Raw genomic sequence first — 57,671 nt, forward strand, 5'->3', positions numbered from 1 at the left:
CTGGGACCCAACGCAAACCTGGCGCCCCGCCCACACCCACCCAGCCAACACCCCCAGCCCAGAACCACCCTGGCGCACCTAACCTCGACTGTTCCCAATATGGCGGAGCGTTGTCGGTGGCTTAGCGTCTATCGCTGAACGAGTCTGGCCTCGTTCTGAATTTGCCGCAGCGACAGCCGAGTGGGTCACACCCCCGCGCGAATGCACTGCGGATGCGATACTGGGCGCAACAAGCGAGCAATCATGGAATGGGTAGCGATGTCTATTGGCACCGTCACCGCTATAGCCGTGGTCGTCGTCGCCATCTGGCAGCTCATCATTCCGGCGTTTCCACTTATGGGTGCGTTCATCTGGATCTCCCGGGGACAGGACTCCGTCGCCCGCCGCGCCCCCAGCCCGCGGGACTGAACCTGTCAGTGCTTTCGACGGGCGAGGAAGGCGTCCATTCGAGTGAACTTGGCCTCGGATTCGAACAGAATCGACTGGGCGACGTTGTCGACGAGTGGATGTGCCGCCCGCGGAGCGTGGAAAACTTCCTTGGCCAGACGGGTCGCCAGCGGGTCCTGCGCGGCGATGCGGTCGGCCAGCGCGTGGGCAGCAGTGAGCAGGTCGTCGGGGTCGTGCAGCTCGGTGACCAGATGCACGGCAAGGCATTCTAGGGCGCTCAGGATGCGTCCGGCCAGGATGATCTCCTTGGCCACCGGCTCACCGACGAGCTCGGCCAGTCGCCAGAGCGCACCGGCGGCAGGCAGAATGCCGAGGGCTGTCTCTGGATTTCCGATCCGGGCGCTCGTGGAGGCAATGCGAAAGTCGGCCGCATAGGCCAGTTCGGCGCCGCCGCCGAGCGCCCAGCCGTCGATCGCGGCGATCACCGGCATCGGCAGCTTCGCGATGCGTGAGAACAGCCCGGAATTGATGCCGAGCAGCGCGTCGTCGCGGCGGCGTTCACGCAGCTGGGCGATATCGGCGCCCGAGGCGAAGACACCGTTCGCGCCGCTGATGATCAGGATGCGCGGCTGCTGCTCCAGTTCGGCGCAAATTGCATGCAGCTCACCGATCATGCTCTGGTCGATGGCGTTGCGCACGTCGGGCCGGTCCAGTTGCACGTGTACTCGGTCGTCGCGGCGCTCAATCGTGAGGGTGTTCGGGGTACTGGTCATTGTGGGACGTCTCCGTTGAGGTCGGGGCTGGAATCGGGGTCAGTCGTGCCGGCCGGGAACACCCGCTTGTAGCTGCGGCCGTCGGGCAGGGTCACCGTGCGGCTGACCAGGGTGCCACGCCGCACCTGCAGGTAGATGGCCTGGGCACTCACACCACGTTCGGCCGCTGCATCGGCGACGGACAGCCCGGGGAGGTCGGTCGGCACGCTGCTCGGCCGCACGGATCGTTTGCGGCCGGCTTCGAGGCGGGCGCTGATCTCGTCGTCGGTGCCGCCCCAACGCCATTTTGCCGCCGGAGGTTTGAGTCCGGTCGCATCAGCGATCTGATCCCATGGCACGTCGTCCGCGAGGGCGCCGCGAACGGCGGCGAGGGTGGCTGGGTCATTATCGAGAGCGGTCTGCAGCAAGCGGATGGCCCGCAGCCGATCCAGGGACGAGCCCGCGGCATCCGTTTGCAGCGTCAGCAACCGCTCGAGCGCGGCCGCCGTTGTCGGCGCCAGAAATGATCCCATGCGTGGTCCCTCGTCAAATCGGCTGCGACTGGAGGCAGCAGCCCTATCTTGCCAGACCCAAGGCGTCGTTTGAACAGATCAAGCCAGTACGACGACCGAGTGCGGGGCCAGCTGCAGGGCGTTGGGCAGTCGGCCCTGTAAGGCATCGCCAGCGGTGGCGAAGGCGAGCACGATCTCTCCCCCGCCGGCCGGGATGCGCACCGAACGCTCGCCGAGGTTGATCAGAATCTTGGTGCGGCCACGATGCAGCCGCAGCCACCCCTCGGCCGCATCACATTCGACGGCGATCTGGTCGAACCGGGGATCGGTGACGTCGGGATGTGTGCGGCGCAGCACCGCCAGCGCACGGTAGAACTCGAGCAGTCGAGCGTGCTCGGGCTCGACCTGTTCGCTCCAGTTGAGCTTGGAGCGCTCAAGCGTCACCGGGTCCTGCGGGTCCGGGACGATCGGCGGATCCCAGCCCATGCGGGCAAACTCGCTGATGCGTCCGGTGGCCGTTGCCGTGCCGAGTTCGGGTTCGGGATGCGAGGTGAAGAACTGCCAGGGCGTCGTCGCTCCCCATTCCTCCCCCATGAACAGCATTGGCGTATACGGCCCGAGCAGGGTCAGCGCCGCGGCAATCGCGAGCTGGCCGACATCCAGCTGGGCGCTGAGCCGGTCACCAACTGCCCGGTTGCCGATCTGGTCATGATTCTGGGAAGCGACGACCAGCCGCCAGGTGGGTGTCCGTTCCCGGTCGATACGGCGACCATGGGTGCGCTCGCGAAAACTCGAATAGGTGCCGTCGTGAAAAAACCCGTGGGTGAGTACCTTGGCCAGTGCGTCGAGCGGCTCGAAGTCGGCGTAGTATCCCGAGGTTTCCCCGGTGAGGGCGACGTGCACGGCATGATGAAAGTCGTCGCTCCACTGGGCGTCGATGCCGTAACCGTTCGCCTCTCGAGAGGTAATGAGGCGCGGGTCGTTCAAGTCGGATTCGGCGATCAGGGTGAGTGGCCGCCCGGTCTTAGCGCTGAGCGCGGCGACCTCGACGGCGAGTTGTTCGAGCAGGTGGGTGGCACTGCTGTCGCGCAGCGCGTGCACGGCGTCGAGTCGCAGGCCGTCGACGTGGTAGTCGCCGAGCCACATAAGTGCGTTGTCGAGAATGTAGCGGCGCACCGGGTCGGAGTGCGGCCCGTCGAGGTTGAGTGAGGATCCCCAGGTATTACCGGCGGCCTCACTCAGGTACGGACCGAACTGTGGCAGATAATTGCCACTCGGACCGAGGTGGTTGTAGACGACATCCTGAATGACACCGATACCACGCTGGTGACAGGAATCGACGAACGTCTGGTACGCGGCCGGACCGCCATAACCTTCGTGCACGGCGTACCAGAGCACACCGTCGTAGCCCCAGTTGTGGGTGCCGTTGAAGGCGTTCACCGGTAACAGCTCGACGAAGTCGACGCCGATCGATTGCAGGTGATCTAGCCGCGTGGCGGCCGCTTCGAGGGTGCCCTCTGGTGTGAACGTTCCGAGGTGCAGCTCATAGATGACGGCGCCGGCCAGCTGTCGACCGGTCCAGCTGGCGTCTTGCCAGATATGGGCCGACACATCGAAACTGCGCGACAGGGCGTGCACCCCGGCAGGCTGCCGCAGCGATCGCGGATCAGCGTACGGCCCGCGCCCGTCCACGATGAAGCCGTAGTCGAACTCGGAGTGCACCGCCGGTCGAGCGGATGCCGGGAGTTCCCACCAGCCGTCGTCGCGCGCGGCAAGTTCCAGCCGTCTAGTACCCAACATCAGGTGCATGGTCTGCGCGTCGGGTGCCCAGACCTCGAATTTCTGCTCATTCATGCGTATCGTCCGATGCGGTTGGGCGGGCGGACTCGGTCATCGGCAGCCACTAATAACGCCACCGGATAGCGGGCCAGCACATCGGCGACTCGCAGGCTCGGGCCGTCAAAGCGCTGGCGAGTGAGCACATCGACAACGGTGCGACCGGCCACGGCGATGGCCGTGTCGCCCCAGCCGCCGGCCTCATGCAGCCCAATCGGCAGCCGCGTGGTCAGGGTGATCGCCCCGCCGCGGTCGAACGCCACAACGTTGTTCGAGGCCGGGCCGAAGGCGGGTACGGGCAGGTAGCGGGTGAACAGGTCCGGCCGGTCGCGGCGCAGATGCAGGGCGCTGGAGGTGACCAGCAGTTTGGCCGCGCCGGTCTCGTCGACCGGCGGGAGCCATCCGTTCTCAAGGCGGGTCAGCAGGTCTCGGCGCCGCGCATAGTCGACCGGGCGACGATTGTCGGGGTCGACGAGCGATGTCTCCCACAGCTCGCTGCCTTGGTAGACGTCGGGGACGCCCGGCATGGTCAGCTGCAGCAGCTTCTGGGTGAGTGAATTGCTCCACCCGGGCTGCTGCAGCCGGTCAACCAGTGCGATGAGAAGTTCGCGGGTCGGCCCCGACGCGACGGCGGCCGTGACGAGGTCGCCGAGAGCCGCTTCGAAACCGGCGTTCGACTGCGTCCAGGTAGTCGCCGTGCCAGCTTCGCGCGCGGCCTTGAGCGCATAGGCGGCGAGCCGCTCCCTGCTGGCAGGCCAGGCACCCACGATGGCTTGCCAGAGCAGATTCTCGAAAGGCGCATCATTGAGCGGATGCGCCGCCCGCAGCTGCCCGAGCGCGGCCTCCCACTCGGCGGGGATCTCGGCGAACACCGCAATGCGTGCGCGCACGTCTTCGCCGCGTTTGGTGTCGTGGGTCGACAGCGTCGTCATCGAGTGCGGAAAACCCGCCTGCCGCGTGCGCTGCCGCTCGTGAAATTCAGGCGCCGTCACAGCGAACTCGTCGGGGTCGGCACCGACCTCGTTGAGCGAGGTCAGCCGACTGAATCGGTAGTAAGCCCGATCTTCCACACCCTTGGCCATGACCATGCCCGAGGTCTGTTGAAACCGCACTGCGGCCAGATGTCCCGGGTCGCCTAGCAGGGGCAGCAGCCGGTCGATCTCGGACTGCAGTTCCGGGCGCTGGAAGGCCGAGCGGCGAGCCGCCTCGCGCAGGTTCTCCAGGCCAACGGGCAGGTAGGAGCGATAGACCGGAAACCAGGCCAGCAGGTCGGCCAGAGCCTCAATTGTGGGTTCCAGGTTTTCCGCATCGCTCGGCACGAGTCGGGCGATACGCAGCACCTCGGAACGCAGAATGCCGTCGGTCACGTCACGCTTGTTGCGATAAACCAAGTCGGACCAGCCGGTGGCAACGCCCTGCAGCCTGGTCTCGAGCGCGTCGAGAGGCTCTTGGCCGGCCGGATCGACGAGCACCCGGTCGACGTCGGCGAGGGCGTCATAACCGGTGGTGCCGGCGGTCGCCCAGCTGGCCGGCACCGCCTCGCGCCCTTCCAGGATCTTCTCGATCAGAACGTAGCAGCCATTGGTGGCCCGCCGCAGGGATTCCAGGTAGCCGGCCGGATCGGCGAGCCCGTCGGGGTGGTCGACCCGCAGGCCCTGCACGAGGCCGTCGCGTACCCAGCGCACGATCTCACGGTGCGATTCCTCGAACACCCAGGGCACCTCGACCCGGATGCCGGCGAGACTGTTCACCGCAAAGAATCGGCGGTAATTCAACTCGGTGTCGGCGCGACGCCAGTTCACGAGCTCATAATTCTGTCGATCGTGCACGACGATGGGGCTTGCTCCATCGTCGGCGGTTCCGGAGGCCAGCGGATAACGCATGGAGAAGTAGCGCAGCTCGCCGTCCACGATCTCGAGCCGGTCGAGTTCCGTGCGGCCGTCCAAACCATCATCGCCGAGAACCGGAATACGAATCTTGCCATGACCGAACGCCCAGTCGACGTCAAAGGCCTCGGCGTAACGCGACTGCTGACCGTTCTGCAGCAGGTCCCACCACCAGGCGTTCTGCACCGGGCTGGCGACACCCACATGATTGGGCACAATGTCTACGAGCACGCCCCGACCGGCCTGATGCGCCGCCGCCGCAAGCCGGACGAGCCCCGCCGCACCGCCACGGGCCGGGTCGACCAGCGAGTGGTCAACCACGTCATAGCCGTGATCCGATCCGGGTTCGGCTTTCAACAGCGGCGACAGGTAGACCCAGTCGGCACCGAGAGAGCCCACGTAGTCCACGATTTTGGCCGCTGCATCAAGGTCGAATCCGGCCGTGATCTGCAGCCGGTAGGTACTCAGCGGCACCGACATCAGGTCAAGACCGAGAGGGTTATCAACCCGGTGTTGCCCGCGAGTGACGCGGCCACCGAATGATCCGGGTTAGCTTCGGGTTCGTGATAGGCGCGCATTACCACGAGGGACCGACCAGCTACCGTTTGACTGGCTCCGGCCGGACGGGCAATGGAATCGGCCCCCTCACCGGCGGTGTCGACGACGATCTCCCAGGCCGGGGCATATTCAACGGGCGGCAGCTTGAATTCGATGTCCTCGGCATCCGCGTTGAACAGCAGCAGAAAATTGACGTCGACGACGTCTTGCCCGCGCGCGTCACGTTCGCGGATTCCGTTGCCGTTGAGAAACTTGGCCAACGTGCGAGCCAAATTCTCGTCCCAATCTTCTGACGCCATCGGCTCACCGTCGGTGTTGAGCCAGACGATGTCGGGCAGGGACTCCCCCGCCACCCTTTTGCCCGGGCGCCCGTCGAAGAACCAGCTGCGCCGAAACGTCGGGTGCTCTCGGCGCAGGCGAGAGACCGCCGCTGTGAATTCGATCAGGGGCAGGTCGGCTTCGTCCCAGTGCACCCAGGTCAGTTCGGAATCCTGCGCATAACTGTTGTTATTGCCGAGTTGGGTGCGGCCCAGTTCGTCGCCGTGCAACAGCATAGGAACCCCCTGCGACAGCAACAGGGTGGCAGTAAAATTGCGCGCCTGACGGGCACGCAGCCCACGAATCTCGGGGTCGTCTGTAGGACCCTCGACGCCAAGGTTCCAAGACCGGTTGTGCGATTCGCCGTCGTTGTTGTCTTCACCGTTGGCGTCGTTGTGTTTCTCGTTGTACGACACGAGGTCAGCGATGGTGAATCCGTCGTGCGCCGTGACGAAGTTGATCGAGGCCATCGGGCGACGCCCCGAATGCTCGTACAGGTCGGCCGACCCGGCCACGCGCGAGGCGAACTCGCCGAGTGTAGATGGCTCTCCGCGCCAGAAATCCCGCACGGTGTCGCGGTACTTGCCGTTCCATTCCGACCACTGCGAGGGAAAATTGCCGACCTGGTAGCCGCCGGGCCCGACGTCCCACGGCTCGGCAATGAGCTTGACCTGCGACACGATCGGGTCCTGCTGCACGAGCTCGAAGAAAGTGGAGAGTTTGTCGACTTCGTACAGGTCTCGGGCGAGAGCGGAGGCCAGATCGAACCGAAAGCCGTCAACGTGCATCTCGAGCACCCAGTAGCGCAACGAATCCATGATGAGCTGCAGCACGTGCGGGTGCCGAACATTGAGGGTGTTACCGGTGCCGGTGTAGTCCATGTAATAGCGCTTGCCGTCGTCCATAAGACGGTAGTAGGCCTCATTGTCGATGCCTTTGAACGACAGGGTCGGCCCCATATGGTTGCCCTCGGCGGTGTGGTTGTAGACCACGTCGAGGATGACTTCGATTCCGGCGGCGTGCAGGCTGCGCACCATGCCTTTGAATTCCTGCACCTGCTGACCAAGATCGCCGGTGGAGGAATATGTGTTGTGCGGCGCGAAGAATCCGATCGAGTTGTAGCCCCAGTAGTTGTTCAGACCCTGCTCCATGAGGGTGCCATCGTTCACGAACTGGTGCACCGGCATGAGTTCGATGGCCGTCACCCCTAATTTCTGCAGATGGTCGATGACCGAGGGATGCGCCAATCCCGCGTAGGTACCCCGCTGGGTCTTCGGTACCGACTGATGCAGTTTGGTTAGTCCCTTGACGTGCGCCTCGTAGATCAAGGACTCACTGTATGGAGTGCGCAACGACCGGTCGCCGGTCCAGTCAAAGAAGGGGTTGACGACCACGCCGAGCATCACGTGCGAGGCGGAATCTTCGTCGTTCGGGGAGTCCGGGTCGTCGAAGTCATAGGAGAACAGCGACGGATCCCAGTCGATGGCCCCGTTCGTAGCTTTGGCATAGGGGTCGAGCAGCAGCTTGCTCGGGTTGAGCCGGTCGCCCGCTGCAGGGTTGTAATCGCCGTGCACCCGATAGCCGTAGCGCTGGCCCGGCTGCACGAGCGGCAGATAGCAGTGCCAGATATAAGCGGATGACTCGCTCACCTCGACGCGCGTCTCACCGCCGTCTTCATCAAAGAGGCACAGCTCGACGCGTTGGGCAGCTTCACTGAACAGGGCGAAGTTGGTGCCGCTCCCGTCAAAGGTGGCGCCGAGGGGATAAGCGGTTCCGGGCCAGGTTTCCATGAGACTCCTCAGAGTGAAAGGGACACGGTGTGAAGATGGAACACGGTTTAGATCGAACGGGAGCCGGACAGAATACGAGCACCTAGTTCAGACCGAGGCTCGCTTAAGGAATACGCTACAGGCATCCGCCGACATCTCTGCACACTCGCCGGTAAACCTACCGCGATGAAGTTCTGATCGCCCTGGTCGCTGGGGGAATGAGTTAGGAGATCGAGGTCGCAACGCGGCGATCACGGCGTGCGCGCCACCAAGCCCAGGCCCGAGTGACGATCCGTTTGAGGAACGCGCCCACCCGTCGAGCCGAGGCGAACTCCGTTCCAAGCACGGCGAAGCCCAGAAAAACGATGAGCCAGCCCGGCCCCGGCAGGGGGACCAGAATGATTCCTACCAGAACGACGAGGGTGCCCAGCAGGGCAACCGCAAGGCGATAGGCGAAGAGCAGATACGGATGCCCCTCAACCCACGCGCGTGCCCGACCCAGCGCGCGACGCACCGGGTGCCGGGGGTCGGTACCGGTTGCGATATCGCGGGAGAAGGCGTTAGACATATCATTCAATCTATGACGTATGGCTGGGAAGACGCTGCCGGGGGAGGTCAGTCCGCCGATTCGCCGTCGAGGTAACACCAACGCCCCGCCACCTTCTGAAAGCGGCTAACTTCATGCTGCTGCCCAGGAATACCATCTCGCCGATAGCGGGCAATGAATTCGACGACGCCGTCGCTATCGAGCATGCCCCCGGTCTCGGTCCGCAGAATGTCGAGCCGACGCCAAGTGACCGACGAGTCTAATTCGAGCGAGCTGGGCTTAGTGAGCGGATGCCAGCTGTCCAGCAGGTATTGCGCGTGACCGAGCGCAAAGGCACTGTAACGCGACCGCATCAACCACTGGGCAGTGGAAGGAACGGCCGTACCAACGTGAAACCGACCGCAGCAGGCGGAATAGGTGTCCCCGCTCAGGCAGGGACACCGCAAATCCTCGTGCAGTACGGAACCTGTCTTAATTGGCCTGTGCGCTCGAATAGGCCGCACGCACGGTCGCGGCAATGCGCCCGCGGTCGGAAACCTGAATGCCATTGGCTGCAGCCCATGCCCGGATTGCCTGGAGCTCACCACGATCCGATTTTGCTCCGCTGGCGGCTCGCGCTTTCGCGGGCACATAGCCAACTCTGCGGGCAACGTCGGCGTAGGGCTTCAAGGCTGCTCGAAATTCAGCGAGATTCTTTTCTGACAGATCGACCTCATAGGAGTTGCCCTCAAACGCGAAAGCAACGGATGCCCCCGAGCCATTCTCGATAACGGAACCGTCGAGGTCATCTAACAATTGAACGGTGGTCTTTTTCATGCTGTATATCTCCAATTTATGAGGGATGCATTCGGGACGCATATATTGAATTCGTGCCTGTGGGGTTAACCACTAAGAGATTATCGCTGACCAAAACTTTTTCCGATACCCGCCACGCGGTATTTCTTCGGCAGTTTTGAACCTGGCAAGGATGCCGCTATTGCGCAGGCAGGTCGTGGACTCAACTAACTCTGGCAATTGCCCGCAGAAACTCCCGAAAAAACTTGTCACGAAGATAGCAGCATTCTTCAGCCCGCTTCAGAAAACCGGGGAAAAAGTACAAAAAAGCCCCGACAATATCGGGGCTTTTTCTGTTTTGGTGGATCCGAGGGGATTCGAACCCCTGACCCCCTGCATGCCATGCAGGTGCGCTACCAGCTGCGCCACGGACCCAGATTGTTGTTTCAAACCTCTCCGAAACAACTTTGTTAGCTTACAACACAGAATGTGATCTGCGAAACCGAAGCTACTCCGCGACCTCTTCCACGTCGCCCTCTGCGCCAGCTTCGGCTGCCACTTTGGCCGGGATCCCGGTCGGAATCACCGGGCAGTCCTTCCAGAGGCGTTCCAAGGAGTAGTACTGGCGCTCTTCCTCGTGGAAGACGTGCACGACTAGGTCACCGAAGTCGACGAGTACCCAGCGTCCGGCAGCGCGCCCTTCACGACGCAGCGGCTTGTAACCGGCCTCGATCAGTTTGTCTTCAATCTCACCGGCAATGGCAACGACGTTGCGCTCTGAGCGCCCGGTGACGATGAAGAAGATATCGGCCAGGGGAAGCGGATTGGACACATCAAGTGCGACCAGATCTTCGCCTCCCTTCGAATCCGCGGCGGCAACGGCAATTTTGAGCAGCTCGAGAGCGTGAGGCGATGTGGTCATAACTGAATCCTTGAGATTATGCCGCGGGGCGTGAATGCGCACGCGGCGATGAAGGGGGGAACTGAGGAAAACGCGTCATATCGACGCGTCGGCAGAAATGAGGGGAACGATCCGCGCAGCGGCACTAGAAAATGCCTGACAGGTAGCCAGTGATAAAGAGCGTGAGAACACTGACCGCAAGAATCGCGGTCGTGATGACCAAAACCATGGGAAGCGACGCCCGCTGCTTCTTCGGCGGGGTCAGCATGCCGCGAGTAGACGCATGCGTACTCACGGCGCGACTGGCGCTGACCGGTGCCGAGTCGCCGCCAAGCTGGTCCGCATCGAGCTGGTCCGTCATGTGGTCCATCTCGGATGAATCAAACAGGTTGGGATGCGCCCCGGTCGAGCCAAGGCTGCGTGGCAGATCGAAAGATCCCGTGATCATGATCTCACCGGTGTTGGAGATCGGACTCACGTTGGGGCCCTGATGCGGAAGCGACGGTAAGATGAGCGCATTCGTCGTCGTCGGGATACCGCCGGCGCCGATTCCGCGATTGATCAGTTCATCTAGCGACTGTTCGGGTGCGTGCACCGGCGTTTGCTCGCCCGAATCAACGGACCAGTGACCGACGGGCGGAGTCCAACCGGTGGACTCATTCCGCTTCGGCTCGATCAGCTCGGGCTCGATCAGCTCGGCCTCGATCAGCTCGTGCTCGGAAACCTCGGTCGCGGGTACGACTGGCGCTGACACTGTCGGAACGGCATCCGCTAGCTCTGATTGGTTTTGACGCGCCTGCAGGGCTCGCAGTTCGCGGCGACTCAGGGTGTGCTCCGCGGCGGGAACGACAGACGGAGGTATCGACGTTTCCACGGGTGCAGTGGATGCCTCAGGTTCTGCGGGCACGGCTGGTTCGCTGGCCTGGTCGGGCGTGTGATGGCGGCTGGACCGCCGCGCGGCTGGGGCATTCCCCTGGGCTGCCAGCGCAGCGGGACGCAGGGCTGCGGGGGTCAGCGCGGGCACGTCAAGGACGGGGACGGGCTCCTGATGACGCGCAAGTTCACGCGCCTGACGTCGGCTGAGCGGCTGAGGCTCTCCCAACGTCATGCCACACTCCGATACAGATGATGCTTTGAGATGTACTGGACGACCCCGTCGGGGACCAGATACCAGACCGGGAAACCCCGATTGACCCGTGCCCGGCAGTCAGTGGACGAAATGGCCAGTGCCGGAACTTCCAATAAGCTTACGTCCTGGTTAGGTAAACCCGAAACGCTCAACTCATGCCCCGGACGACTCACAGCGACGAAATGGGCCAGCTGCCAGAGCTCGTGTACGTCTTTCCACCCGAGGATCTGCGTGATGGCATCCGCTCCGGTGATAAAGAACAGTTCGGCGTCTGGTCGTTCCTCGTGCAGGTCCCGGAGCGTGTCGATCGTATAGGTCGGCCCAACCCGGTCGATATCGACGCGACTTGTGGTGAATCGCGGATTTGACGCGGTGGCGATGACCGTCATCAGATAACGATGTTCCCCGTGGGTCACACCGCTTTTCTGCCAGGGCTGCCCGGTGGGTACGAAGACGACTTCATCGAGGTCGAAGCTCTGAGCCACTTCGCTCGCGGCGACGAGGTGTCCGTGGTGGATGGGGTCGAAGGTACCGCCCATCACGCCGATGCGCGGACGACGAACTGTCACGTTACGATCAGGTTTCTAGTGGCCACCGGTGCTGGAGCCGTGTCCGCCGCGTGCTGCCGCGTAGGCGTCGGCCTTGCCACTGTGACGGTTGGAGACATCGCGAAAGCTCCACAGCACGACGCCCAGGGCGAGAAACAGCACGGCCGCCACCATCGGGTAGGCAATCAGGGGCAGGGGCAAGGCGATGTGCTCGACCTCGGTCAGCACGGCAGTCACAAAGGACATCGGTTCTCCATTCAGGCACAACGGCAAAGCACGTTACTCGAGCTCTTCATATCCAAATTACGGGTGCGACGTTTCACGCCGCCGCACCCATTCTAGCGGCAGCCAGCAGTTACCTGGCCAAAGCTACGAGCGCACCTGCCCGGTGCCGCGCACGATCCACTTGGTGCTGGTCAGCTCGGGCAAGCCCATCGGGCCGCGGGCATGCAATTTCTGGGTGGAAATACCCACCTCGGCTCCGAAACCGAACTCGCCACCGTCGGTGAACCGAGTCGAGGTGTTGACCATGACCGAGGCCGAATCCACCTCGTTCAGGAACCGCTCCGCGTTCTGCAGGTCATTGGTGATGATCGACTCTGTGTGCCCGGTCGAATAGCGACGGATGTGCGCAATCGCCTCATCGAGAGAATCCACGATTGCAACCGAGAGGTCGAGACTCATATATTCGGTGGCCCAGTCATCATCGGTGGCCGGGACTGCGGTCGGGTGGAGGGCGCGGGTGCGGGCATCCGCGTGAATCGTGACCCCGGAGGCTTCCAGCTTGCCCAGCACGTCGGGCAGAAGTCGTTCGGCGGCGCTGCGGTGCACGAGCAGGGTTTCGAGGGCGTTGCAGACGCTGGGCCGGTGGGTCTTGGAATTGTGCACGATATCGATCGCCCACTGCTTGGTGGCCGTTTCGTCGAGGAAAATGTGCACGACGCCGGCGCCGGTTTCAATGACCGGAACCTGAGACTCGGTCACGACGGTGCGAATGAGGTTGGCGCTGCCGCGAGGAATGAGCACATCGACGTAGCCCCGTGCTTTCATGAGTTCGGTCGCGCCTGCGCGGCCGAAGGGATCGATGGTCTGCACCGAGTCTGGGTCGAGCCCGGCGGCCGCGATGGCGGCCTGTACGAGGTCGATGAGAACTCGGTTGCTGTTCTCGGCGGCGGACCCACCGCGCAGCACGACAGCGTTGCCGCTCTTGATGGCGAGGGCGGCGAGGTCGACGGTGACATTGGGGCGGGCCTCGTAGATAACGCCGATGACGCCGAACGGCACCCGCACCTGGCTAATCTTGATACCGTTGGGCAGGCTGCTACCGCGCACGACCTGGCCGACCGGGTCGGTCAACAGGGCGATCTGGTCGACGGAATCAGCGAGAGCCATGATGCGTGGCTCGTCGAGCTTGAGCCGGTCGAGCAGCCCCGCGATCAGACCGTTGGTCGTCCCGGCATCGAGGTCGACCTGGTTCGCTGTGACGATGGCCGTGACGTTTTCCCGCAAAGACTGGGCGATCAACTTGAGCGCCTTGTTCTTCACCTCCGTCGGTGCCGAAGCGAGTGACAGGGAAGCGGTGCGAGCGGCCTCAAGGGTGGGCGTGAGTTGGGCGACATCGTTCAGTGACTGCAACATGCCCTTTAGTTTACCGGAGGGCATGTCGAGAGGCTATTTCGATTTCCTCAGCGGATGCGCTGGGCCGACGGTGCCGACGAGGGTTCGAACCAGGTTCCGACCGGTTCGCCGCGCAACGCTTCAGCCACGAGACCGGTCGCGGTGACGAGCACGGCGGTTCCCGCCTGCGCGGCAATCCGGGCGGCCGTGATTTTGGTACTCGCTCCCCCGGTGCCTACCCCGTTGACCTTGGTTGCGCCGAATTCCATGCCGATCAGCGGATCGCCGGAGGCCACGTGGCTGATGCGCTCTGCTCCGGGCAAATGGGGCGGGCAGGTGTAGAGCGCGTCGACATCACTGAGCAGCACCAGCAGGTCGGCGTCGATCAGGATGGCCACAAGGGCGGCGAGTCGGTCGTTGTCGCCAAATCGAATTTCGTGGGTCGCCACCGTGTCGTTTTCGTTCACGATCGGCAGGATCCGCAGCGCCATCAGGCGTTCCATCGCCCGCTGGGCATTGCCCCGGTGGGTGGCGTTATCGAGATCGCTCGCGGTGAGCAGTACCTGCCCGGCGACGATGTCATAGCGGTCGAGACTGTCCTGGTAACGAAAGATCAACAGATTCTGACCAACGGATGCCGCCGCCTGCTGGGTCGCCAGGTCGGTGGGGCGTTCCTGCAGCTGCAGGTACGGCATGCCGATGGCGATCGCACCCGAAGACACTAAGATAACCTCGGTGCCGCGGCCATGGGCTTCGGCGAGGGCATCAACAAGGGGTGCGATCTGCCCGGAATTCTCGCCACTGATCGACGAGGACCCCACTTTGACGACGATACGCGCCGCCGACCGAACCAGTTCCTGCGAGCGGGCCCTCACTCGGAAACCATGAACACTGCACGTACCAACGGATTGCAACCGCACATGTAACTGGTCCTCCGGCGAGAATTAGGGACGCAACGGAAGCGACCAGAGGCAGTTTAGCGCAGCCGGGTCGGGCCCCCAATCAGGCTCAGAGCAGCGCGCGACGCTCGTGGCTGGGCGTCGGCTCGAACCAGGTGCCGACGTGCTCGCCGCGCAGGGCAGCCGCGGCCAGCTCGGTCGATGTGACCAGAACGGCGGTTCCGGCCTTGGTCGCGAGCCGGGCGGCGACGACCTTCGTGCTCGCTCCTCCGGTGCCGACGCCGGTCGCTCCGCTCGAGCTGAACACGAACCCATCGAGCGGGTCATCCGCTGCGATGAAATCGAGCTTCTCGGCACCGGGCAGATGCGGCGGCTTGGTATAGAGCGCGTCGACGTCGCTGAGCATGATGAGCAGCTCCGCATGGATAAGCGTGGCTACCAGTGCGGCGAGCCGGTCGTTGCTTCCAAAGCGCAGGCCATACACGGCGACGGTGTCGTTCTCGTTGACGACGGGCAGGATGCGCAGGTCGAGCAGACGCTCCAGCGCACGCCGGGTATTGCTGCGGTGCGGCTCTTTGAGAGCGTCGCCCTCGGTCAGCAGCACCGTGCCGGCGGCGATGCCATACCGGTCCAGGCTTTCCTGGTACCGAAAAATGAGCACATTCTGCCCCACTGCAGCGGCCGCCTGCTGGGTGGCGACGTCACCGGGCCGTTCTTTTAGGTTCAGAAACGGCATGCCGGTGGCAACCGCGCCGGAGGAAATGAGCACGACTTCGGTTCCGCGACCATAGGCCTCAGCCAGCGCGTCGACCAGTGGGGTGATCTGGTCAGAATTATCACCGCTGATCGACGAGGAGCCGACCTTGACGACGACGCGTTTCGCGCCCGCGACGTTTTCTCTGGCTAAGCCAGTCACTTCTGAACTTCTTCCGTCGCTTCGCTGTCGACGTTCGCTTCCGCTTCGGCTTCGGCTTCGACCGTGGTGTCCGTGTCGACCTCGGTATCAGTGTCGGCCGTAGCGTTAGTGTCGGCCGGGGCAACACTGCCGTCCGCTGCCACCTTGACGTCGGCGAGGCGCACGTCTTCGTTGTACTCTTCTTCGCCAGTCTGCCACATGCCGGCTTCGCGCTCTCGAATGAGTTCGGCCCGTGCGGAGGACTTCGCATCCATGCGGCCGAAGTACTCCTCGCGGCGTTCGTTGCTGGTCCGGCGCTTGGGCTCGTCGACGCGGGGGTCCGTTCCGCGGGGAGCAGTGATGAGCTCGGCGGTCGAGGTAAGCGTAGGCTCCCAGTCGAAGACGACACCGTGGCCGGGGCCGATGATGACGGTCGAGCCGGCGATGGCACCGGACTTGTACAGTTCGTTCTCGATTCCGAGCTTAGCGAGCCGGTCGGCGAGGAAGCCGACGGCCTCGTCGTTGGTGAAGTCGGTCTGCTGAATCCAGCGTTCCGGCTTGGTGCCGAGGATGCGGTAGATGTTGCCGAAGGTGCCACCCTCGACCTTGATGACGAAACCACCCTCGTCGACGGCTTTGGGCCGGATGATGATGCGCGGCTTCTTCGCTTCGGCAGCAGCTGCCTCGACGCGGCCCTGTTCGACGACCCCGGCGAGGGCGTAGTTGAGCTGCTTGAGGCCCTCATGGGTGACGGTGGAGATCTCGAAGACGCGGTAGCCGCGGCCCTCGAGTTCGGCCTTGACGAAGGCGGCGAGTTCGCGGCCCTCTGGTACGTCGATCTTGTTCAGGGCGACCAGCTGTGAACGCTGCAACAGCGGCTTCTGACCCTCGGGCACCGGGTAGGCGTCCAATTCGCCGAGAATGACGTCGAGGTCGCTGATCGGGTCGCGGCCGGGCTCGAGGGTAGCGCAGTCGAGCACGTGCAGCAGGGCGGTGCAGCGCTCGACGTGGCGCAGAAACTCCAGGCCGAGACCCTTGCCCTCGCTCGCGCCCTCGATCAGTCCGGGTACGTCGGCGATGGTGTAGCGAGACTCGCCGGATTCGACGACGCCAAGGTTGGGGTGCAGCGTGGTGAACGGGTAGTCGGCGATCTTGGGCCGAGCCGCGCTCATGGCGGCGATGAGGCTGGACTTGCCGGCAGAGGGATACCCGACGAGCGCGACATCCGCTACAGTCTTGAGCTCGAGGTAGACATCGCCTTCCCAACCGAGCGTGCCGAGCAGGGCGAAGCCGGGGGCCTTGCGTTTGGTCGAGGCGAGGGCAGCGTTACCGAGCCCGCCTTGGCCGCCGGGCGCGACGACGAGGCGCAGCCCGGGTTCATTCATATCGAGCAGCTCGTTGCCCTCGACGTCCTTGACGACGGTACCGATGGGTACCATGAGCTCCCGCAGATCGCCATTGTGCCCGTTGCGGTGGTCACCCATGCCGGGGCCGCCATTGTCGGAGCTGCGGTGCGGTGAGCGGTGGTAGCCGAGCAGGGTGGTCGTGCTCGGATCGGCCACGAGCACAAGGTCGCCGCCGCCGCCGCCGTTGCCGCCGTCCGGGCCGGCGAGAGGTTTGAATTTCTCGCGCTTGACCGAAACGCAGCCGTTTCCTCCATTGCCCGCTCGTAAATGCAGCGTCACGTGGTCAACGAATGTGGCCATGGAGTGCCCCTTTCAGGTGGCGCAAGAAATGCTTCAAAACGAAGGTGCTATGAAACGTTGTGCGGTAAATCAGTACTGCGGTGAATCAGTACTGCGGTAATTCAATGCTGTGTTTGATCAACACCGCTGTGAAACACGTAAGGGCGGACCGAAGCCCGCCCTGACGATGTGCTGAAAAGCACCGTACTGTGAAAACCTACTCGGCTGCCACCACGATGTTGATGACCTTGCGGCCACCCTTGGCACCGAACTGCACGGAGCCGGCTTCCAGGGCGAAGAGTGTGTCGTCTCCGCCACGACCGACGTTGACGCCGGGGTGGAAGTGCGTGCCGCGCTGACGAACGATAATCTCGCCCGCTCCGACAACCTGACCGCCGAAGCGCTTTACGCCGAGGCGCTGAGCGTTCGAGTCACGACCGTTGCGAGTGGAACTCGCACCTTTTTTGTGTGCCATTTGTCTATCTCCTCAGGCCTAGGCGATGCCGGTAACCTGAACGCGAGTGAGCTCCTGACGGTGCCCCTGACGCTTCTTGTACCCGGTCTTGTTCTTGAACTTCTGGATGACGATCTTCGGACCGCGAAGGTTGTTCAAAACCTCGGCGGTGACCTTGATTTTGGCCAGCGACGCCCCGTCAGAGGTGATCTTGTCGCCGTCGACGAGAAGCACTGCGGCCAGCTCGACGATGCCGTCCTTGTCAGCCTTGATTCGGTCCATCGTAACGATGGTCCCGACCTCTACCTTCTCCTGCCGCCCTCCGGCGCGCACAACTGCGTAAACCACTTTACGTACCAATCTCTGGGGAGCCCAAGGCTCTGAATCTGAAAATTCACTAGCGTGAACTGACTGCTGTAATTGACTGCAGCGCACGAACCGGTTGGCCCAGCACACTCAGAAAACCTCGGCATTTGCGTTGATTTTGCCTAACGCACACCAGGGGTTGACTTTACCTGATTCGCTACCCGTGGTCAAACCAACAGCGCGGCGTGTCCGAACCACATCTGAAACACTGTGCGGCTCGTAGACTTCGATCATGGCAATACTTATCGACCAGCCTAGCTGGCCGGCGCACGGAACGGTATGGGCGCACCTCGTGAGCGACTTGAATCTTGACGAATTGCATGCCTTCGCCACCGCCGTCGACCTTCCGCGGCGCGGATTCGATCTGGACCACTACGACGTGCCGGAAGCCAGCTACGACGAGTTGGTCGCCGCGGGCGCCCTCCCGGTCACTTTTCGCGAGATGATCGTGCGGTTGCGCGCCAGTGGGCTGCGGGTGACCGCTCGGGAGCGACGCGGAATGTAACAGCCGCGGCGTCAGCCACCCGGCAACTACTGCCAGGTGGCGTCGAAACCGAGTACGCTGCGGCGCAACGCACCGGTCGCCACGTTCACAAACAGGGTCGTCGCATCCGTCGCCTGGGCATTCACCGGGTATTCGTCAGAGAGTTCGCTGTCGCGGTTGGGCACGACCTGCACCGCCAGGTACTGGTTGTTGGGTGAGATCTCGAATCCGACGATGGTTTCCAAAGCGGATACCGGCGCGTAGACAGTGCGCGCCTGGCCCCCCGCAACGAGTGACAGGTACTGCCGCACGGCACCGGTCGCGGGATCGAACTCGGCCACCCGCTGCACGTACCGGTCGGTCTCTGTATCTCTGTCTGTCCCAACCAGAAACCGTAGCTCGGCGGTGTACTGCGTGGTGCCTTCCACGCTCTGCGGCACAATCGTCGACTCTGTCCCCTGCGAGAGGTCGAGCACGTATTGCCCGTCACGGTCGGAGACCGCGATGCGTACCCCGTCGGGGGCGAACGTGGTGAGGTTGGCGAACTGACCGAGTGGAACCGGTGCGTCGAACTCTGGTTCATTCTCGAGCGGGTTGCCCCCGGACTGGTCAAGCGGATTGATCAGCAGCAACGTCGAATCGTACTGCTGCGCGACGATATCGGCCCGACCGGCCATGAAATCCCAGGTCGTGACACTGAGCGGATCGCCGAACAGACCGGGCACCGGAGTAGACGCGTTGGTGCGCAGGTCGAGGACGAACAGCACGTTTTCGTAGCGGGGGCCCGCAGTATCCGCTGCGCTGGTGAATCGAAAGCCTAGCAGCGACTGGCCGGGGGCTGCCTGCAGGTCCTGAACGAGCCCCGTTCCTGGCAGGTTGAGCGCCTCGGCGGTGCCGTCGGCATCGACGCGGTAGAGCGCGTTGGTGAGGCCGCTACTGCCCTGCTCGGAGTTGACCGTAACGACGGCCAACTCTGCGCCGATCGGCACGAATTCCTGAATGTTCGCGGACTCAAAGGCAACGACGGTCTCGGCGGAACCGACCGTCGTGCGCAGAATGCGGTCGACTCCCCGAGCTTCGGCCCCGCTCGCCGGGGCGGCTCGGCTCAGATAATGGAGCGACGGTTCGGAGGTACTGAATTCTGCGCTGAGTGACGATTGGCGGTCAACTGACGACCCGGTGACGCCTCGCACGGAAACCGTGTAGTCCGTGTTGTAGGCGAGGGGCTGCGGGAAGGAAATAACGACCGAGTTGCCGCTCGTCGTGAGCTGGAAGTCCGTGGTCGGCGCGATGCTCACCTGGTCGCGCGTGACGTCCACCAGCTGGCGGTTGGTCGCGAGCACCAGCCGCTGGTTGGCCGAGGAAACGACGGCCAGGGTGTCGACATCAACGGAAGTGAGCCGGGGTCCGCTGCTCAGGTTCACTGCGACGAGGGCGAGGCAGGCGACCACCAGTCCGCCCACGAGCAGCCAGAGAGCACGGCGAAACGGGCGCAGCTGCCCGGCCGACGCTAAATCAGTCGCTGTTAAATCAGTAGACATAGGGATCATTCGGCTGGTCAACGGGTAGAATTTCGACCGGCGTGATTGCGAGGGCGTCGCTTGCCGCGGCGCTCGCGTTCAGGTCGAAACGACCGGTGACCTGCACCCAGTCATCGACCTCGTACTCGTCCTGCCAGCCGGGCAGATAGACCGGGACGCCGATCGGCTGGGCATCGACTGCGCAGCAAGTCACGACGAACCGGGCGACGTAGAACACGTTCTCCGGATCATTGGAATCGGGGGTCACAAACCCGGTGACCTGTGCGGTTTTATCGGAGTAAAACGCTGGGTCGGATGATTGCGCGAGCAACGACACCCATTCCCGCACGCTCAGCTGCTCGAAATCGCCCGTACCGATGAGTGCAGCGGCCTGCTCGGCATCATCATCGGTGCCGAGTCCGCCGGAGTTCACCTCGCGCTGGGTAGCGGTTGCGCTCGTCAGTGTGGTTGGCGGCACCACGACCATGGCGACACCCATGACGAGCAGCAGCACGACACCCACACCGGTCAGGGTCGTTTCCACCCGGCCGGTGCGTTCCACCGCGAAGTGGCGACGGCGCGCGAAACCGGCGCTCACCAGCACGAGCCCGACGAGCGCCATCGCGATCGTGAAGACGAAGTAGCGCGGGTGGATATACAGCCCGAGCTGACCGCTCAGGCCGAGCCACAAGGTCGCCACAACGACGACGAGGCTGAGCACAACCCCCTGCCACCGCTCAGCCCAATAGCGCAGAACCTGACTTCCGCCCGAAATTTGGCTACGCCGCATAGTTCACCAACAGTCCAAGCGCCGCACTCATCAGACCCACCACGACGGTGATCTGCACGAGGGTGCGGCTCGTGAACGTCGTGCGCATCAGAGCCAGCATCTTCACGTCGATCAGGGCACCGAAGACGAGAAAAGCCACGATGCCACCGGGGAGAAAAGTGCTGCCAAAGGACAGCACGAAAAAGGCGTCGACGTTGGAACAGACTGCCACGATGAAGGCCAGGGCCATCATGGCCAGCACGGACCAGACCGGATTGCTGCCGAGGGCCAGCAGCACCGAGCGCGGCACGAACACCTGGGTAAGGGCGGCCACGGCCGATCCGATGAACAGGGCCGGCATGATGACCGAGGTCTCGCGAATGAAGATTTCGGTGGTTCGGCTGAACCGGCTCTCCTTGGCATGCTCATGGCTGTGCTCCTGAGCATCGTGCCCGCTAGTGGAACCGACAGCACAGGCCGCCGCGAACTTCGTCGTCAGCAGACTTTGCGGGTCCGGGTGCTTGCTGAACAGCCAGCCGACGACATTGGCGATAAGGAACCCGCCGAGCAGCCGGGCCACCAGGATGTGACCGTCCCAGCCGAACGCCTGGTGGGTGGTGATGATGGTGATCGGATTCAGAATGGGCGCGGCGAGCAGAAAGGTGATCGATTCGGAGACGGTGAACCCACCGACCATGAATCCGCGAGCGAGCGGAACATTGCCGCACTCGCAGACCGGAAAGAACATGCCAAGCAGCGAGATCGACGCCCGCCGCAGTATGGGGTTGCGCGGCAGATGCCGGGCAAGCACGCCGTGCGGCAGCCAGACCTGCACGACCGCGGACAGCAGAATACCCAGAAAAACGAACGGCACCGACTCGATGATGACGCTGATCGCGAGGGTCAGGGTGTCCTGCACTCGGTCCGGTAGCGAGAAACCGCTCAACTGCTCGTCGACGAAGGCCGGCGACAGGGCCCGCACGACGAAAACGGCGAGCACCACCAACACCCCTGCAGTGAGGCCGAAGTGCCATCGCCGCAGGAGAGGGAGCTGCCCGCCGATTTGCGTTACCGTCTAACTTTTCTCGGGACCTACTCGCCCGTTGCCGGCTGGCTCGTACTGGTGGCCGACGCGACCGGAGCCGCACCGGTCGCGGTCAGGATGGCCTGTCCGGTGGAACCACCGGCGGTTGTGACGCGACGGCTGCGGGCACGTCCCTGGCCGGGCAGTTTCGGCTCGGGCAGGGAGTCCAGTACGGAGTCCAACAGCTGGTCAGTGACCTGCTTGCTGGGGCGCCGCGTGTTGCGGGTGGACTTCTTCACCGGGATGTCGAGAATGTCGAGGGACTCCGACTGCTCGGGCGAGGGCGTTTGCACAGCCGGCGCACCGGCTGCTAGGTTGCTGCGACCGCGGCGGCTGCGCGGTGCTGCTTCCGTGGCTACGGACTCCACTGCCGGCTCGGGTGTTGCCACGAGTGCCGTCTCAGCGGCCGGGGCAGCGGATGCCGCTTGCTCGGTCTGCACGGTGTTCGCCTGAGCTGTGCCGGCCTGCTCTGCCTGGCGGGCGCGTGCCTGTTCGGATCGCGACTGCTGGCCGCGCCCACCCTGGCCACGCGAGCGCGACTGGCGACCACGCGAACGCTCGGTGCCTGTCGTCGGTTCGGCCGGTTCTGTACTGATCGAATCGGTGCTGATCTGCTCAGTCTGCGCCAAGTCGGCGGTCGACTGATCCATCGCTGTCTGTTCGGTACCGGCTGGCTCGATGCCAACCTGCGGGAACGCAGCTGCGGCAGCATCCGGCGCGGTCACAATGGCGATGGAACCGGTGCGGGTAATGGTGCGGGCGGCGATCAACGCGAGGGCATGCTTGGCGTCCTCGGTTATGCCGTGCGTGCCCGGCCCGTTCTTGGAAGCGTCGGACGATGAATTTGAACCCGCGTGCTGGTCGCGGTTGGAACCGTCACGCTGGCCAGAGTTGTGCGCGCTGTCACCGTTGGTCGTGCCCCCGTTGCTTCCGCTCTTGGCGCGCGGGCGTCGTTCCTGCGGCGGCTGCGCGGTCTGGCGGTGCTTGATGACCGTGTCGTGGTGCACGATGATGCCGCGGCCGGCGCAGGACTCACAGTTCTCGCTGAACGATTCGAGCAGCCCGAGGCCGAGCTTCTTGCGGGTCATCTGCACGAGTCCGAGCGAGGTGACCTCGGCCACCTGGTGCTTGGTGCGGTCCCGGCTGAGGCATTCTATCAGACGACGCGACACGAGGTCGCGGTTGCTTTCGAGCACCATGTCGATGAAGTCGACGACGATGATGCCGCCGATGTCGCGCAGGCGCAGCTGGCGCACGATTTCTTCGGCCGCTTCGAGGTTGTTTTTGGTGACAGTCTCTTCGAGGTTGCCGCCGCTGCCGACGAATTTGCCGGTGTTGACGTCGATGACGGTCATGGCTTCGGTTCGGTCGATCACGAGGGATCCCCCGGACGGCAGCCAGACCTTGCGGTCTAGGGCCTTTTCGATCTGCTCCGAGATGCGGTACTCGTCGAAGGCATCGACCTCGCCCTCGTAGGTTTCCACGCGCTCGAGCAGGTCGGGGGCGACTTGGCTGAGATAGTTCTCAATTGTCGAGCGCACGTCGGGTCCAGCCACGACCATCCGCTGAAAATCTTCATTGAAGACGTCACGCACGATCTTGACCAGCAGGTCGGGCTCGCTGTGCAGCTCGGCGGGCGCCTGGGCCGACTCGACCTGCTCGGCGATGTTCGCCCACTGCAGGCGCAGCCGATCGACGTCGACGGTGAGTTGCTCGTCGGTGGCCCCTTCGGCGGCGGTGCGCACGATGACGCCCACGTTGTCGGGCAGAACCTCCTTGAGAATCTTCTTCAAACGGGCCCGCTCGGTGTCTGGGAGCTTGCGGCTGATGCCGTTCATCGACCCGTTGGGCACGTAGACCAGGTAGCGGCCGGGCAGCGAAACCTGGCTGGTGAGGCGGGCACCCTTGTGGCCGATCGGGTCCTTGGTGACCTGTACGAGAACCTTGTCGCCGGGCTTGAGCGCGAGCTCGATGCGGCGGGCCTGGTTGCTGCTGCCGGAGTTCTCGGCGGCGGCGTCCCAGTCGACTTCACCGGAGTAGAGCACGGCGTTACGGCCGCGTCCGATGTCGACGAAGGCGGCTTCCATACTGGGGAGCACGTTCTGCACCCGGCCGAGGTAGACGTTGCCGATGAGCGAGGCGTCCTGGTTCTTGGCAACGTAGTGCTCGACCAGCACGCCGTCCTCGAGCACACCGATCTGGATCTTGTTGTGCTTGGCGCGCACGACCATGAGGCGGTCGACGGACTCGCGGCGGGCGAGGAACTCGGCCTCGGTGATGACCGGGCGACGGCGACCGGCGTCACGGCCGTCACGGCGACGCTGCTTCTTTGCTTCCAGCCGGGTGGACCCCTTGATGCGCTGGGGTTCGGTGATGAGTTCGGGTTCGCGCGGTGCACGCACCTTGACGACGGTATTGGCGGGGTCATCGCTGCCCGAACGGTTCTCGTCGCCGGTGCGACGACGGGCCCGACGACGAACCGTCGTGGCCTCTTCTTCTTCGTCGTCATCTCGCTCGTGCAGCTCCTGGTGCGATTGCTGCTGGGACGAGCGGATACCGGTGCGCGCCGACAACGGCAGAATCTCCGGCGCCTGGAACAGCAGGGAGAACGACGGTCGAACCGGGGCTGTGGCCTGGTCGTCCTTCTGGTCGTCTGTCTTGTCGGCGCTGGCGGTGTCTGGGCTGGAGTCGGTCATCTGCTGCGCTCCGGTGACGTTGTTGTACTCGGCGATGGCCACCTTGGTAATCGGAGGCTCCGGCGGCATTGCGGGCGCTTCGATGACGGGCGCTTCGACTGCTGGCGCAGCGGTCGGCACAGTGACCGGCGCCTTCCGGGTTGACTTGCGAGTGCCGAACAGGCTCTTGCGTTTTTTGTTTTCGTTGTCTTCCACCATCACTGGTGCGCTCCTTGACCGCTGTGAATGACCGCGCCATCCACCGGTTAGTCTCTCGTGCGAGGTCTTCACCTGCGTGAAATCCCCGCGAATCTTTTACTGCTGCACCCGGCTTTGACCCCCGGTGTAAATTCGGGGACCTGTGCTCTGGCTGCTAATACTGCGGGTCGTGGGACCCTTCTACTGGGCGACTATTGCCCATTAAGCTCTGTACTCGTTAAGCACTGTGGCGTCTGCTTGAGCGCGGCTCAACGACTACCAATGATTATCGCATGCAATCGCACAAAGCCACGCCGTGCGGGTGGCATAATCACAAGCGTGCCACAGACAGAGCGTTATCACCGTCCAACCGGGCTGGCCTTTTTCCTGATCATCGCCGGAATTATCGCGTTTGCCGCTGCATTCGCTCTCACGCTGGACAAGATCCACCTGCTGGAGGATCCCAATGCGCAGCTCAGCTGCAGCTTCAGTGTGTTGATCGGCTGCGCGACGAATCTGTCCTCGCCCCAGGGAGCCATTCTGGGCTTTCCCAATTCGCTGATCGGGCTGGCCGCCTGGAGCGTCATGATCACGATCGGCGTGGTCATCCTCGCTGGCGCCCGCCTCGTCCGCTGGTTCTGGGTCGGTCTCAACATCGGAGTTCTCGGCGCGATGATCTTCGTGATCTGGCTGATCGGCGAGAGCATCTTCGTGCTCGACGTACTCTGCCCGTGGTGCATGGTGACCTGGGCGGTGACCATTCCGGTCTTTTTAGCCGTGACGCTGTACAACTTCAAGGTCGGCAACCTGCCGGGTGGGGCATCCGTTCGCCGCGCGGCTGCCGGGGCTTATTCATGGATGTTCGTCATCACGATCGTCTGCTATATCGCGTTCTTCCTCGTCGCCCAGGTCAACATGGACGTGCTGAACCGCCTCTAACGCGTCGCGCGGGAGTTGCGCCTCCGCGCAGCGGCGCAAGTCCCGCGCAGGCCGAAAATGCTCTCAGTCGAACCAGAGCGCAAGTTCGCGGGCTGCGGATTCGGGCGAATCGGAGCCGTGCACGAGGTTCTGCTGAACCTTGGACCCCCAGTCGCGGCCGAGGTCACCGCGAATGGTGCCCGGAGCGGCAGTCGTGGGGTCTGTGGTTCCGGCCAGGGCGCGGAAGCCCTCGATGACGCGATTGCCGGCAACACGGAACGCGACGATGGGGCCGCTCTCCATGAATTCGACGAGGGGCTCGTAGAACGGCTTGCCCGCGTGCTCGGCGTAGTGCGCTGCGAGCAGTGAGCGGTCCGGTTCGACGAGCTTGACGTCGACCAGGGAGTATCCCTTGGCCTCGATGCGGCGCAAAATTTCGCCGGTCAGGTTACGGGCGACGCCGTCGGGCTTGACCAAAACGAGGGTTTCTTCAATCGGGGTGTTCATTCAATCTCCTTCTGTTGATCTCGATGCGTGTGATCTATGCGCGAGCCGGTGACCATGCAGTAGGTCCACATGGCGGCAAACAGAGCGCCGACAAAAAACATGGCCGGGGTGACGAACCCGGTGGCGATAATGATCGCCTGCAGCGCCCAGCCGATCGGGTAGGACCAGCTGTAGCGGAGCAATGGGATCAGGGCCACCATCGCTGCACAGAGCAGTACGCCGCCGATGATCACACCGAGCGGTGAGACCGGGCCGGGCTCGGTCGCCACGGACACCAGCCCCAGGGTGACGACGGCGCCCAGAAAGACGACGATGGTCTCGAAACCGAGCAGGATGGTTGCGAGCGACCGCTTGACCGAGCGGCGACCGCTCACTTCTCCATCCACTCACCGGCGGCGGCGAGGGTGATCGCGTCGCCGACGAGCACGATCGAACCGGTGACGAGCACGGCACGCTTCGGTGCCTCGGCTGCCCATTCGCGGGCGCTCTCCAGGGCACCAGCTAGGTCATCGAAGCGGAAGGTGACCTGTTCGCTGGTCCACTCGGCGATATTATCGGCGAGGTCGTCCATGCGCACGGCCCGCGCGGAGTGCGGCTCAGTGACGTAGAAGCGGTCGACCTGCGGCGCGAGCGCAGCGATGATTCCCTGCGCGTCCTTCTCGACCAGAACTCCCACGACCACGGCGATTTCGTCGAAGTCGAAGTAAACCTCGAGGGCCGCGGCGAGGGCGGTGGCGCCGTGCGGGTTGTGCGCGGCGTCCACGAGCACGGTCGGTTCGATACCGACGAGCTGCAAGCGGCCGGGGGACGTCGCCGTCGCCAGGCCCTCGGCGAGGAGATCGCTGGCGAGAGCCTGATTTCCGGCGCCGAGAAACGATTCGACGGCCGCAATGGCCACTGTTGCATTCTGCGCCTGGTGCGTGCCGTAGAGCGGCAGGAACAGTTCGTTATAGGTACCGGCCAGACCGCGCACCGAGATGACCTGCCCGCCGACTGCGACGGTGCTCGAGAGCAGTTCGAACCCCTCATTCTCGCGGGCCAGCGTCGACTCCGTCAGTTCGGCGGCACGATCGAGTTCGGCCTGCACCTCGATGCTCTGCGCCGCCGAGACAACGAATGCCGCCGGCTTGATGATTCCACTCTTGGTGCGCGCGATCTCGGCGACGGTATTTCCCAGGCGCAGCGTGTGATCGAGAGCGATCGGGGTGAACACGGCAACCTGGCCGTCGGCGACGTTGGTGGAATCCCACTCGCCGCCCATGCCGACCTCGATCACGGCGACATCCACCGGCGCATCAGCGAAGCAAGCGAAGGCCAGCACGGTGAGTGCCTCGAAGAAGGTCAATGGTTCTTCGCCGGCGGCTTTAAGTTCGCCGTCGACGAGTTGCAGGTAGGGCTGGATATCGGTCCAGTTCGCGGCGAGGATCTGGTCGCTGATCGGTTCGCCATCGATGACGATGCGCTCGTTCAGCCGCACCAGGTGCGGACTGGTCAGCAGGCCGGTACGCAGACCGTAGGCGCGCACGATGCTCTCGACCATACGGCTCGTGCTCGTCTTGCCGTTCGTGCCGGTGATGTGAATGATCGGATAGGACGTCTGCGGGTCGCCGAGGAATTCCAGGGCCCGACGCGTCGGTGCGAGGCGCGGCTGCGGCTGGGCCTCGCCCACGCGCTGGAGCAGGTCGGCGAACACGGCGTCGCCTGCCTCCCGAAAAGCATCCAGCGGAGCCGGCTGGTTCATCGGCTCAGCGTCGTCACCGCGACCGGTGATGTTCTTCCAATCGGTGCTTTCGGCATCGTTGTTCTCGATGTCGTTGTGGTCAGACAAAGACTGCTCCATTCACGCGTGCGACGGCAACAATGACGGCGCCCACATTAACATAGTGATCGGCTTCAAACCGTACGTAGTGCTCGACGGGCGCGCCGACGCGCGCTTCGAGCCACTCGGACGGCAGAGTGGCGGAGAATTCGCCCTGCGACGGGCGATGGGTGGTGAACGTCGTGGCAAGGGTTTCGTGCGCAACGTTCACCTCGAGAGCGAGGTCGAAGGAGTCGGCATCCGCTTCATTCTGAAACAGCAGATCGAGACGGATACGGTCGCTCACCGAAAAACCGGCCGACTTGCGGGTGTCCTGCACGGCCCGAATGAGGTCGCGGGCAAAACCCTCGGCCTCGAGTTCGGGCGTGGTGCTGGTAGCGAGCAGGGCGAAACCGCCGCCGGGCAGCAAGGCCAGGGCGGTTGCACCGTCACCCGCCTCGTTGTTCGCCTCAAGGGTCAGTTCGAACTCGCTTGGCTCGAGAGCGACGCCGCCGGCCGTCACGATGCCGTCGGTCTCACTCCAGTCACCGGCGCGAGCGGCCTTGATCACCTGCTGCACCTGCTTGCCGAGGCGGGGACCAGCGGCCCGAGCGTTGACGACGAGCTTGCTCGTGACACCGTAGGCGGCAGCGCTGTCATCTTCGAGCTCGATCAGCGTGACCGTTTTCACGTTGAGTTCGTCGCGCAGGATGCCGACGAACGCCGATAGTGCGGCGGTGTTGCCGGTGACGACGGTGAGGTTGGTCAACGGCAGGCGCACGCGCAGGCCGGCCTGTTTGCGCAGCGACAGCACGGTGCTGCTGATCAGGCGAACCTGGTCCATCGCGGTGACGAGTTCTTCGTCGGCCGGGAACAGGGTGGCATCCGGCCAGTCTTCCAGGTGCACACTGCGACCGCCGGTGAGGCCCTGCCAAATGCGCTCTGTAACGAGCGGCAGCAGCGGAGCCGTGACCCGGCAGACGGTTTCGAGCACGGTGTACAGGGTGTCAAATGCCTCGTGGGCGGTGGCTTCGGCGGCGGCGCCACCCCAGAATCGGTCGCGGGACCGGCGCACATACCAGTTCGTGAGCACGTCGGCGAAGTCCCGCAGGCGGGCGGCGGCGACCGTGCTGTCGAGCGCTTCGAGGTCGTTGGTGACGCCGACGATGAGGTCGCGGGTCTTGGCGAGTAGGTAACGGTCGAGCACGTCGGTGGAATCGGTGCGCCAGCTGGCGTTGTAGCCGGTGGTACCGTCGGTGCCGGACGCGTTGGCGTAAAGGGAGAAGAAATACCAGGTGCTCCAGAGCGGCAGCATGACCTGGCGGGCGGCCTCGCGGATGCCTTCCTCGGTGACGACGAGGTTGCCGCCGCGCAGCACCGGCGAGCTCATCAGGAACCAGCGCATGGCGTCGGCGCCGTCGCGGTCGAAGACCTCGTTGACGTCGGGGTAGTTACGCAACGACTTGCTCATTTTCTGGCCGTCGTTGCCGAGCACGATGCCGTGACTGACGACGTTCTTGAAGGCGGGCCGGTCGAACAGTGCGGTAGAGAGTACGTGTAGCAGGTAGAACCAGCCTCGGGTCTGTCCGATGTACTCAACGATGAAGTCGGCCGGGTTGTGCGCTTCGAACCATTCCCGATTCTCGAACGGATAGTGCACCTGGGCGAAGGGCATCGAGCCGGAATCGAACCAGACGTCGAGCACGTCATCGATGCGGCGCATCGTGGACTGGCCGGTGGGGTCATCGGGGTTCGGGCGGATAAGTTCGTCGATGTAGGGCCGGTGCAGGTCGGTAGGGCGCACGCCGAAGTCGGCCTCGAGCTCGTCGAGCGAGCCGTAGACATCCGTTCGGGGGTAATCGGGGTTGTCGCTCTTCCAGACAGGGATGGGTGAACCCCAGTAGCGGTTGCGGCTGATCGACCAGTCGCGGGCATTGCCGATCCACTTGCCGAACTGTCCGTCTTTCACGTTCTCCGGAACCCAGTTCACCTCCTGGTTGAGCTCGACCATGCGCGGGCGAAAGTCGGTGACGCGCACGAACCAGCTCGACACGGCCTTATAGATGAGCGGGTTGCGGCAGCGCCAGCAGTGCGGGTAAGAGTGCTCGTAGCTGGCCTGGCGCAGCAGCCGGCCGTTGGCTTTGAGCAGCGCGGTGAGAGGCTTGTTGGCGTCGCTCCAAAGCTGACCGGCCACCTCGGGAATGTCGCTGAGAAACTTTCCGCCGTCGTCGAGGGAGAGGATGACTGGGATACCGGCGGCCTCGCAAACCTTCTGGTCCTCCTCACCGTAGGTGGGAGCCTGGTGCACGATGCCGGTGCCGTCGCTCGTGGTGACATAGTCGGCGATGACAAATCGCCAGGCCTGCTCGGTGCCCCAGACTGCGGTGTCGGCGTAGTAGTCGAACAGGCGATCGTAGCCGACGCCGGCGAGCTCGGTGCCGGTAACAGTGCGCGAAACGGATGCAACGGCGTCCGCCGCCGACTCGTAGCCCAAGTCCTTGGCATAGTTGCCGACTAGGTCGATAGCGATCAGGTATTCGGCGCCGAGTACTTCTACCAAACCGAGCGGGGCGGCAGCCGTGGAGTCAGCGCTTTCCCGCAGCACCTCGGCGTCCGGGGTGCCGTTTGGGCCGGCTGGAACAACGGCGTAGACGATGTCGGGGCCGACGGCGAGGGCCATGTTGGATGGCAGGGTCCACGGGGTGGTGGTCCAGGCCAAGGCGCGCACCGCGGTCAGGCCGAGGGCTTCGGCCTTGGTGCCGATCAGCGGAAAGGTGACCGTGACGGTCTGGTCCTGGCGCATCTTGTAGACGTCGTCGTCCATGCGCAGTTCATGGTTGGAGAGCGGGGTCTGGTCACGCCAGCAATACGGCAACACCCGGTAGCCCTCATAGGCGAGTCCCTTGGTGTGCAGCTGTTTGAAGGCCCAGATCACCGACTCCATGAAGGTGATGTCGAGGGTCTTGTAGTCGTTGTCAAAGTCGACCCAGCGGGCTTGGCGAGTGACGTACTCTTCCCAGTCCTTGGTGTACTCGAGCACCGACTCCCGGGCGACCGTGTTGAACGCGGCGAGGCCCATCTCTTCGATTTGGCTCTTGTCGGTGATGCCGAGCTTGCGTTCGGCCTCCAGTTCGGCCGGCAGACCGTGGGTGTCCCAACCGAACCGGCGGTGCACCTGCTTGCCGCGCATGGTCTGAAACCGGGGGAATAGGTCTTTGGCGTAGCCAGTGAGCAGGTGCCCGTAATGCGGCAGGCCGTTGGCGAACGGCGGGCCGTCGTAGAAGGTCCATTCCTCGGCACCGTCACGCTGGTCGATCGAGGCCTGAAAGGTGTCGTCGTTCTTCCAGAATTCGAGCACCTCGTTTTCGAGTGCGGGAAAGTTCGGGGAGGGAACGATGGCCCCGCTAGACACGCTGTCAGGGGCGTTTCGGTTCTTCGGGTACAAAATGTTTCTCCTACCGGGACGGGTCGCTGGGGCCCTGCTCCACGAGGACGAACGATTCTGTAGAAATCGCCGCGGTACCACCTCGCTTGCCGCCCAATACCGCGAGCGACCGCTTGTTCACAGGCTGTAACGGGCCCGACTCGTTCGGTTCTACTAAGACGTTTACCCGAGGGTGAACATTCGTTCTTCCGAAGACTTCCCGGTGATGGCCGGGTCACTGTCATCCAGCTTCGATTATACCGGAGCGAAACGGCGTTAGTGTTATGGGTCGGCCCATTCGCACGATGGGTCGGTTCAGTTGAGACCAACTCGGCAACGGATGTCGGGGAAAGAGTTTGTGAATGCCCGCTCAGCTCGCCCCGATCACTACTGCAACGCGCACCACTCGCGCCCTCGGAGCTCTTGTCGGCCTGGTCACCGTCGGCCTGCTGGTCGCCGGCTGCACGCCGACCTCCTCAAACGACCCCGTCGGCGAGCCGCGAAGCAGCGGCACCCTCACCTATGCCTCGGGCGACGCCGAACCGAACTGCCTCGACCCGCACGTCGGCGGAAACTTTCCGCAGGGAATGATTAGCGCGCAGTACCTGGAGTCGCTGGTCTCCCGCGATTCCTCCGGCCAGATCATTCCGTGGCTGGCCGAGTCCTGGACGCCGAGCGGCGACGGCCTGACCTGGGACTTCACCCTGCGCGGCGACGTCACTTTCACCGACGGAACCGTCTTCGACGCCGCAGCCGTGCAGGCGAATATCGCCCACCTGCAAGACCCCGAAACGCTGTCCTCGACCGGATACCTCGCCCTCGGCAAAGTTGCCCGAGTTGAGGCCGTCTCCCCCACTGTTGTGCGTTTTACGCTGACCGAACCCGACAGCGCTCTGCTCGAGTCGCTGTCGCAGGTGTGGCTTGCGATGGAATCCCCTGCGGCGCTTGAGCGCAGCCAGGACGAGAACTGTGCCACCCCGGTGGGCACCGGCCCGTTCGTCGTTGAGAGCTGGGTCAAGCAGAACGCGATCACGCTCGTGCGCAATGAGAATTATGTCTCCCCGCCGGAGGATGCCGCTCATTCCGGCCCTGCCTACCTCGACAAGGTTATCTGGCGCTTCATTCCCGACTCGGCCTCCCGTTACGCCGCGCTGCAGTCCGGCGAGGTCGACGTGATCGACAACGCCCAACCCGACACCATTGTGCAGGCCAAGCAGAGCGATTCGATCGAGCAGCTGGACTCGCCGCGCCCCGGCGCCTCCAACCGCATTGAACTGAACTCGGGTCAGGCACCGTTCAACGATGTGCGGGTTCGTGAGGCGTTCATCCGCTCGGCGAACGTCGACGCCGCCGTCTCAAGCCTGTTCCAGGGCACCGCCACCCGGTCGTACTCGGCCCTGTCGAGCGTCGAGACCATGGGCGTGTCGAACGATGCCCTGTTTGACTACGACCCGTCCGCTGCCGAGGAACTGCTTGATGCGGCCGGCTGGAGTGAAACGGATGCCGCCGGCTACCGTGTCAAAGACGGCGTGCGACTCTCGGTGGAATTTCCAGTGAGCACCAACCAGTCCATTCCGGCCGAGCAGAGCGTGTTTGAACAGATCCAGGCCACGGCCAAAGAGACCGGTTTCGAAGTGAAGCTCGCCCCGATGGATCTCTCCAGCTGGTACGCCGCGCTCGCCACCAACGACTACGACGCCGTAAGCGCGCCGTATACCAAGGTCGGCCCCGACGTGCTGCGTATTCTGTATCACTCCGACAGCATCGTGCCGGCCCCGAGCGGGTACTTCGCCAACCTCGCCCAGGTCAACGACCCCGAGATCGATGAACTGCTCACGACTGCGGCCCAAACCGCGGATGAGAAGGAGCGCACGTCGCTCTACGCCGAAGCGCAGGAGCGCATTTTAGAGGGCTTCTACATTCTGCCTCTCTACGACCAGCAGAACCACTATCTGCTGCGCAACGACGTTGTTGGCCTGCGCACGCTGCCGACCGTGGCCGTGCCCACGCTGTACGACGCGTGGCTGAACCGGTAGCGTCGACCGATCGCTCCGGGCTGCGGATGCTCGGCCGACTCGGCGTGCGCCTGGCCGGAGCGGTCTTCGTGCTATGGGCCGTGGCATCCGTCACTTTTTTTGCGGTGCGGTTGATTCCCGGCGACCCGGCCCAGGCTGTGCTCGGTGGCCCTGGTTCGCAGGCCTCTCCCGAAGCACTCGCGGCGGTCACCGCCGAATACGGCTTCGACCAGCCCGTCTTCACTCAGTACCTCACCCAGCTTGGTCGCCTCGCGACCGGTGACCTCGGGCGGTCCTACGCCCTTAATATGGAGGTCGGTCCGCTCGTTCTGGCCCAGCTCGGCGGCACCCTGCTGCTCGCCGTGCTCGCCCTCGGCCTGGCCTGGGTGATCGCGCTGGCACTGGCCACCTGGTCGACGCGCGGTGGTCGGGTCGCCGCGCGGGTGGGGTCGAGCCTCGAAATCGTCGCCGCGGCGCTGCCGCACTTCTGGCTCGCGACCTCACTCATCGTCGTGTTCAGCATCTGGCTCGGCGTCCTGCCCCCGATCAGCACCGCTGGAGTGGCCGGACTGGTCTTACCGGTGTTCACCCTGGCCATTCCGCTGGCCGGCTTCCTCGGGCAGATCATGCGCGAATCATTGCTGATCGCCCTGGAAAGCCCGTTCGTGCTCTCGGCGCGGGCGCGCGGCGAGGGCGCGCGCGGTGTGCGCTGGATCCACGCGCTGCGCCATGCCTCCCTGCCGGCGATCAGCCTCTCCGGCTGGGCCTTTGGCTCACTGATCAGTGGCGCTGTCGTCGTCGAGACCATTTTCGCCCGGCCAGGGCTTGGCCGCACCCTGCTGAACGCGGTTACCCTGCGCGATGTTCCGGTGGTAATCGGCGTCGTGATGATCGTCGCCGTTGCCTATATTCTGATGACTTTGCTGACGGATGCCGTCAGTCGCCTGGTCGATCCCCGGCTGCGACTCTCGTGAGCGATCTCGAGGTGCAGGCCGAGCTGGCCGTGTATTCCAGCCAGTCCGTTCGGCCACGACGTCTGGCAGTGGCCGAGGGCCTGGCCGGCTTGCTCGCCCTCTTTCTGTTGATCGCGGCAGTGGTGCCGCAGTTTCTGGCCCCTGGCGATCCACTCGCAATCGACCCGCTGGCGGCGTTTTCGCCACCGACCTTCGCGCACGGTTTTGGCACCGACGAATCCGGTCGCGATATTTATACCCGGGTCGTGCATGGCACCCAGTACTCGCTCGTGATCGGTCTCGCCGCGACGGCGATCGGCCTGGGGCTCGGCGTGGTACTCGGCACCCTGGCCGGAATGCTCGGCCCGGTCGTCGACTTCACCGTGAACCGGTTTCTTGAGGTGCTGTTCGCGTTTCCCGGTCTACTGTTAGCCCTGCTGTTCATCCTGGTGTTCGGCCCCGGCGTGGCGACGGCGACGATCGCGGTCGGGCTGTCCACCGCCCCTGGCTACGCTCGCATCATTCGCGCGCAGCTTATCGCCGTGCGCGGTGCCGCCTTCGTCGAGGCCGCGACCGTGCTAGGCCGCACCCGCTGGCAGATATTGGCGCGTCATATTCTGCCCAATACGCTCGCGCCGCTGTTCGTGCTCGCGACTCTCGGCGTCGGCCAGGCGATCGTCTGGGCCGCAACACTGAGCTATCTCGGCCTCGGTGCCGAACCGCCGACCGCAGAGTGGGGCGCGATGCTCTCGGCCGGACGTACCTACATCACCTCGGCCTGGTGGATGAGTTTTTTTCCCGGTGTGTTCATCGTGCTCACCGCCGTGACCGCCACCGTGCTCGGCCGCAGCATCGACCGACGAATGCGGCACGCATGAGCGCCACCGCAGCGCTGACCGTACACAACCTGCGTGTTGGCTTCGGCGCCGCCGAGCCGGTTGTGAGAGGAGTGTCGTTCGAGATAGCGCCGGGCGAGTGCCTCGCCATCGTCGGCGAATCCGGTTCGGGCAAAAGTGTCACCGCGCGCAGCCTGCTCGGACTCGCCGGCGGTAACGCCCGGGTACAGGCCGACCGGCTCGACCTCGGCGGGTGTAGCGTGCAGGGGTTGACCGACCGGGCCTGGGAGTCTCGGCGCGGCAAGGACGTCGGCCTGGTGCTGCAAGATGCTCTGGTCTCCCTCGACCCGCTTCGGCCGATCGGGCGGGAGATCGCCGACTCGCTGCGGCTGCACACGACCCTGGGGGCTGCGGCTCGTGCCCGCCGAGTGATCGAACTGCTCGATGCGGTCGGGTTGCCCGACCCTGTCCACCAGGTACAGAAACGGTCGGGCCAGCTTTCCGGCGGAGAACGCCAGCGGGCGCTCATCGCAGCCGCGATCGCACTGGATCCACCGCTGCTCATCGCCGACGAACCGACGACGGCGCTCGACGTGACCGTGCAGGCGCAGATTCTGGCGTTGCTCGAGCAGATCAAACGGAGCGGCACCGCCCTGCTTTTGATCAGCCACGACCTTGCAGTGGTGAGCCGTATCGCCGATCGGGTTGCCTTGATGCACGACGGCCTGCTCATTGAATCCGGCCCGACCGAACAGGTGCTGGGTTCCCCGCAGCACGAACAGACGCGCAGCATGGTCGCTGCTGTTCCGGCCGATAAGCCGCGCGGCACCCGGCTGAGCCCCATGGATTCCCCCGCCGCCCGCACTATTCCCCGTTCACCGGCTCCAGCCCCGACCGCCACAGAGCAGGGCGAAATCGTGCTTGAGGCCATCGGCCTGACCAGGAGTTTTCGGCGTCCAGATGGCAGTCGGCAGCTCGCCGTCGACGATGTCTCGTTCGCGTTGCACCGGGGCAGCACCCTCGGTATCGTCGGTGAGTCAGGCTCCGGAAAAACCACGACGGCTCGCCTGGTGCTCGCGCTGCTGGAGCCGGAGCAGGGCGAGGTACAGCTGTTCGGCCGGCCGTGGAGTTCGATCGCCGAGAAGAAACGGCGGGGGCGGCGTCCAGGCGTTGGGGCGATCTATCAGGATGCCCTCGGCTCGTTCGATCCACGCCGCAGCGTCGCGGAGATTCTCGCGGATGCCCTCGGTTCCGCGCTCACCCACTCACGGGGTTCGCGGCGGTCGCCGCAGAGCCTTGCCCGGCTCACGACGCTGTTAGACGAAGTCGGACTGGCCGGAACAGTGCTGTCGCGGCGCCCGCTCGAACTTTCCGGCGGACAGCGCCAGCGCGTCGGTATCGCCAGGGCACTGGCCGGGCGTCCCGAAATCCTTATCTGCGACGAGCCCGTCTCTTCCCTCGACGTGAGTGTTCAGGCGCAGGTGCTCGATCTCCTCGACGACGTGCAGCGGGAGCGCGGACTCAGCCTGATCTTTATTTCGCACGACCTCGGGGTCGTGCAGCATATCAGCGACGATGTCGCGGTGATGCGCAGCGGACGCATCGTGGAGAGCGGACCGGCGGCGCGCGTGTTCGCCGCACCGCAGCATCCGTATTCGGTGCAATTGCTCAAGGCTGTGCCCCGATTACTCGGGTAAACACCTGCCGACGCGCTCCACGGTTCTGCCCGTTCAAGGAAAAAGAGCCGATCGGGTAGATTAGATGGGCAGACTTAGGCACCTCATCATCGACACGGTGCCACATACGAACCGGAGAACTATGACCACCGCCGATCGCGTCCCAGAAAAGCCCGTCCTCGAAGGGCTTGAAGCCAAATGGGAGTCCCGCTGGGAGTCCGACGGCACTTATCGCTTCGCTCGGGAGAACGCCACCCGCGAGTCGATTTACTCGATCGACACTCCCCCGCCGACCGCCTCCGGCTCGCTGCACATCGGCCACGTGTTCTCGTACACCCACACGGATGTCATCGCCCGCTTTCAGCGCATGCGTGGCAAGAACGTGTTCTACCCGATGGGCTGGGACGACAACGGCCTGCCCACCGAGCGTCGGGTGCAGAACTACTATGGTGTGCGCTGCGACCCCTCCCTCGGCTATACCGACAACTTCGTTCCGCCGTTCGAGGGCGGCGACGGCAAGAGCTCGAAGGCCGCCGACCAGCTGCCGATCAGCCGCCGCAACTTCATTGAACTGTGCGAGACCCTCACCAAAGAAGATGAGAAGCAATTCGAGGCACTCTGGCGCACCCTCGGCCTGAGCGTTGATTGGACCCAGACCTACCGCACCATCGGCAAGGAAGCGCTGTACACCTCGCAGCTGGCCTTCCTCGGCAACGTCGAGCGCGGCGAGGCCTACCAGGCGATGGCACCGACCCTGTGGGACGTCACGTTCCGCACCGCGGTGGCCCAGGCCGAACTCGAAGACAAGGATATGCCGGCCGCCTACCATCGGGTATCGTTCCTGAAGCCGGATGGCACGACAATCGAGATCGAAACGACCCGTCCGGAGCTGATGCCGGCCTGCGTGGCCCTGGTGGCGCATCCGGATGACGAGCGGTACAAGCACCTGTTCGGCACCACGGTGACCACCCCCGTGTTCGGTGTCGAGGTTCCCGTTCTCGCCCACCACCTCGCCCAGAAGGACAAGGGCTCGGGGATTGCCATGATTTGCACCTTCGGCGACGTGACCGACGTCGTCTGGTGGCGGGAGCTGAACCTGCCCAACCGTACCATCATGGGCTTCGACGGCCGCATCATCGCCGAGATACCCGAGGTGATCACCTCCGAGGCCGGCCGCGCAGCCTACACGCAGCTCGCCGGTAAGACCGTGTTCGGCGCCAAGGCCGCCGTGGTCGAGCTGTTGAAAGCCAGCGGCGACCTGATCGGCGAACCAAAACCGATCGTGCACGCGGTGAAATTCTTCGAAAAAGGCGACAAGCCGCTCGAAATCGTCTCGACCCGACAGTGGTATATCCGCAACGGCGCTCGCGACGAAGAGCTGCGCGCCCGCCTGCTCGAGCACGGCACCGAGCTGGCCTGGCACCCCGAATTCATGAAGGTGCGCTATGAGAACTGGGTCAATGGCCTCACCGGCGACTGGCTCGTCTCTCGCCAGCGCTTCTTCGGCGTCCCCCTGCCGGTCTGGTATCCGCTCGACGCTGACTCCAACCCGGTCTTCGACCAGCCCATCGTCGCTACCCGCGACCTGCTGCCGGTTGACCCCTCATCGGATGCCGCACCCGGCTACACCGACGGCCAGCGCGGCCAGGCCAACGGTTTCGTCGGCGAAGTCGATGTGATGGATACCTGGGCCACTTCCTCGCTCACGCCGCAGCTCGCTGGCGGCTGGGAGCAGGACCCGGAGCTATTCGACCTGGTCTTTCCGTACTCGCTGCGCCCGCAGGGCCAGGACATCATTCGCACCTGGCTGTTCTCGACCCTGCTGCGCGCCGAGCAGCAGCACGGCAAGTCGCCGTGGCAGCACGCCGCGCTCAGCGGCTTCATCGTCGACCCTGACCGCAAGAAGATGTCGAAGTCGAAGGGCAACGTGGTCACCCCGGCTGACATGCTTGAGAAGCACGGATCCGACGCGGTGCGCTACTGGGCGGCCTCCTCACGTCTCGGCACCGACGCGGCCTTCGACCCGCAGAACCCGACGCAGATCAAGATCGGCCGTCGCCTCGCGATCAAGATTCTCAACGCGAGCAAGTTTGTGTCGATGTCGCAGGGCAGCATCGACGCACCGGTGACCGAACCGGTCGACCAGAGCATGCTCGCCGGGCTGACTGCCGTCGTTGCCCAGGCCACGATCGCGTTCGAGAACTACGACCACGCTCGCGCGCTGGAAACCACCGAGAGCTTCTTCTGGACGTTCTGCGACGACTACCTCGAACTAGTCAAGGAGCGCGCCTACGGCGAGCCCGGAACCGGCCAGGCATCCGCTGTTGCTGCGCTGCGCACCGCGCTGGCCACCCTGCTGCGCCTGTTCGCACCGTTCGTGCCGTTCGCGACCGAAGAAGCTTGGTCTTGGTCGCACGAGGGTTCGGTGCACACCGCGCCGTGGCCGGTCGCGGCTGACCTGCTCGGCAGCGATGGGGTTGCCACCGGCAACATCGCCCTGCTGGATTTGGCCAGTCGCGCGCTCACCGGCATCCGTCGGGCAAAAACGGATGCCAAGGCCTCCCAGAAGTCCGAGCTGGATTCCGCCGTAATCTGCGGTGCACCCGCCGAAATCGCGCTCCTGACCCTGGCTTCCGCCGATCTTAAAGCGGTCGGCCGCATTCAAGAATTAACCTTTGTCGACGGCAGCGAACTCGCCGTGACTGACATCGTGTTCGCCACCGTGTTGGAAAGTTAGGAAACCAAATGTCAGTTACCGTACGCCCGCTGGGCGACAAGGACTTCTTCCCCTGGCTGGGCCTGTTTGAGGGTTACAGCGCGTTCTACGAGAGCGAGTTGACCGACCAGATCGCGCTGCAGGTCTGGAGCTGGATCATCGACGCGAACAACCCCCTCTACGGTGCCGTCGCGGTCAATGACGCCGGCGACTTCGTCGGTTTCGCACACTTGCGCACCGTGCCGCGTACGCTCAGTGGCGATCTTGCACTCTTTCTCGATGACCTGTTCGTGACCGAGGAGTCCCGTGGCCAGGGTGTGGCCACTGCGCTGATGGACTTCAGCAAGGCCTACGCGCGTGAGCACAAGCTGGCCCAGCTACAGTTGCTGACCGCCGCCGACAACGCCACCGCCCAGGTGCTCTACGACCAGGTCGGCACCCGCACCGACTGGGTCACCTACGAGATCGACGTCTAGTCATGCAACTCGGCACTCGTTGGTCGCTCGGCGGCACCTTGCCGGCCGGCCTCCCCCACGTCGTGGAAATCGCTGTGCAGGCTGTGCAGGAGGACCTCGCTGCCCTCGCCGTGGACACCAGCACCTGGCGCTGGACGCTGACTTGGCTGGAGTCCAAGCCGGTGATCGAGCTGGACGATGGCACCATCATTCGATTCAACCCGGTCGATGACAGCGCCACCATCACCCAGCCTTCCACCAACACGGATGACGATGACGATGACTGGATCTGAAACCGCAGGTGTAGCAGAGGATTGATACACGTGCTAGTCTCACGTGTATTGCTTAATTGATACACATAAGGTGGCGCGCATGATCTTCCTGGCTTTTATTCTGCTGACGCTTGTCATCGTGGCGATCGTGGGGGTCACTAGCCGCAAGCGCACCGCGGCGCTTAGCATCACGGTCTCCGGCACCGGGACCGCCGCCGCCCGGCGCTTCGCCCGAACGATCCTGCTGCGCAATATCGGTGTCCTCGCGGTGACCGGCGTAGTTCTCGGCCTGCTCAACCTGGTCAATGACGCGCAACCCGGCTGGTACGGCTTGCCGCTGATGCTCGCGCCCGGTCTGGCCGCCGTCGCCGGCCTGCTGGTCTTCGCCCTGGCTCCGACCCGCATGGTCAGCACCGGGTCATCTAAACGTTCGGCCGACCTGCTGCCACGCCGGCCATGGAGCTACGGCCCAGCCTGGGGATTTCTGCTTCCCCTGATCGCGGCCGCGGCGGTCATCGCCTTCGCCATCGTTGCCGGATTCGCCTCGAGCCCGACGCCGGATGGCAGCTATCGCTCGATCACCGTGGGGTCGAGCACGTCCGGCCCCTACCCCGGCTGGTTCTACGGGCTGCCCTTGATTGGCCTGACCGTGCTACTCGCCGCCGCCACCCTATTCGCACTCGGGCGGATCGCCTCATCCCCGCGCTCCGAAAGTTTCGGCGAACTCGACCGGATTGTGCGTGTTTTGGCCACCCGGGTGGTCATGCAGCTGAGCTCCGGGGCGTTGTTTCTTTACTTCGGCGGCGTGCTCCTGTTCGCCGGCTGGGCCACGACGAACGCCGCGACGGTTTTCGCCCCCGGCGACGGTGGGGTCGTCTCCAACGTGCAGCCGGCGGCCTTCATCGGCCTCAGTGAGGTCATCGTCGGGCTGCTGATGGCACTCCTTGGCGGCGTCCTAGTAGTGCTGTCCCTGCTCGATGCAACCAGGCAGCCGCTGGCGCGCGTAGCCGGAACGGGCAACAAGAAAGCGGATGCCGCATCCGCTCACCCAGCATGATCACCATCGACGACGGCGATCCCAGGCCGCCGTTCGAACAGATTCGCGGGCAGCTGGCCGACCAGATTCGCGCTGGAACGCTCGCTGCTGGGCAACGACTGCCAGCGGTGCGCCAGCTCGCGGTTGATCTGCGCGTGGCCGCGGGAACTGTCGCTCGCGCCTACGCCGCCCTGGAGACCGCGGGTCTGCTCACGACCAGTCGTGGCAGCGGCACCAGGGTTCGGCCCGATCAGGAGCTCGGTGCTGACTCCCGCTCCAGCGCTCGGCGCTTCGTGCAGGCGCAACGGCGAGACGGTGCCAACCTCGACGAGGCCCTCAGCGCGGTGCGCGTCGAGTGGACGCGGGATACTCCCGCGTAGGGTGCGGGTACGCGGTCAGGACCGGGCGAGAATCTCGCCGTGGGGCATACCGAACCAGTCGGTCGAATCGTGCACCCACGCCCGCCAGGCAGCGGCTATCCGTTTCAGGTCGGCCAGGTCTGCCACGCCGGCTTCAATGGCGTGGGCTGCGAAAGCCGACTCGGTCACCCGCACGGCACAGGCTTTGAGTAATCGCCCGGGGTCGGGTTCGCCGCCGTTCCAGTAATGCACCTCGCGGTAGACCGCATCCACTCGGACAGGCCGTCGCTGGCCGGGGCGTTGATGGCCGGGGCGTTGATGGCCGGGGCGATCATCACTCCGCCGTAGTCGATGTCGCGGGCCGCGAACACGCCACCGGGGCGCAGCACCCGCCGAATCTCAGCCATGGCGGCAATGGGACGAGCCAGGTGTTGCATCACCTGGTGGGCATGCACGATGTCAAAGGATGCGTTAGCAAAGTCGAGTGCGTAAACGTCGCCGATCTGAAAACTCACATTGTGCACGCCCTCATCGGCAGCCAGCTTCGCCGCGTGGTCGATGATCTTTGAAGAAACGTCGATACCGACCACCTGGCCGGGCGAGACGCGTCGCGCCAAATCGACCGTGATCGTGCCGGGGCCGCACCCCACGTCAAGCAGCTTGGCGCTGGCGGTCAGTTCCGGAATCAGGCGAGCGGCAGAGTTGACCACGGTGCGCCAGGCATGTGAACGCAGCACACTTTCGTGGTAGCCGTGAATGCACTTGTCCCGTGGAGCGGACTCGGAGCTTCCGGGCTGGTTCGTCATGGTCAAATTTTACGTCTTGCGGTGCGGCCTGGGCGCAAGCCCGGAAGTCGATCATCCGGCACGGCTTACCGCTGTCAGGATGGCCGCGCCAAGATCAGTTGGCCGGGTGAATTGCGGCCAATGTCCGGTCGGTAAGTCAACGTATTCCACATCAAGAATGTGCCTCAATTCGGACACATGCGCGTCTCCCTGTTCGATCCACGCGGCCAGCATGCTCGACGAAAACTCGCAGGCGATGACCGTGACCGGCAGGGCATACCGTCTGAGGTCGTACAGTTTCTGGCGGTCAACGGGCCCATCGAGAGCGTCGAACACCGCAATGACAGCATCAATGTGCGTGCTCAGACCCACCCCCGCGCGCGGATTCCTTCCAGCCCGGGCAGCGTTAGCGGGTACACCCGATGTCCTGCCGAGACGAGCGTCGGGGTCACCGCCGACCATGACGAACCGTCCAGCCAGAATCCGGGAACCAGAATGATGTCCATGGAGGCACTGTATAGCGGGCCACCGACAGATGCAGCCCAAGCGGCCAGGTCGCAAGCCTTGGCTAGTCTGGGGATATGGCTTCCACCGCAAACAATCCCTTTTTCGCCCGTAGCACCCTGCCCCACCAGCTGCCACCCTTCGCCGAGATTGAGGACGCCCACTATCGGCCGGCCTTCCTGCAGGGCATGCGCGAACAACTCGCCGACGTCAAGACCATCACCAGGCGAGCGGATGCCGCCACCTTCGAGAACACGCTCGTCGCGCTCGAGCGCAGCGGGCAGACACTTGCCCGAGTCGCCGAAGTCTTCTTCAACAAAAGCTCGTCCGACTCCAATGTCTTCACCACTGACCTCGAAACAGAACTCGCTCCGCTGCTCGCAGCCCACGCCGACGCCATCCGGCTCGATCCAGCCCTGTATGCGCGCATCGCCGCCCTGCACGCACAGCGCAGCAGCCTGGAACTGGACGCTGAGTCGCTCTACCTGCTCGACCGGTACTTCACCGAGTTCACCCTCGCCGGAGCTGCACTGAGCGATGACGACAAGTTGGAGCTTCGCCAGTTCAACTCTCGGCTGTCAACCCTGACCACCCAATTCGAGAAGAACCTGTTGGCCGACACCAACGAACTCGCGCTTGTCATCGACAATGCGTCCGAGCTCGACGGGCTGACCGATGGCGAGATATCCGCTGCTGGCGAGGCCGCCCGTGACCGTGGCCTCGCCGGGCAGTACCTGATCAGTCTGGTCCTGCCGACCTCACACCCCTACCTTGCGAGCCTGACCAACCGTGCCGTGCGGGAACGGTTGCTGACGGCGAGCCGCGCACGGGGCATCCGTTCTGATGCCGCTGGGGCCGCCAACGACAACCGGCCTCTCGTGATCGAGATCACCCACCTGCGCGCCCAGCGTGCACGCCTGCTCGGGTTCGACAGCCATGCCGCCTACGTAACCGCAGATGAAACGGCCAAGACCCCCGGCGCCGTCTGGGATCTGCTCGGGCGCCTCGCACCGGCCGCCGCCCGCAACGCTCTGGTCGAACAGGCCGACTTGCAGGCGGTGATCGATGCCGAGGGCGGCAGCTTCGAGCTGGCGGCCTGGGACTGGGCGTTCTACACCGAGAAGGTACGCCGGGCGAAGTTCGACATCGATACCGCAGCCATGCGTCCCTATTTCGAGCTCGAGAGCGTACTCACGAACGGAGTGTTCTTCGCCGCCCAGAAGCTGTACGGTCTGACCTTCACCGCGCGGCCTGATCTGGTGGGCTGGCACCCCGAGTCGAGGGTGTTCGAAGTCTTCGCCGAAGACGGCTCGCCGGTCGGGCTGTACGTCGGTGATTTCTACACCCGCGATTCCAAGCGAGGCGGGGCCTGGATGAACGCCCTCGTCTCGCAGTCGACGCTTCTCGGCACAGAGACCACCGTCGTCTGCAACAACCTCAACGTGTCCAGACCGGCGGCCGGTCAGCCGACACTGCTGACCTACGACCAGGTGACGACCCTGTTCCATGAGTTCGGCCACGCCCTGCACGGCCTGCTCGCGCGCGCGACTTACCCCAAATTTTCCGGCACCAACGTATACCGGGACTTCGTCGAATTTCCCAGCCAGGTCAACGAAATGTGGATGCTCTGGCCCGAGGTCCTCACGAACTATGCCCGCCACTTCCAAACCGGTGAGCCGATGCCACAACACCTCGTCGACCGCATCCAGGCTTCCTCTGCCTTCAACGAGGGCTTTCTGACCAGCGAATATCTGGCCGCAGCGCTCCTCGATCAGGCCTGGCACCGCATCGACGCCGACACGATCGTCACCGACGTTGCACAGTTCGAAGCGGATGCCCTCACCGCCGTCGGCCTCGACAATCCGGCTATCCCCACCCGCTATGCGAGCACCTATTTCGCTCACACGTTCTCGGGCGGCTACGACGCCGGGTATTACTCCTATATCTGGAGTGAGGTTCTCGACGCCGACACCGTCCTGTGGTTCAAGGCGAAAGGCGGCCTCACCCGCGCCAACGGCGACCGCTTTCGGGATCGTTTGCTCGGTGTCGGCGGCACCAAAGATCCGCGTGAGGCCTACCGGCACTGGCGCGGCCGGGACGCGGAGCTGCAGCCGCTGCTCGACCGCCGCGGCCTCAACTAGGACGATGCATCAACTGGGTCGATGCATTAATGCAGGAGACAGCTTTGACGGGTGCGGACCCACCGGCACCCACCCAGGTTGTCCCCTGAGCACGGAAACTGGCTCTAACCTGAGCGGCCATCGTCTTTGGCAATCGTATTTGGCAGGTTGTGTTATTCAGGCCTGCTCCTGGTCAGCATCGAAGTCACTCTCTGCGTCGTCGGTCACGTCTATCTGCTCGGTGCGGTCGCATTCGAAGGCATCGGCGGGCTGGCACTCGTCGTCCGGCCGTCCCAGCACCGTGGGAGTACTGCGAGCGACAGAGCCCAGGGAACGACCCTAGCTCTGCCGTCCGGGCACGCGCGGGCGTCGCCAGCCCAGCCACAGTATGAATACCCCGCCGACCACGAGGCCCCAGAACGCCGCCCCGATACCGATGAGCGTCACGCCCGACGCTGTCACCAGGAACGTCGCAATCGCACTGATGCGGTGCTCCGGTTCCTCGAGCGCATTGGTGACACTCGTCACGAGGGCGCCGAGCAACGCCAGACCCGCGACGGCGATGATCAAGATCGGCGGCGACGCCGCAACAAGGGCGGTGGCGAGGCCGGCCCCGAGTCCCAGCACGAGGTAACCGAAACCCGACGCGACCGTCGCGATCCAACGTTTCGACGCATCCTGGTGGGCATCCGGGCTGGCCATGAGAGCCGCCGTGATGGCGGCCAGGTTCATGTTGTGCGCTCCGAAGACCGATCCGACCATGGTTCCGTTGCCGGACCAGACCAGCACCGAGCGCGGCGGAGGCCGAAAGCCGAAGGTCGAGAGCACGGCGAATCCGGGAACGTTCTGACCGGCCATGGTCACGACGAACAACGGCAGACCGACGCTCACAATCACGAGTGGTTCAAAGACCGGAGCCACAAAGACCAGGCTGGGAGCGGATGTTGGTGCTGACAACCAGCTCAATCCCGCAGTGCTGCCGATACCGATGGCGGCCACGACCATCGCCGCCGGCACTGCCCAGCGCGGCGCCAGTCGGTACAACACCAGCCACACCACCAGGACCGGAATAGCCAGGAGCGGTTGTTCAATCGCCGCCTGAATCGGTGCCAGACAAATGGGAAAGAGAATGCCAGCCAGCATCGCCCCAGCGAGGGGCTTCGGGATGCTCGTGATGACCCGGCCGAGGAAGGGCCAGAGACCGCACAGCACAATGAGCACTCCGCAAACCAGGAACGCTCCCACTGCCGCGCCGAAGTTATCGGTCGTGGTTCCCGCCGCTACGAGGAGGGCGGCACCCGGAGTCGACCAGGCAAACGAAACCGGCATCCGAAAGTACCAGGGCAAAGCAATGCAGGCCACGCCCACGAGCAGACACAGCGCCAGGAGCCCCGAAGAGGCCTGAGCTTCGGAGGCACCAACGGCGCGTAACCCGGCAATAACCAGCACGAAAGAACTGGCAAATCCAGTGATGGCAGCAACGATACCGGTCGTGATCGGCTGCAGCGCATCTGTCGCGCCCATACTGATCGAGTACTGCTTTTCACTCATCGCCGCTCCCCCGCACACCCCGTGCGATTATGCAGCGGCTTACGCCGACTTCACCTGGCGGGTCTTGTGCAGCACCATCTCAGCCGGTGCATTGCTCATTACGGTATCGCGGGTGATGATCACTCGCTCAACGTCGGTGCTGGACGGCACCTCGAACATGACCGGGCCGAGCACCTCTTCGAGGATGGCTCGCAGGCCACGAGCACCGGTCTTGCGCAGCACGGCCAAATCGGCGATGGCTTCGAGGGCGGGCTGTTCAAACTCAAGCTCAACCCCGTCGAGCTCAAACATGCGCTGGTATTGCCGCACCAGAGCGTTCTTCGGCACGGTGAGAATCTGCATGAGCGCGACCTGGTCGAGCTGGGTGACCGTGGTGACGACGGGCAGGCGTCCGATGAATTCGGGGATCAGCCCGAACTTATGCAGGTCTTCGGGCAGGACCTCGCTGAACAGGTTGATATCGTCGCCCTTGATGTGCAGCGGCGCCCCGAACCCGATGCCCTTCTTGCCGGCCCGCGACGAGATGATGTCTTCGAGTCCAGCGAAGGCGCCGGCCACGATGAACAACACGTTGGTGGTGTCGATCTGAATGAATTCCTGGTGCGGATGCTTACGCCCACCCTGCGGCGGAACGGAAGCAATGGTGCCCTCGAGAATCTTCAGGAGCGCCTGCTGCACACCCTCGCCCGAGACATCGCGCGTGATTGACGGGTTCTCGGCTTTGCGGGCGATCTTGTCGATCTCATCGATGTAGATAATGCCGGTTTCGGCGCGCTTGACGTCATAGTCGGCGGCCTGAATGAGCTTGAGCAGAATGTTCTCGACGTCTTCACCGACGTAGCCGGCCTCGGTGAGGGCCGTCGCATCCGCCACGGCGAAGGGCACGTTGAGACGCTTGGCCAGGGTCTGGGCCAGATAGGTCTTGCCACAGCCGGTCGGGCCAATCAGCAGAATATTAGACTTGGCAATCTCGACATCGTCGTGAATAGCCTCGGCCGCGGTGAGCGTGGCACGAGACCGCACGCGCTTGTAGTGGTTGTACACGGCGACGGCGAGGGCACGCTTGGCGGGTTCCTGGCCGATGACGTATTCTTCGAGGAAACCGAAGATCTCTTTGGGCTTGGGGAGGTCGAATTCACCGGCGGTCGCTTCGGAGCCGGCCTCAGCCAGTCGCTCTTCAATGATCTCGTTGCACAGCTCGACGCATTCGTCACAGATGTACACGCCGGGGCCGGCGATGAGCTGTTGTACCTGCTTCTGGCTCTTTCCGCAAAAGGAACACTTGAGCAGGTCGGCACTTTCGCCTATTCGGGCCATGTCTGCCTCCTCCATTGGTCTCGCTGCAATTGAGCCTAGCCTGTACGTACGACACTTGAGTGCAGGGCGCCACAAACCGAAACGGCGCGGCGCCCGAAGGCGACGCGCCGTACCGGTGTTTAGAGCTCAGACTACTTAACCAGCATCGGAAGGTTCTTGCGGCTGGTTAGAACCTGGTCGATCAGGCCGTATTCGAGGGCCTCAGCCGCGCTCATGATCTTGTCGCGGTCGATGTCCTTGTTGACCTGCTCAACACTCCGGTTGGAGTGGTGAGCGAGGGTCTCTTCGAGCCAGACCCGCATGCGCAAAATCTCGGCGGCCTGAATCTCGATATCCGAAGCCTGGCCACCGCCTTGGCCACCAACCGAGGGCTGGTGAATCAGGATGCGCGCGTTCGGCAGAGCGAGCCGCTTACCGGCTGTTCCACCGGCGAGCAAAACGGCCGCAGCAGATGCTGCCTGGCCGAGGCACACTGTCATGACGTGCGGGCGAATGTACTGCATGGTGTCGTAAATCGCCGTCATGGCGGTGAACGATCCACCGGGCGAGTTGATGTACATCGTGATATCGCGGTCCGGGTCCTGGCTTTCGAGCACGAGGAGCTGGGCCATCACGTCGTCGGCGGAAGCATCGTCAACCTGCACGCCGAGAAAGATGATGCGGTCTTCGAACAGCTTGGCGTACGGGTCCTGGCGCTTATAACCGTAGGCAGTGCGCTCTTCGAAAGTGGGGAGGATATAGCGGGAATCGGGCATGCCAGATGTAGAAGAGTGCGTGGTTGAGCCGCCCATCGAGCTGTAGGCCGTTCCACCGAATGTGGGGATAGTCATGATTTCTTCCTGTTCAGTTTCGGTGGACTACTTGGTGGCGTCGGGGTCGGTACCGCCGCCGCCGATGACATCCGAAGCGGATGCGCGGAGATGGTCGACGAAACCGTACTCGAGGGCCTCCTGGGCGCTGAACCAGTTGTCGCGGTCACCGTCGGCGTTGATCTGCTCGGGGGTCTTCCCGGTCTGCGCGGCCGTGATCTCGGAAAGACGCTGCTTCATGTCGAGGATGAGGCGAGCCTGGGTCTGGATATCGGCGGCCGTGCCACCGAACCCGCCGGACGGCTGGTGCAAAAGCACACGAGCGTTCGGGGTGATGTACCGCTTGCCCTTGGTCCCCGAAGTCAGCAGGAACTGGCCCATTGAGGCTGCCATGCCGATGCCGACCGTGACGATATCGTTGGGTACGAACTGCATCGTGTCGTAGATCGCCATGCCGGCGGTGATCGAGCCGCCAGGAGAGTTGATGTAGAGGTAGATGTCGCGTTTGGAATCTTCCGCTGCCAGCAAGAGGATCTTGGCGCAGATCTCGTTCGCGTTTTCGTCACGGACCTCTGAGCCGAGCCAGATGATGCGGTCCTTCAGCAGTCGGTCAAATACACCATTGGTGGGTGTCGGGTCGGCCATGTCGTGCTCCGTTTCAGTTGTCGCTTCTCAATAAATCTATCGGAGCGCGAGCGTCAAAATGGCTCTGTTCGCCCTCGGCAGATTACCGGCTGTCGCACACGTGCCCTGCAGCATGCGAAAGGCCGGCTGGAAGATTCCGGCCGGCCGATCACGCAAACGGGTGCTACTACTTGGCAGCAGCCTTCTTTTTCTTCTTGGGCTTCTCGTCAACCTCAGCATCGACTTCGGCGTCAGCCTCGGCCGCCGGAGCCGCCGGAGCCGCCGGAGCGTCGCTGTCAGCAGCATCCGCTTCACCATCCGTATCGTCGCCGACCGGGCCGGTGAATTCACTCAGGTCGACCGGCTTACCGTTGGAGTCAACGACCTCGGCCTTGCCCAGAGCAATGGCGAGGGCCTTGTTGCGAGCGACCTCGGCCACCATCGACGGAATCTGTCCGTTGGTGTTGAGCGTTTGCACGAACTCGCTCGGGTCCATGCCGTACTGGCTGGCACCCTGGATGAGGTACTGGGTGAGTTCGTCCTGGCTGACCTTGACCTGCTCGGCTTCGGCGATCGTGTCGAGCAGAATCTGCTGACGGAACGTCTTCTCGCTGGCTTCGGTGACCTCGGCGCGGTGGGTGTCATCCTCCAGGCGGCTTTCGCCTTCGAGGTGGCGGTTGACTTCGTCGAGGATGATCGCGGCGGGGATCGGAACCTCGACCGAGCCGAGAAGCGTCTCGATGAGACGCTCGCGTGCCTGGCTGCCCTGGCCGAAGGCCTTGGACTTCTCAACCTGAACCTTGAGGCTCTCGGTCAGCTCGGCGATGGTGTCGAACTCGCTCGAGATCTGAGCGAAGTCGTCGTTGGCCTCTGGAAGCTCGCGCTCCTTGACGGCGATGACCGTGATGGTGATCTCGGCCGTCTCACCCTCGTGGTCTCCGCCCATGAGGTCGGAGTTGAAGGTCGTGGTCTCGCCGGCGCTGAGCGCGTCGAGCGCCTCGTCGATGCCGTCGATGAGGTCGCCGGAACCAAGCTCGTAGGAGATACCGCTCGCCGTGTCGACCTCTTCGCCATCGATGGCGGCGTTCAGGTCGATCTGGGCGAAGTCGCCGGTCTTGGCGGGGCGGTCAACCGTGATGAGCGTGCCGAAACGGCTGCGCAGCTTGTCAAGCTCTTCGGCTACTTCCTCGTCGGAAACCGCGACGGCGTCGACGGTGAGCTTGAGGCCGTCGTAGCTGGGCAGGTCGATCTCGGGGCGCACGTCCACCTCGATAGCGAGGAGCAGGTCACCGGAGAAGTCGGTGTTGCTGGGCCATTCCACGATGTCGGCCTCTGGACGACCGAGCGGGCGCAGCTTGTTTTCTTCAACGGCCGCGCGGTAGAAACCGTCGAGACCCTCGTTGACGGCGTGCTCCAAAACGGCAGCCTTACCGACGCGCTGGTCAATGATGGCCGGCGGAATTTTACCCTTACGAAAACCGGGGACGTTGATGTCTTCGGCAATGTGGCCGTAGGCGTGGGTGATGGCTGGCTTCAGCTCGTCGGGGCTCACCGTGATGGTGAGCTTGGCGCGCGTGGGGCTCAGTTTTTCGACCGTGGACTTCACTCGAGACTCTCCTGTGTATTGAAACGGTGTGCTGCGGATAATGTCGGGGCGACAGGAATTGAACCTGCGACTTCTCGCCCCCAAAACGAGCGCTCTACCAAGCTGAGCTACGCCCCGGATCTACTTCGACCCGTCGGTATTACTTTGTTGGGGAACCAATTCGGTGGCGCAAGCGAAAGCTCACGACAGGCGGATTGACCTCAGCCAGTCTAATGCACGCCTTTCGAGCGGATGCGCCCGTACTGGCAAACGACGCCCGGTTTCCTGTACTACGATACTCGAGTGCCCAATTACTGGGCCTGGGGTCGTAGCTCAATGGTAGAGCCTGAGTTTTCCAAACTTATGACGCGGGTTCGATTCCCGTCGACCCCTCTATGTTGGGACGTTGATTCCGTGAAAGCCGCCAGCTTCAGCTGGCGGCTTTCACTCGTTAAGCGGATGTCGACAACTAGTGATCGTAGGCAGGCGAGAGTGTGCGCGGTCCGCTGCCGACGGCCAGGTTTGACTGGGGAACGATGGCGTCGCGAGCGGTTGGCGGGGTACCGGCCTCTTCGCCGGGCTTGACCACGACGAACTGGCCCATCATGCCGGCGTCTTCGTGCGACAGCATATGGCAGTGGAACATATACGGAAAGTCGGGGTCGGTATATTTCGCGAACTGCATAATGAGTTCGTAACGCTTGCCGGGCTCGAGGTAGATCGTGTCCTTCCAGCCAGACAGTTCGACCGGCGGCGGCTCGGTGCCCACCCGCAGCACCTGAAACTGCACTGCGTGCACGTGAAAGTTGTGCGGCAGGGGCATGGCGTTGTCGACGGTCCAGACCTCGGTCGCGCCGGCCTCGATCGTCTCGTCGATGCGGGTCATGTCCATCAGCCGATTGTTGATCGTGTAACCGTTGAGTGTGAACGAACGATCGACGGAGGCATCCTCTTTATCGAGCGGTTCGATGCTCGCGAGGGTGCTGGAGGTCTCTCCGATGCTGCTGAGCGTGTCGGCGGCGCGCAGCTCCATCACGTCGAGGGTGTCGTCACCGGCGTTGCGCGTCGCGGCGCTGGCCGAGGTACCGAGGTCTGGTTTGTTCGACTGCAGGTTCACGGTCTCCCCCGGCACCAGCTGAACGAGCATTTCGGCGCGTTCCCCCGGCGATAAACGGATGCCGTCCATCGGCGCCGCTTCCGTCAGCAGTCCCCCGTCGGTTGCGATCAGATCGAACGAGCGGCCGTCGCTGAACCCGAAGTCGTACACCCGTGCGGTCGACCCGTTGACCAGTCGCAGTCGCACCACCTCGGAGGTGACGTTGAGGTACGGCGCGAGGGTGCCGTTGACGAGCAGCTGGTCGCCTATGGGTCCGATGTAGCCGCGCACGTCGGTGACGAACTGGCCGTTCTCGTCGAAGCGACGATCTTGCACCACCACCGGAATATCGTCGACGCCGTAGCTGCGCGGCAGGGTGAGGGCGGCCTCTTCGTTGTCCTGCACGATGAAGACGCCGGCCAAGCCCATTTCGACCTGGTGCTCGGTGTCGCCTTCGGGGTGCGGGTGGTACCACAGCGTTGAGGCTGGCTGGTCGATCTCGAAGTTGGGGCTCCATTTCGCGCCGGGTTCGACCATCTGGTGCGGTCCGCCGTCCATTTTGGCGGGGAGGTTCGCGCCGTGCCAGTGCACGGTGGTAGCTACGTCGAGATCGTTGTTGACGTTGATGCGCACGTTTTCGCCGCGCGCGGCGATGATCGTCGGTCCAAGATAGCTGCCGTTGTAGCCCCAGGTGTCGGTCTCCACGCCCGACGTAAATTCGGTTGTGCCGGCCTGAGCCGTGAGGTCGAACACTCGCTCGCCCGCGGCGTCAACGGTCGAGTCGGCCAGGGGCGGGATGGCGAGCGGATTCACGAACTCAATGTTGCCGACCGTGTCGATCACGCCGGCCCCATCTTCACCGGAACACGCGGTGAGGCCGAGGGCCACTACCACCGTACCGACTACGGCCCCGCTCACGATAGTTGCGATGCGACGGCGGGGCCTGGCAATTCGGATCATGTTTCTATTTTCGCAGTTTGCTCTGGACTGTTACACCATGCCCCCTCGTCAGGCCTGGCAGCGCGGGCACCAGTACAGCTTGCGGGCAGCCATCTCTTCGAGCACGATGTGGGTGCCGCAGACTCGACAGGGTAGCCCCTCCCGTTTGTAAACCCAGTGCCGGTCGGCCCGATTCTTCATGGCGAGCCGATAAGGCTGGCCTTCGAGGCCGTCCATGGTCATCATCTGCCCGGTCGCAACTCCTATGTGGAGGAGGTGCGCCCAGTCACGCCACAGGTCACGCACGGTTTCGTCGCCGAGCGATTTGCCGGGCGCGTGCGGGTTGAGCCCGGCCCGAAAGAGCATCTCGGCCCGATAGACATTGCCGATGCCGCTGACCACGCCCTGATCCATGAGCAACCGGCCAATCGATGTGGGCTTCTTGCGCACGACGCTCACGAACCGCTCTTCGGCTTGCGGACTGTTGTCCAGTTCCGGGTCGGGGCCGAGTTTGGCGATGACGGCACCGACCTCGGCCGGGTGGAGCACCTCACACGCCGTCGGACCGCGCAGGTCGGCGCACACCGTATCGCTGAGCAGGCGCACGCGCACCTGACCGACCGGCTCCGGCGGAAAAGTGTCGGCGAGGTCGATCTCCTTTTCCTGTTCCGACATGCGCACCCGGGTTCGGCGGGGCGCGCCGATGCTGAAGACCGAGTTCTCCCCGGCCGAGTCGTAGGTCGGCAGGCCAGCAGTCAGGTCGCTGCCGTGCTGGTTGGTCTGGCCCATCCGGCCGTTGGCCGAGGCCATCGTGGCATCCATCTGAATCTCGCCGCTGAAATCCCAGGCTCCGTACAATCCCAAGTGGATGCGCAACCAGAGTCCGTGATCGAACTCCAGGAACATCTGCTTACCGACGGCGCGGGCATCCGTCACGGTGTGCCCACTGAGCTGCGCGGAACCGGCCACGAACCGTCCCTGTGGGGAGGAAACGGTGACCCGTTGGCCGATGAAGTTGCGCTGAAACTGGCGGGTAATACGGTGGACGGAGTGACCTTCTGGCACCTCAGTTCACCGGCCGTCGACGTTTTTTCCGGCGATGGTTCCGGTGGTTTCATATTCCCCGAGCTGATGAATGCGGCGCACATGCCGCTCTTCAGCGCTGAACGGCTCGGCGATGAACGCGTCGATGAAGCTCGTGGCCTCTTCAATTGTGTGCTCGCGGGCACCGATGGAAATGACGTTGGCGTCGTTGTGATCACGGGCCAGACGGGCCGTGCTGAGGTTCCAGACTAGGGCGGCGCGGGCGCCGGACACCTTGTTCGCGGCCATCTGCTCGCCGTTGCCCGAGCCGCCGAACACAACACCGAGCGCCTCGATGCCAGTTTCTCGGTCGTCGACGGTGGCCTGCGCTGCATTGATACAAAAAGCAGGGTAGTCATCGAGGGCATTGTAGGTCCGAGGCCCGTGGTCGACGACCTCGTGCCCGGCCGCACTCAGGTGCGTGATCAGGTGATGGCTGAGGTCGAGACCGGCATGGTCCGTGGCGATGTGGATGCGCATAAGAGCAGTCTAATTTGTGCTGGCCGGAGTACCGACGGACTCGGTGATATTCGGCTCAAAGCGCGGTTCACGGGTTCGACTGCGCTTGAGTTCGAAGAATCCGTCGTAATTGGCCAGCGCGACGACGCCGTCCCACAGCGCCAGGGCCTGCTCGCCCATCGGTGCCGGGGAAATGACCGGACCGAAGAAGGCCACACCGTTTACGGCGATCACGGGCGTGCCGACGTCCTGGCCAACGCGATTGATGCCATCGAAGTGGCTGGTGCGCATCTCCAGGTCATATTCCTCGCTGTCGGCGAAGGCAGCGAAACTGGCCGGCAGGCCCACCTCGGCGAGCGCGGCGGGAATGACCTCGTCGGGGTTCGTGTTGCCTCCCGGGTGAATCCGCTGGCCAAGTGCGTCGTAGAGCGCCTTGACCATCGGCTGGCCGTGCAGTTCGTTGGCGGCGGTGACGAGGCGGGTGTACTTGAGCGCCCGGGGAAAAAACGCCGCGTACTCCTCACTCACCTCCTGATCTTCGTTGAGCACGGCGAGGCTCATGACATGCCAGGTCACCTCGAAATGACGCAGCCGGGCGACCTCGTCCACCCAGCGCGAAGTCATCCAGGCCCAGGGACACGAGGGGTCAAACCAGAAATCTACAGAATCAGTCATAGGACCAGCCTATGCAGAAACGGCAGGGGGATCTCCGTTCCTACGAATGACCATTTGGGCATCGCCCCCGGACGGGCTATCGATGTTGGGTCAAAAAAAACTGCACCAGGCAGTACATCTCAACGTCGCAAGCACAGTATCTCCACAGGAGAAATTCACATGCCCATTGACCGAAGCACGTCCACCGCGCAGTCCACCGCGCAGTCCACGGCTGCGAAGCACACCGTGAAGCCGAAAAAGGCTCTCCTACGCCGCCGCATCGCGGTGTCCGACGTCAACGTCGTCGAGAAACCCATCATGAAGCGCGCCCTCGGCGGCACCATCGTGGGAAACACCATGGAATGGTACGACGTGGGTGTCTTCGGCTACCTCATCACCACCATGGGACCGGTCTTCCTTCCCGAGGCGGACGCATCCGTTCAAACCCTGTTTCTGCTCGGTACCTTTGCGGCGACCTTTTTCGCCCGCCCCCTCGGCGGCGTGTTCTTCGGCTGGCTCGGTGACCGCATCGGCAGGCAGAAGGTGCTTGCGACCACCCTGATTCTGATGGCCGCCTCGACCTTCGCCGTCGGCCTGCTGCCGGGCTACGCGCAGATCGGTGTCTGGGCGGCGGTGCTGCTCGTCTTCGTCAAACTCGTGCAGGGATTCTCCACCGGCGGCGAGTACGCCGGCGCCACAACCTTCATCAGCGAGCACGCTCCCGACAAGCAGCGCGGCTACTTCGCCAGCTTTCTTGACATGGGCAGCTACCTCGGTTTCGCCATCGGCGCCTCGCTCGTCTCGGTGCTGCAGCTCACGCTCGGCCAGGAGGTCATGGAGGATTGGGGCTGGCGCCTTCCGTTCCTCATCGCCGGGCCGCTCGGCCTGATCGCCATCTACTTCCGCATGAAGATCGATGAGTCTCCCGCATTCCAAGCCACCCTCGATGCGCAGGAAGCCGCCCAGAAGAACCCGGTCGGAGCAACTGCAGAGACCCCCAAGGGCCCGATTCAGATCTTCAAAGCCTATGGGCGCAACATCATCATCGCGATGATCCTCGTTGCCGCCGCGAACACCGTCGGTTACGCGCTGACCTCCTACATGCCCACCCATCTCACCGAGAACAAGGGCTACGACGAGTTGCACGGAACGGCGCTGACGATTCCGATCCTCGTGGTCATGGCCCTGTGCATCCCCCTGAGCGGCCGTCTGTCCGACCGGGTCGGTCGACGTCCGGTGCTGTGGACCGGTGCCATCAGCACGGTCGTGCTGGCTTACCCGGCGTTCCTGCTCATCGGCGTCGGTTCGATCTGGTCGACGTTGCTCGGCCTCGCGCTCATCGCGCTCCCAGTCACCTTCTACGTCTCGACCATTGCCTCAGCACTACCGGCGCTGTTCCCGACGGCGAGCCGTTACGGCGCCATGGGCATTTCGTACAACTTCGCGGTCGCCATTTGCGGCGGCACCACGCCGTTCATCATCGCCGCGCTTATCGTGGGCACCGGCAACGACATGATGCCCGCGTTCTACCTGATGGGCACCTCTCTCATCGGTGCGATCGCGATCTACTTTCTCAAGGAATCGGCCAACCGCCCGCTACCCGGGTCGATGCCGAGCGTCAACAGTGCCGAAGAAGCACACGGCCTGGTCCAGACACAGGACGACAACCCCCTGCTCAACACTGACGAAATGCCGTTCGACCACACCTACGAGCCACCCACCACTGCCATTCCCATTCAAGAACCGGCCAGACTCTAGATAAAACGGATGCTCACAGTCGCCCCGCGTAGAATTCGCGAATGACCACCGCGCCCCCCACCACTGCGCCCACCAACACTGCGCCCACCAACGCGAGCGCAGCTAAATGCAGCGCGCCGGCCCTTGAATTCGCCGGAATCGACCCGCACGACCTCGAAGTGACCCTGCGGGTGCTCGCCTCCCTCAGCGACGTGGACCCGGACAGCGCCGACTTCGTCACCGTGCGCCAGGCGACCGCCAAGATGTTCAAGTCGGTCAAGATGTCGCGGCGCCTGGAGAAACGCGCGGTCATCGCCGACGCCGATCGTAGCGTCATCGCCGCCACCGCCACCGGCGCGCCCACCCGCATCGACGACGAGACCCGCGGCGCCCAGCTCTCTCTTGGTACCAGCACGGCGACCGCCGGTGAGCTGCTCGTTCCGCGCGCCTGTTATATCTGCAAGCAGAAATACACCGTGGTCGACGCGTTCTACCACCAGCTTTGCCCGAGCTGCGCCCTCTCGAGCCACGCCAAACGCGACGCGCGCACCGACCTCACCGGCAAGCGCGCACTGCTCACCGGCGGCCGCGCCAAGATCGGCATGTACATCGCTCTGCGCCTGTTGCGCGACGGTGCCCACACCACCGTCACCACCCGGTTTCCGCGCGACGCCGTGCGCCGCTTCGCCGCTATGGACGACTCCAAGGATTGGCTGCACCGCCTGCGCATCGTCGGCATCGACCTGCGAGACCCGGCCCAGGTGATCGCCCTGGCTGATTCGGTCGCTGCCCAGGGCCCGCTCGACATTCTCATCAACAATGCAGCGCAGACCGTGCGACGCTCGCGCGGCTCGTACTCCCTGCTGGTTGAGGCCGAGGA

At 63.9% G+C, this 57,671-nt stretch carries 53 protein-coding genes, 3 tRNA genes and 2 pseudogenes (1 of these 58 running past the window's edge); 16 read left to right on the plus strand and 42 right to left on the minus strand.

The genetic code is table 11. The annotated features are described in order from the left end of the window. The first annotated feature begins 258 nt into the window (after positions 1–258). Positions 259–408, plus strand: coding sequence for a hypothetical protein (locus CXY71_RS21110; RefSeq protein WP_158253064.1), 150 nt, complete (start codon positions 259–261; stop codon positions 406–408). A gap of 5 nt (positions 409–413) precedes the next feature. Here the strand turns inward: CXY71_RS21110 and CXY71_RS11090 are convergent, their stop codons facing one another. The 20 genes and pseudogenes from CXY71_RS11090 to rplU form a co-directional block, all read right to left on the minus strand. After that, on the minus strand, positions 414–1,160 hold the full coding sequence (locus CXY71_RS11090; protein ID WP_104135677.1) for an enoyl-CoA hydratase/isomerase family protein: 747 nt from the start codon (positions 1,158–1,160) through the stop codon (positions 414–416). Further along, a complete protein-coding gene (locus CXY71_RS11095) occupies positions 1,157–1,672 on the minus strand; it encodes a hypothetical protein (protein WP_104135678.1) in 516 nt (171 codons plus the stop codon). The genes CXY71_RS11090 and CXY71_RS11095 overlap by 4 nt, the downstream gene beginning before the upstream one ends. A gap of 78 nt (positions 1,673–1,750) precedes the next feature. Beyond that, the gene (gene treZ, locus CXY71_RS11100; protein WP_104135679.1) at positions 1,751–3,505 is read right to left on the minus strand and encodes a malto-oligosyltrehalose trehalohydrolase; all 1,755 of its coding nucleotides are present in this window, start codon (positions 3,503–3,505) and stop codon (positions 1,751–1,753) included. After that, a complete protein-coding gene (gene treY / locus CXY71_RS11105) occupies positions 3,502–5,853 on the minus strand; it encodes a malto-oligosyltrehalose synthase (protein WP_104135680.1) in 2,352 nt (783 codons plus the stop codon). Before treY ends, treZ begins: the two co-directional genes overlap by 4 nt. Beyond that, positions 5,853–8,039 (minus strand): glycogen debranching protein GlgX, encoded by a 2,187-nt coding sequence (gene glgX, locus CXY71_RS11110; RefSeq protein WP_104135681.1) that lies wholly within the window; start codon positions 8,037–8,039, stop codon positions 5,853–5,855. Before glgX ends, treY begins: the two co-directional genes overlap by 1 nt. A 202-nt stretch (positions 8,040–8,241) precedes the next feature. Next, positions 8,242–8,586, minus strand: a complete 345-nt coding sequence (locus tag CXY71_RS11115) for a TIGR02611 family protein (RefSeq protein WP_104135682.1) — start codon at positions 8,584–8,586, stop codon at positions 8,242–8,244. Positions 8,587–8,633: 47 nt separating this feature from the next. After that, a complete protein-coding gene (locus tag CXY71_RS11120; protein WP_368665882.1) occupies positions 8,634–8,921 on the minus strand; it encodes a YchJ family protein in 288 nt (95 codons plus the stop codon). 39 nt (positions 8,922–8,960) lie between these two features. After that, positions 8,961–9,068: pseudogene (locus CXY71_RS22655) on the minus strand (SEC-C metal-binding domain-containing protein); the annotation flags it as partial. Then, positions 9,037–9,381 carry an Lsr2 family protein gene (locus CXY71_RS11125; RefSeq protein WP_158253065.1) on the minus strand — a complete coding sequence of 115 codons (345 nt, stop codon included), beginning with the start codon at positions 9,379–9,381 and terminating at the stop codon, positions 9,037–9,039. The pseudogene CXY71_RS22655 and the gene CXY71_RS11125, both read right to left, overlap by 32 nt. 317 nt (positions 9,382–9,698) lie before the next feature. After that, positions 9,699–9,774: transfer RNA gene (locus CXY71_RS11130), tRNA-Ala, on the minus strand. A gap of 73 nt (positions 9,775–9,847) precedes the next feature. Further along, positions 9,848–10,261, minus strand: a complete 414-nt coding sequence (gene rsfS / locus CXY71_RS11135; RefSeq protein WP_104135684.1) for a ribosome silencing factor — start codon at positions 10,259–10,261, stop codon at positions 9,848–9,850. Positions 10,262–10,385: 124 nt separating this feature from the next. Further along, positions 10,386–11,348, minus strand: coding sequence for a hypothetical protein (locus tag CXY71_RS11140; RefSeq protein ID WP_146072807.1), 963 nt, complete (start codon positions 11,346–11,348; stop codon positions 10,386–10,388). After that, positions 11,345–11,938 (minus strand): nicotinate-nucleotide adenylyltransferase, encoded by a 594-nt coding sequence (nadD, locus tag CXY71_RS11145; RefSeq protein WP_104135686.1) that lies wholly within the window; start codon positions 11,936–11,938, stop codon positions 11,345–11,347. The genes CXY71_RS11140 and nadD overlap by 4 nt, the downstream gene beginning before the upstream one ends. 15 nt (positions 11,939–11,953) lie before the next feature. Then, positions 11,954–12,163: a hypothetical protein gene (locus CXY71_RS11150; protein ID WP_104135687.1), complete on the minus strand. Its 210-nt coding sequence runs from the start codon at positions 12,161–12,163 to the stop codon at positions 11,954–11,956. A gap of 123 nt (positions 12,164–12,286) precedes the next feature. Continuing rightward, positions 12,287–13,555 carry a glutamate-5-semialdehyde dehydrogenase gene (locus CXY71_RS11155; RefSeq protein WP_104135752.1) on the minus strand — a complete coding sequence of 423 codons (1,269 nt, stop codon included), beginning with the start codon at positions 13,553–13,555 and terminating at the stop codon, positions 12,287–12,289. Between the two features lie 47 nt (positions 13,556–13,602). Continuing rightward, complete coding sequence (proB, locus tag CXY71_RS11160) at positions 13,603–14,409, minus strand: glutamate 5-kinase (protein WP_104135688.1); 807 nt, start codon at positions 14,407–14,409, stop codon at positions 13,603–13,605. A 133-nt stretch (positions 14,410–14,542) separates the two neighbouring features. Continuing rightward, positions 14,543–15,349 carry a glutamate 5-kinase gene (proB, locus tag CXY71_RS11165; RefSeq protein ID WP_104135689.1) on the minus strand — a complete coding sequence of 269 codons (807 nt, stop codon included), beginning with the start codon at positions 15,347–15,349 and terminating at the stop codon, positions 14,543–14,545. Continuing rightward, positions 15,346–17,034: a GTPase ObgE gene (gene obgE / locus CXY71_RS11170; protein WP_104135690.1), complete on the minus strand. Its 1,689-nt coding sequence runs from the start codon at positions 17,032–17,034 to the stop codon at positions 15,346–15,348. The genes proB (CXY71_RS11165) and obgE overlap by 4 nt, the downstream gene beginning before the upstream one ends. 196 nt (positions 17,035–17,230) lie before the next feature. Continuing rightward, positions 17,231–17,488 (minus strand): 50S ribosomal protein L27, encoded by a 258-nt coding sequence (gene rpmA, locus CXY71_RS11175; protein ID WP_035836705.1) that lies wholly within the window; start codon positions 17,486–17,488, stop codon positions 17,231–17,233. Between the two features lie 18 nt (positions 17,489–17,506). Beyond that, on the minus strand, positions 17,507–17,815 hold the full coding sequence (gene rplU, locus CXY71_RS11180; protein WP_104135753.1) for a 50S ribosomal protein L21: 309 nt from the start codon (positions 17,813–17,815) through the stop codon (positions 17,507–17,509). Between the two features lie 250 nt (positions 17,816–18,065). Between rplU and CXY71_RS11185 the strand changes: the two genes are divergently transcribed. Further along, entirely contained in the window at positions 18,066–18,338 is a 273-nt protein-coding gene (locus CXY71_RS11185; protein WP_104135691.1) for a DUF4031 domain-containing protein, read from the plus strand. 26 nt (positions 18,339–18,364) lie between these two features. On the opposite strand, the gene CXY71_RS11190 is transcribed toward CXY71_RS11185, so the two are convergent. From CXY71_RS11190 to CXY71_RS11205, 4 genes are all read right to left on the minus strand, one after another. Next, positions 18,365–19,858 (minus strand): hypothetical protein, encoded by a 1,494-nt coding sequence (locus CXY71_RS11190; RefSeq protein ID WP_104135692.1) that lies wholly within the window; start codon positions 19,856–19,858, stop codon positions 18,365–18,367. Continuing rightward, on the minus strand, positions 19,848–20,627 hold the full coding sequence (locus CXY71_RS11195) for a TIGR03943 family protein (protein ID WP_104135693.1): 780 nt from the start codon (positions 20,625–20,627) through the stop codon (positions 19,848–19,850). Before CXY71_RS11195 ends, CXY71_RS11190 begins: the two co-directional genes overlap by 11 nt. Beyond that, positions 20,617–21,609 (minus strand): permease, encoded by a 993-nt coding sequence (locus tag CXY71_RS11200; protein ID WP_368665879.1) that lies wholly within the window; start codon positions 21,607–21,609, stop codon positions 20,617–20,619. Before CXY71_RS11200 ends, CXY71_RS11195 begins: the two co-directional genes overlap by 11 nt. 89 nt (positions 21,610–21,698) lie before the next feature. After that, complete coding sequence (locus tag CXY71_RS11205) at positions 21,699–24,584, minus strand: Rne/Rng family ribonuclease (protein ID WP_104135695.1); 2,886 nt, start codon at positions 24,582–24,584, stop codon at positions 21,699–21,701. A 318-nt stretch (positions 24,585–24,902) separates the two neighbouring features. Here CXY71_RS11205 and CXY71_RS11210 point away from each other — a divergent pair, with 318 nt between their 5' ends. Next, on the plus strand, positions 24,903–25,502 hold the full coding sequence (locus CXY71_RS11210; protein ID WP_233198266.1) for a vitamin K epoxide reductase family protein: 600 nt from the start codon (positions 24,903–24,905) through the stop codon (positions 25,500–25,502). 63 nt (positions 25,503–25,565) lie between these two features. Here CXY71_RS11210 and ndk read toward each other — a convergent pair whose 3' ends face one another. From ndk to ileS, 4 genes are all read right to left on the minus strand, one after another. Then, positions 25,566–25,988, minus strand: a complete 423-nt coding sequence (ndk, locus tag CXY71_RS11215) for a nucleoside-diphosphate kinase (protein ID WP_092450801.1) — start codon at positions 25,986–25,988, stop codon at positions 25,566–25,568. Then, positions 25,985–26,362, minus strand: a complete 378-nt coding sequence (locus CXY71_RS11220; RefSeq protein WP_158253066.1) for a DUF4233 domain-containing protein — start codon at positions 26,360–26,362, stop codon at positions 25,985–25,987. The genes ndk and CXY71_RS11220 overlap by 4 nt, the downstream gene beginning before the upstream one ends. Continuing rightward, a complete protein-coding gene (locus CXY71_RS11225; RefSeq protein WP_104135754.1) occupies positions 26,359–27,729 on the minus strand; it encodes a folylpolyglutamate synthase/dihydrofolate synthase family protein in 1,371 nt (456 codons plus the stop codon). The genes CXY71_RS11220 and CXY71_RS11225 overlap by 4 nt, the downstream gene beginning before the upstream one ends. A 79-nt stretch (positions 27,730–27,808) precedes the next feature. Then, positions 27,809–31,198, minus strand: coding sequence for an isoleucine--tRNA ligase (gene ileS, locus CXY71_RS11230; RefSeq protein ID WP_304481830.1), 3,390 nt, complete (start codon positions 31,196–31,198; stop codon positions 27,809–27,811). A gap of 374 nt (positions 31,199–31,572) precedes the next feature. Here ileS and CXY71_RS11235 point away from each other — a divergent pair, with 374 nt between their 5' ends. The 9 genes from CXY71_RS11235 to CXY71_RS11275 all read left to right on the plus strand — a co-directional run bounded on the left by CXY71_RS11235 (position 31,573) and on the right by CXY71_RS11275 (position 41,549). Next, positions 31,573–33,246 (plus strand): ABC transporter substrate-binding protein, encoded by a 1,674-nt coding sequence (locus tag CXY71_RS11235; RefSeq protein WP_104135698.1) that lies wholly within the window; start codon positions 31,573–31,575, stop codon positions 33,244–33,246. A gap of 26 nt (positions 33,247–33,272) precedes the next feature. Then, the gene (locus CXY71_RS11240; protein WP_104135756.1) at positions 33,273–34,199 is read left to right on the plus strand and encodes an ABC transporter permease; all 927 of its coding nucleotides are present in this window, start codon (positions 33,273–33,275) and stop codon (positions 34,197–34,199) included. Continuing rightward, positions 34,196–35,056: an ABC transporter permease gene (locus CXY71_RS11245; RefSeq protein ID WP_104135699.1), complete on the plus strand. Its 861-nt coding sequence runs from the start codon at positions 34,196–34,198 to the stop codon at positions 35,054–35,056. Before CXY71_RS11240 ends, CXY71_RS11245 begins: the two co-directional genes overlap by 4 nt. Continuing rightward, complete coding sequence (locus tag CXY71_RS11250) at positions 35,053–36,711, plus strand: ABC transporter ATP-binding protein (protein ID WP_104135700.1); 1,659 nt, start codon at positions 35,053–35,055, stop codon at positions 36,709–36,711. Before CXY71_RS11245 ends, CXY71_RS11250 begins: the two co-directional genes overlap by 4 nt. 121 nt (positions 36,712–36,832) lie before the next feature. After that, a complete protein-coding gene (gene valS, locus CXY71_RS11255) occupies positions 36,833–39,427 on the plus strand; it encodes a valine--tRNA ligase (protein ID WP_104135701.1) in 2,595 nt (864 codons plus the stop codon). 8 nt (positions 39,428–39,435) lie between these two features. Continuing rightward, positions 39,436–39,882 carry a GNAT family N-acetyltransferase gene (locus CXY71_RS11260; RefSeq protein ID WP_104135702.1) on the plus strand — a complete coding sequence of 149 codons (447 nt, stop codon included), beginning with the start codon at positions 39,436–39,438 and terminating at the stop codon, positions 39,880–39,882. 2 nt (positions 39,883–39,884) lie between these two features. Continuing rightward, positions 39,885–40,154 carry a hypothetical protein gene (locus CXY71_RS11265; protein ID WP_104135703.1) on the plus strand — a complete coding sequence of 90 codons (270 nt, stop codon included), beginning with the start codon at positions 39,885–39,887 and terminating at the stop codon, positions 40,152–40,154. A 79-nt stretch (positions 40,155–40,233) separates the two neighbouring features. Then, positions 40,234–41,190 carry a hypothetical protein gene (locus tag CXY71_RS11270; RefSeq protein ID WP_104135704.1) on the plus strand — a complete coding sequence of 319 codons (957 nt, stop codon included), beginning with the start codon at positions 40,234–40,236 and terminating at the stop codon, positions 41,188–41,190. Then, positions 41,187–41,549 (plus strand): GntR family transcriptional regulator, encoded by a 363-nt coding sequence (locus tag CXY71_RS11275; RefSeq protein WP_104135705.1) that lies wholly within the window; start codon positions 41,187–41,189, stop codon positions 41,547–41,549. Before CXY71_RS11270 ends, CXY71_RS11275 begins: the two co-directional genes overlap by 4 nt. Before the next feature lie 15 nt (positions 41,550–41,564). Here CXY71_RS11275 and CXY71_RS22660 read toward each other — a convergent pair whose 3' ends face one another. The 3 genes and pseudogenes from CXY71_RS22660 to CXY71_RS11285 all read right to left on the minus strand — a co-directional run bounded on the left by CXY71_RS22660 (position 41,565) and on the right by CXY71_RS11285 (position 42,819). Continuing rightward, positions 41,565–41,717: a hypothetical protein gene (locus tag CXY71_RS22660; RefSeq protein WP_368665880.1), complete on the minus strand. Its 153-nt coding sequence runs from the start codon at positions 41,715–41,717 to the stop codon at positions 41,565–41,567. Further along, the gene (locus CXY71_RS11280) at positions 41,714–42,334 is read right to left on the minus strand and encodes a class I SAM-dependent methyltransferase (protein WP_368665881.1); all 621 of its coding nucleotides are present in this window, start codon (positions 42,332–42,334) and stop codon (positions 41,714–41,716) included. Before CXY71_RS11280 ends, CXY71_RS22660 begins: the two co-directional genes overlap by 4 nt. Before the next feature lie 51 nt (positions 42,335–42,385). Next, positions 42,386–42,819: pseudogene (locus tag CXY71_RS11285) on the minus strand (alpha/beta fold hydrolase). Positions 42,820–42,894: 75 nt separating this feature from the next. Here CXY71_RS11285 and CXY71_RS11290 point away from each other — a divergent pair. Then, positions 42,895–44,958 carry a M3 family metallopeptidase gene (locus CXY71_RS11290; RefSeq protein WP_104135706.1) on the plus strand — a complete coding sequence of 688 codons (2,064 nt, stop codon included), beginning with the start codon at positions 42,895–42,897 and terminating at the stop codon, positions 44,956–44,958. A gap of 156 nt (positions 44,959–45,114) precedes the next feature. Here the strand turns inward: CXY71_RS11290 and CXY71_RS22375 are convergent, their stop codons facing one another. From CXY71_RS22375 to CXY71_RS11320, 7 genes are all read right to left on the minus strand, one after another. Then, positions 45,115–45,237, minus strand: a complete 123-nt coding sequence (locus CXY71_RS22375; protein WP_255412637.1) for a hypothetical protein — start codon at positions 45,235–45,237, stop codon at positions 45,115–45,117. A gap of 39 nt (positions 45,238–45,276) precedes the next feature. Continuing rightward, positions 45,277–46,488 carry a benzoate/H(+) symporter BenE family transporter gene (locus CXY71_RS11295; protein ID WP_104135707.1) on the minus strand — a complete coding sequence of 404 codons (1,212 nt, stop codon included), beginning with the start codon at positions 46,486–46,488 and terminating at the stop codon, positions 45,277–45,279. A 39-nt stretch (positions 46,489–46,527) separates the two neighbouring features. After that, positions 46,528–47,805: an ATP-dependent Clp protease ATP-binding subunit ClpX gene (gene clpX / locus CXY71_RS11300; protein ID WP_104135757.1), complete on the minus strand. Its 1,278-nt coding sequence runs from the start codon at positions 47,803–47,805 to the stop codon at positions 46,528–46,530. 131 nt (positions 47,806–47,936) lie between these two features. After that, the gene (locus CXY71_RS11305) at positions 47,937–48,596 is read right to left on the minus strand and encodes an ATP-dependent Clp protease proteolytic subunit (protein WP_233198270.1); all 660 of its coding nucleotides are present in this window, start codon (positions 48,594–48,596) and stop codon (positions 47,937–47,939) included. A 66-nt stretch (positions 48,597–48,662) separates the two neighbouring features. After that, entirely contained in the window at positions 48,663–49,259 is a 597-nt protein-coding gene (locus CXY71_RS11310; protein WP_092450832.1) for an ATP-dependent Clp protease proteolytic subunit, read from the minus strand. Between the two features lie 166 nt (positions 49,260–49,425). Then, entirely contained in the window at positions 49,426–50,844 is a 1,419-nt protein-coding gene (gene tig, locus CXY71_RS11315; RefSeq protein WP_158253067.1) for a trigger factor, read from the minus strand. 43 nt (positions 50,845–50,887) lie between these two features. Beyond that, positions 50,888–50,961, minus strand: a tRNA-Pro gene (locus tag CXY71_RS11320). A gap of 184 nt (positions 50,962–51,145) precedes the next feature. On the opposite strand from CXY71_RS11320, the gene CXY71_RS11325 reads away from it, so the two are divergent. Then, positions 51,146–51,216: transfer RNA gene (locus CXY71_RS11325), tRNA-Gly, on the plus strand. A gap of 76 nt (positions 51,217–51,292) precedes the next feature. Here the strand turns inward: CXY71_RS11325 and CXY71_RS11330 are convergent. The 4 genes from CXY71_RS11330 to CXY71_RS11345 are packed head-to-tail and all read right to left on the minus strand — an operon-like array spanning position 51,293 to position 55,075. Further along, on the minus strand, positions 51,293–52,879 hold the full coding sequence (locus CXY71_RS11330; RefSeq protein WP_104135710.1) for a multicopper oxidase family protein: 1,587 nt from the start codon (positions 52,877–52,879) through the stop codon (positions 51,293–51,295). A gap of 48 nt (positions 52,880–52,927) precedes the next feature. Further along, complete coding sequence (locus tag CXY71_RS11335; protein ID WP_104135711.1) at positions 52,928–53,923, minus strand: Fpg/Nei family DNA glycosylase; 996 nt, start codon at positions 53,921–53,923, stop codon at positions 52,928–52,930. 6 nt (positions 53,924–53,929) lie between these two features. Continuing rightward, on the minus strand, positions 53,930–54,421 hold the full coding sequence (locus CXY71_RS11340) for a ribose-5-phosphate isomerase (protein ID WP_104135712.1): 492 nt from the start codon (positions 54,419–54,421) through the stop codon (positions 53,930–53,932). Positions 54,422–54,430: 9 nt separating this feature from the next. Beyond that, positions 54,431–55,075, minus strand: coding sequence for a DsbA family protein (locus CXY71_RS11345; protein WP_104135713.1), 645 nt, complete (start codon positions 55,073–55,075; stop codon positions 54,431–54,433). Positions 55,076–55,234: 159 nt separating this feature from the next. Between CXY71_RS11345 and CXY71_RS11350 the strand changes: the two genes are divergently transcribed. Together CXY71_RS11350 and CXY71_RS11355 are read left to right on the plus strand one after the other, a co-directional pair. Further along, positions 55,235–56,812, plus strand: a complete 1,578-nt coding sequence (locus tag CXY71_RS11350; protein WP_104135714.1) for an MFS transporter — start codon at positions 55,235–55,237, stop codon at positions 56,810–56,812. Positions 56,813–56,853: 41 nt separating this feature from the next. Next, positions 56,854–57,671: the 5' portion of an SDR family oxidoreductase gene (locus CXY71_RS11355; protein WP_104135715.1), read on the plus strand. 724 nt of this gene lie beyond the right edge of the window; only the first 818 of its 1,542 coding nucleotides appear in the window; the start codon lies at positions 56,854–56,856; the stop codon falls past the right edge of the window.

Source organism: Cryobacterium sp. Y62, assembly GCF_002929785.1.
GTDB lineage: Bacteria > Actinomycetota > Actinomycetes > Actinomycetales > Microbacteriaceae > Cryobacterium.

Coding starts and splice junctions, on each gene's coding strand:
- CXY71_RS21110 (WP_158253064.1), top strand. CDS start 259: ATGTCTATTGGCACCGTCACCGCTATAGCCGTGGTCGTCGTCGCCATC.
- CXY71_RS11090 (WP_104135677.1), bottom strand. CDS start 1,160: ATGACCAGTACCCCGAACACCCTCACGATTGAGCGCCGCGACGACCGA.
- CXY71_RS11095 (WP_104135678.1), bottom strand. CDS start 1,672: ATGGGATCATTTCTGGCGCCGACAACGGCGGCCGCGCTCGAGCGGTTG.
- treZ (WP_104135679.1), bottom strand. CDS start 3,505: ATGAATGAGCAGAAATTCGAGGTCTGGGCACCCGACGCGCAGACCATG.
- treY (WP_104135680.1), bottom strand. CDS start 5,853: ATGTCGGTGCCGCTGAGTACCTACCGGCTGCAGATCACGGCCGGATTC.
- glgX (WP_104135681.1), bottom strand. CDS start 8,039: ATGGAAACCTGGCCCGGAACCGCTTATCCCCTCGGCGCCACCTTTGAC.
- CXY71_RS11115 (WP_104135682.1), bottom strand. CDS start 8,586: ATGTCTAACGCCTTCTCCCGCGATATCGCAACCGGTACCGACCCCCGG.
- CXY71_RS11125 (WP_158253065.1), bottom strand. CDS start 9,381: ATGAAAAAGACCACCGTTCAATTGTTAGATGACCTCGACGGTTCCGTT.
- rsfS (WP_104135684.1), bottom strand. CDS start 10,261: ATGACCACATCGCCTCACGCTCTCGAGCTGCTCAAAATTGCCGTTGCC.
- CXY71_RS11140 (WP_146072807.1), bottom strand. CDS start 11,348: ATGACGTTGGGAGAGCCTCAGCCGCTCAGCCGACGTCAGGCGCGTGAA.
- CXY71_RS11150 (WP_104135687.1), bottom strand. CDS start 12,163: ATGTCCTTTGTGACTGCCGTGCTGACCGAGGTCGAGCACATCGCCTTG.
- CXY71_RS11155 (WP_104135752.1), bottom strand. CDS start 13,555: ATGTTGCAGTCACTGAACGATGTCGCCCAACTCACGCCCACCCTTGAG.
- obgE (WP_104135690.1), bottom strand. CDS start 17,034: ATGGCCACATTCGTTGACCACGTGACGCTGCATTTACGAGCGGGCAAT.
- rpmA (WP_035836705.1), bottom strand. CDS start 17,488: ATGGCACACAAAAAAGGTGCGAGTTCCACTCGCAACGGTCGTGACTCG.
- CXY71_RS11185 (WP_104135691.1), top strand. CDS start 18,066: ATGGCAATACTTATCGACCAGCCTAGCTGGCCGGCGCACGGAACGGTA.
- CXY71_RS11190 (WP_104135692.1), bottom strand. CDS start 19,858: ATGTCTACTGATTTAACAGCGACTGATTTAGCGTCGGCCGGGCAGCTG.
- CXY71_RS11195 (WP_104135693.1), bottom strand. CDS start 20,627: ATGCGGCGTAGCCAAATTTCGGGCGGAAGTCAGGTTCTGCGCTATTGG.
- CXY71_RS11205 (WP_104135695.1), bottom strand. CDS start 24,584: ATGGTGGAAGACAACGAAAACAAAAAACGCAAGAGCCTGTTCGGCACT.
- ndk (WP_092450801.1), bottom strand. CDS start 25,988: ATGAACACCCCGATTGAAGAAACCCTCGTTTTGGTCAAGCCCGACGGC.
- CXY71_RS11225 (WP_104135754.1), bottom strand. CDS start 27,729: ATGAACCAGCCGGCTCCGCTGGATGCTTTTCGGGAGGCAGGCGACGCC.
- CXY71_RS11235 (WP_104135698.1), top strand. CDS start 31,573: ATGCCCGCTCAGCTCGCCCCGATCACTACTGCAACGCGCACCACTCGC.
- CXY71_RS11240 (WP_104135756.1), top strand. CDS start 33,273: ATGCTCGGCCGACTCGGCGTGCGCCTGGCCGGAGCGGTCTTCGTGCTA.
- CXY71_RS11250 (WP_104135700.1), top strand. CDS start 35,053: ATGAGCGCCACCGCAGCGCTGACCGTACACAACCTGCGTGTTGGCTTC.
- valS (WP_104135701.1), top strand. CDS start 36,833: ATGACCACCGCCGATCGCGTCCCAGAAAAGCCCGTCCTCGAAGGGCTT.
- CXY71_RS11260 (WP_104135702.1), top strand. CDS start 39,436: ATGTCAGTTACCGTACGCCCGCTGGGCGACAAGGACTTCTTCCCCTGG.
- CXY71_RS11265 (WP_104135703.1), top strand. CDS start 39,885: ATGCAACTCGGCACTCGTTGGTCGCTCGGCGGCACCTTGCCGGCCGGC.
- CXY71_RS11270 (WP_104135704.1), top strand. CDS start 40,234: ATGATCTTCCTGGCTTTTATTCTGCTGACGCTTGTCATCGTGGCGATC.
- CXY71_RS11275 (WP_104135705.1), top strand. CDS start 41,187: ATGATCACCATCGACGACGGCGATCCCAGGCCGCCGTTCGAACAGATT.
- CXY71_RS11280 (WP_368665881.1), bottom strand. CDS start 42,334: ATGACGAACCAGCCCGGAAGCTCCGAGTCCGCTCCACGGGACAAGTGC.
- CXY71_RS11290 (WP_104135706.1), top strand. CDS start 42,895: ATGGCTTCCACCGCAAACAATCCCTTTTTCGCCCGTAGCACCCTGCCC.
- CXY71_RS11295 (WP_104135707.1), bottom strand. CDS start 46,488: ATGAGTGAAAAGCAGTACTCGATCAGTATGGGCGCGACAGATGCGCTG.
- clpX (WP_104135757.1), bottom strand. CDS start 47,805: ATGGCCCGAATAGGCGAAAGTGCCGACCTGCTCAAGTGTTCCTTTTGC.
- CXY71_RS11305 (WP_233198270.1), bottom strand. CDS start 48,596: ATGGGCGGCTCAACCACGCACTCTTCTACATCTGGCATGCCCGATTCC.
- CXY71_RS11310 (WP_092450832.1), bottom strand. CDS start 49,259: ATGGCCGACCCGACACCCACCAATGGTGTATTTGACCGACTGCTGAAG.
- CXY71_RS11330 (WP_104135710.1), bottom strand. CDS start 52,879: ATGATCCGAATTGCCAGGCCCCGCCGTCGCATCGCAACTATCGTGAGC.
- CXY71_RS11340 (WP_104135712.1), bottom strand. CDS start 54,421: ATGCGCATCCACATCGCCACGGACCATGCCGGTCTCGACCTCAGCCAT.
- CXY71_RS11345 (WP_104135713.1), bottom strand. CDS start 55,075: ATGACTGATTCTGTAGATTTCTGGTTTGACCCCTCGTGTCCCTGGGCC.
- CXY71_RS11350 (WP_104135714.1), top strand. CDS start 55,235: ATGCCCATTGACCGAAGCACGTCCACCGCGCAGTCCACCGCGCAGTCC.